This window comes from Acidobacteriota bacterium (genome assembly GCA_021161905.1).
Classification (GTDB): domain Bacteria; phylum Acidobacteriota; class B3-B38; order Guanabaribacteriales; family JAGGZT01; genus JAGGZT01.
The window spans coordinates 1-50,315 of sequence record JAGGZT010000056.1; the positions used below are offsets into that span (position 1 = coordinate 1).

General features: G+C 50.0%; 45 protein-coding genes. 22 read left to right on the forward strand and 23 right to left on the reverse strand.

Annotation, left to right across the window (positions count from 1 at the left end; all coding sequences use genetic code 11):
- The 4 genes from traF to J7L64_07635 all read right to left on the reverse strand — a co-directional run.
- Positions 1-937: conjugal transfer protein TraF (traF, locus tag J7L64_07620; protein MCD6452209.1), on the reverse strand; the 937-nt coding region annotated here is incomplete at its 3' end.
- Positions 938-960: 23 nt separating this feature from the next.
- Positions 961-1,245 (reverse strand): DUF507 family protein, encoded by a 285-nt coding sequence (locus J7L64_07625; GenBank protein MCD6452210.1) that lies wholly within the window; start codon positions 1,243-1,245, stop codon positions 961-963.
- 13 nt (positions 1,246-1,258) lie between these two features.
- The gene (locus J7L64_07630; protein MCD6452211.1) at positions 1,259-1,540 is read right to left on the reverse strand and encodes a DUF507 family protein; all 282 of its coding nucleotides are present in this window, start codon (positions 1,538-1,540) and stop codon (positions 1,259-1,261) included.
- Between the two features lie 45 nt (positions 1,541-1,585).
- On the reverse strand, positions 1,586-4,555 hold the full coding sequence (locus tag J7L64_07635) for a tetratricopeptide repeat protein (GenBank protein ID MCD6452212.1): 2,970 nt from the start codon (positions 4,553-4,555) through the stop codon (positions 1,586-1,588).
- Between the two features lie 117 nt (positions 4,556-4,672).
- On the opposite strand from J7L64_07635, the gene J7L64_07640 reads away from it, so the two are divergent.
- Entirely contained in the window at positions 4,673-5,920 is a 1,248-nt protein-coding gene (locus J7L64_07640; GenBank protein MCD6452213.1) for a DUF2029 domain-containing protein, read from the forward strand.
- Between the two features lie 60 nt (positions 5,921-5,980).
- Positions 5,981-6,493: an HAD-IIIA family hydrolase gene (locus J7L64_07645; protein ID MCD6452214.1), complete on the forward strand. Its 513-nt coding sequence runs from the start codon at positions 5,981-5,983 to the stop codon at positions 6,491-6,493.
- A gap of 32 nt (positions 6,494-6,525) precedes the next feature.
- On the opposite strand, the gene J7L64_07650 is transcribed toward J7L64_07645, so the two are convergent.
- The 6 genes from J7L64_07650 to J7L64_07675 form a co-directional block, all read right to left on the reverse strand.
- Complete coding sequence (locus J7L64_07650; GenBank protein MCD6452215.1) at positions 6,526-7,521, reverse strand: CPBP family intramembrane metalloprotease; 996 nt, start codon at positions 7,519-7,521, stop codon at positions 6,526-6,528.
- 122 nt (positions 7,522-7,643) lie between these two features.
- On the reverse strand, positions 7,644-8,594 hold the full coding sequence (locus J7L64_07655; protein ID MCD6452216.1) for a metal-dependent hydrolase: 951 nt from the start codon (positions 8,592-8,594) through the stop codon (positions 7,644-7,646).
- Between the two features lie 21 nt (positions 8,595-8,615).
- Positions 8,616-9,038, reverse strand: coding sequence for a hypothetical protein (locus J7L64_07660; GenBank protein MCD6452217.1), 423 nt, complete (start codon positions 9,036-9,038; stop codon positions 8,616-8,618).
- An 11-nt stretch (positions 9,039-9,049) separates the two neighbouring features.
- Positions 9,050-10,465 (reverse strand): sodium:solute symporter, encoded by a 1,416-nt coding sequence (locus J7L64_07665; GenBank protein ID MCD6452218.1) that lies wholly within the window; start codon positions 10,463-10,465, stop codon positions 9,050-9,052.
- 7 nt (positions 10,466-10,472) lie between these two features.
- A complete protein-coding gene (locus J7L64_07670) occupies positions 10,473-11,063 on the reverse strand; it encodes a tetratricopeptide repeat protein (GenBank protein ID MCD6452219.1) in 591 nt (196 codons plus the stop codon).
- A gap of 47 nt (positions 11,064-11,110) precedes the next feature.
- A complete protein-coding gene (locus J7L64_07675) occupies positions 11,111-12,013 on the reverse strand; it encodes an EamA family transporter (GenBank protein ID MCD6452220.1) in 903 nt (300 codons plus the stop codon).
- 232 nt (positions 12,014-12,245) lie between these two features.
- Between J7L64_07675 and J7L64_07680 the strand changes: the two genes are divergently transcribed.
- From J7L64_07680 to J7L64_07730, 11 genes are all read left to right on the forward strand, one after another.
- Positions 12,246-12,596 (forward strand): hypothetical protein, encoded by a 351-nt coding sequence (locus tag J7L64_07680; GenBank protein ID MCD6452221.1) that lies wholly within the window; start codon positions 12,246-12,248, stop codon positions 12,594-12,596.
- A gap of 72 nt (positions 12,597-12,668) precedes the next feature.
- Positions 12,669-13,208, forward strand: a complete 540-nt coding sequence (locus tag J7L64_07685) for a hypothetical protein (protein ID MCD6452222.1) — start codon at positions 12,669-12,671, stop codon at positions 13,206-13,208.
- Positions 13,177-13,863 carry a rhomboid family intramembrane serine protease gene (locus tag J7L64_07690; GenBank protein MCD6452223.1) on the forward strand — a complete coding sequence of 229 codons (687 nt, stop codon included), beginning with the start codon at positions 13,177-13,179 and terminating at the stop codon, positions 13,861-13,863. The genes J7L64_07685 and J7L64_07690 overlap by 32 nt, the downstream gene beginning before the upstream one ends.
- 92 nt (positions 13,864-13,955) lie before the next feature.
- Positions 13,956-15,821: a HAMP domain-containing protein gene (locus tag J7L64_07695; GenBank protein MCD6452224.1), complete on the forward strand. Its 1,866-nt coding sequence runs from the start codon at positions 13,956-13,958 to the stop codon at positions 15,819-15,821.
- Complete coding sequence (locus J7L64_07700) at positions 15,796-18,687, forward strand: PAS domain S-box protein (GenBank protein ID MCD6452225.1); 2,892 nt, start codon at positions 15,796-15,798, stop codon at positions 18,685-18,687. Before J7L64_07695 ends, J7L64_07700 begins: the two co-directional genes overlap by 26 nt.
- Positions 18,688-18,744: 57 nt before the next feature.
- Positions 18,745-19,989: a hypothetical protein gene (locus J7L64_07705; protein ID MCD6452226.1), complete on the forward strand. Its 1,245-nt coding sequence runs from the start codon at positions 18,745-18,747 to the stop codon at positions 19,987-19,989.
- An 8-nt stretch (positions 19,990-19,997) separates the two neighbouring features.
- Positions 19,998-20,660, forward strand: coding sequence for an endonuclease III (locus J7L64_07710; protein ID MCD6452227.1), 663 nt, complete (start codon positions 19,998-20,000; stop codon positions 20,658-20,660).
- 28 nt (positions 20,661-20,688) lie between these two features.
- A complete protein-coding gene (locus J7L64_07715; protein ID MCD6452228.1) occupies positions 20,689-21,315 on the forward strand; it encodes a lactate utilization protein in 627 nt (208 codons plus the stop codon).
- A 16-nt stretch (positions 21,316-21,331) separates the two neighbouring features.
- Positions 21,332-21,589 carry a hypothetical protein gene (locus J7L64_07720; GenBank protein ID MCD6452229.1) on the forward strand — a complete coding sequence of 86 codons (258 nt, stop codon included), beginning with the start codon at positions 21,332-21,334 and terminating at the stop codon, positions 21,587-21,589.
- 6 nt (positions 21,590-21,595) lie between these two features.
- A complete protein-coding gene (locus tag J7L64_07725) occupies positions 21,596-22,120 on the forward strand; it encodes a metallophosphoesterase family protein (protein MCD6452230.1) in 525 nt (174 codons plus the stop codon).
- A gap of 125 nt (positions 22,121-22,245) precedes the next feature.
- Positions 22,246-23,013 carry a 3',5'-cyclic-nucleotide phosphodiesterase gene (locus J7L64_07730; GenBank protein ID MCD6452231.1) on the forward strand — a complete coding sequence of 256 codons (768 nt, stop codon included), beginning with the start codon at positions 22,246-22,248 and terminating at the stop codon, positions 23,011-23,013.
- On the opposite strand, the gene J7L64_07735 is transcribed toward J7L64_07730, so the two are convergent.
- The 8 genes from J7L64_07735 to J7L64_07770 form a co-directional block, all read right to left on the reverse strand.
- Positions 23,010-23,903: an ABC transporter permease gene (locus tag J7L64_07735; GenBank protein ID MCD6452232.1), complete on the reverse strand. Its 894-nt coding sequence runs from the start codon at positions 23,901-23,903 to the stop codon at positions 23,010-23,012. The genes J7L64_07730 and J7L64_07735 overlap by 4 nt on opposite strands.
- Positions 23,903-24,562, reverse strand: a complete 660-nt coding sequence (gene ftsE, locus J7L64_07740) for a cell division ATP-binding protein FtsE (GenBank protein ID MCD6452233.1) — start codon at positions 24,560-24,562, stop codon at positions 23,903-23,905. Before ftsE ends, J7L64_07735 begins: the two co-directional genes overlap by 1 nt.
- Positions 24,559-25,368, reverse strand: a complete 810-nt coding sequence (locus tag J7L64_07745; protein MCD6452234.1) for a hypothetical protein — start codon at positions 25,366-25,368, stop codon at positions 24,559-24,561. The genes ftsE and J7L64_07745 overlap by 4 nt, the downstream gene beginning before the upstream one ends.
- Positions 25,369-25,480: 112 nt before the next feature.
- Positions 25,481-26,932 (reverse strand): Asp-tRNA(Asn)/Glu-tRNA(Gln) amidotransferase subunit GatB, encoded by a 1,452-nt coding sequence (gene gatB, locus J7L64_07750; protein MCD6452235.1) that lies wholly within the window; start codon positions 26,930-26,932, stop codon positions 25,481-25,483.
- 71 nt (positions 26,933-27,003) lie between these two features.
- Complete coding sequence (locus tag J7L64_07755; GenBank protein MCD6452236.1) at positions 27,004-27,591, reverse strand: HAD family hydrolase; 588 nt, start codon at positions 27,589-27,591, stop codon at positions 27,004-27,006.
- 1 nt (position 27,592) lies between these two features.
- Positions 27,593-28,063, reverse strand: a complete 471-nt coding sequence (locus J7L64_07760; protein ID MCD6452237.1) for a hypothetical protein — start codon at positions 28,061-28,063, stop codon at positions 27,593-27,595.
- A gap of 45 nt (positions 28,064-28,108) precedes the next feature.
- The gene (locus J7L64_07765; GenBank protein ID MCD6452238.1) at positions 28,109-30,631 is read right to left on the reverse strand and encodes a DEAD/DEAH box helicase; all 2,523 of its coding nucleotides are present in this window, start codon (positions 30,629-30,631) and stop codon (positions 28,109-28,111) included.
- Positions 30,628-31,536 carry a prenyltransferase gene (locus J7L64_07770; GenBank protein MCD6452239.1) on the reverse strand — a complete coding sequence of 303 codons (909 nt, stop codon included), beginning with the start codon at positions 31,534-31,536 and terminating at the stop codon, positions 30,628-30,630. Before J7L64_07770 ends, J7L64_07765 begins: the two co-directional genes overlap by 4 nt.
- Before the next feature lie 202 nt (positions 31,537-31,738).
- Between J7L64_07770 and J7L64_07775 the strand changes: the two genes are divergently transcribed.
- Positions 31,739-32,863: an aminotransferase class V-fold PLP-dependent enzyme gene (locus J7L64_07775; protein ID MCD6452240.1), complete on the forward strand. Its 1,125-nt coding sequence runs from the start codon at positions 31,739-31,741 to the stop codon at positions 32,861-32,863.
- Here the strand turns inward: J7L64_07775 and J7L64_07780 are convergent.
- The 4 genes from J7L64_07780 to J7L64_07795 are packed head-to-tail and all read right to left on the reverse strand — an operon-like array spanning position 32,860 to position 37,065.
- Positions 32,860-33,570, reverse strand: a complete 711-nt coding sequence (locus tag J7L64_07780) for an amino acid racemase (GenBank protein MCD6452241.1) — start codon at positions 33,568-33,570, stop codon at positions 32,860-32,862. The two genes, J7L64_07775 and J7L64_07780, sit on opposite strands and share 4 nt — an antisense overlap.
- Entirely contained in the window at positions 33,567-34,511 is a 945-nt protein-coding gene (locus J7L64_07785; protein MCD6452242.1) for an SDR family oxidoreductase, read from the reverse strand. Before J7L64_07785 ends, J7L64_07780 begins: the two co-directional genes overlap by 4 nt.
- Positions 34,512-34,528: 17 nt before the next feature.
- A complete protein-coding gene (locus J7L64_07790; protein ID MCD6452243.1) occupies positions 34,529-35,956 on the reverse strand; it encodes an undecaprenyl-phosphate glucose phosphotransferase in 1,428 nt (475 codons plus the stop codon).
- Positions 35,956-37,065: a glycosyltransferase gene (locus J7L64_07795; protein MCD6452244.1), complete on the reverse strand. Its 1,110-nt coding sequence runs from the start codon at positions 37,063-37,065 to the stop codon at positions 35,956-35,958. Before J7L64_07795 ends, J7L64_07790 begins: the two co-directional genes overlap by 1 nt.
- A gap of 150 nt (positions 37,066-37,215) precedes the next feature.
- On the opposite strand from J7L64_07795, the gene purH reads away from it, so the two are divergent.
- The gene (gene purH, locus J7L64_07800) at positions 37,216-38,796 is read left to right on the forward strand and encodes a bifunctional phosphoribosylaminoimidazolecarboxamide formyltransferase/IMP cyclohydrolase (GenBank protein MCD6452245.1); all 1,581 of its coding nucleotides are present in this window, start codon (positions 37,216-37,218) and stop codon (positions 38,794-38,796) included.
- A 55-nt stretch (positions 38,797-38,851) separates the two neighbouring features.
- Here purH and J7L64_07805 read toward each other — a convergent pair whose 3' ends face one another.
- Positions 38,852-39,910 (reverse strand): RDD family protein, encoded by a 1,059-nt coding sequence (locus tag J7L64_07805; GenBank protein ID MCD6452246.1) that lies wholly within the window; start codon positions 39,908-39,910, stop codon positions 38,852-38,854.
- A gap of 139 nt (positions 39,911-40,049) precedes the next feature.
- Between J7L64_07805 and J7L64_07810 the strand changes: the two genes are divergently transcribed.
- The 7 genes from J7L64_07810 to J7L64_07840 all read left to right on the forward strand — a co-directional run.
- Positions 40,050-41,825 (forward strand): DUF885 domain-containing protein, encoded by a 1,776-nt coding sequence (locus J7L64_07810; GenBank protein MCD6452247.1) that lies wholly within the window; start codon positions 40,050-40,052, stop codon positions 41,823-41,825.
- Positions 41,826-41,917: 92 nt separating this feature from the next.
- Positions 41,918-43,525, forward strand: a complete 1,608-nt coding sequence (locus tag J7L64_07815; protein MCD6452248.1) for a glycosyltransferase family 39 protein — start codon at positions 41,918-41,920, stop codon at positions 43,523-43,525.
- Positions 43,526-45,532, forward strand: coding sequence for a glycosyltransferase family 39 protein (locus J7L64_07820; protein MCD6452249.1), 2,007 nt, complete (start codon positions 43,526-43,528; stop codon positions 45,530-45,532).
- A gap of 2 nt (positions 45,533-45,534) precedes the next feature.
- Positions 45,535-46,548, forward strand: a complete 1,014-nt coding sequence (locus tag J7L64_07825) for a hypothetical protein (protein ID MCD6452250.1) — start codon at positions 45,535-45,537, stop codon at positions 46,546-46,548.
- 260 nt (positions 46,549-46,808) lie between these two features.
- Positions 46,809-49,025: a vitamin B12-dependent ribonucleotide reductase gene (locus J7L64_07830; GenBank protein MCD6452251.1), complete on the forward strand. Its 2,217-nt coding sequence runs from the start codon at positions 46,809-46,811 to the stop codon at positions 49,023-49,025.
- A 60-nt stretch (positions 49,026-49,085) separates the two neighbouring features.
- Positions 49,086-49,880: a site-specific DNA-methyltransferase gene (locus J7L64_07835; GenBank protein MCD6452252.1), complete on the forward strand. Its 795-nt coding sequence runs from the start codon at positions 49,086-49,088 to the stop codon at positions 49,878-49,880.
- Positions 49,881-49,892: 12 nt separating this feature from the next.
- The coding region (locus tag J7L64_07840; protein ID MCD6452253.1) for an HNH endonuclease at positions 49,893-50,315 on the forward strand (423 nt) is incomplete at its 3' end.

The window sequence follows — 50,315 nt, forward strand, 5'->3', positions numbered from 1 at the left end:
CCCTCATCCTGGGACCCACATCCCCAAAGCGGTTCTCGGTGATATCGTAATCGCATGAGATGGTAAGGGATCTGGTGGCAAGAACGGCTAAGCCCACCCGCCACCGAGGCTTGAGGACAAGCTTATCACCAAGGGCGGTCTTAAAGCTCGGTTTAGAGACATCCTTTCCCACCACCCCCAGCCGAACCCGAGGGCTTAAAATCGCTAAGAAGCCGAGATCGAAGGAGAAGGAACCCTCCTCCTCCACCCTCCCAGTAAAAGCGCGATGATAAAGCTCCTTCGCCGAAAGTCCGGTCTCATACTCCCCAAGCAACCTTTCCTCAAGGAGGTAAGTCCTCCCCTTGATATACTTCACATTCGCCCCAAAGAAGAGATCGGGAAGAAGGGGAAGAGATAAAGAGAAGATATACTCCTTACTCTTAAATCCTCGGTAGCGGAGGACGGTCTCGTTGTTCCCGATGTAGTCGGGAGAGCTCGGATCACCGCTTATCCTTTCGGCATCGGGAATCGGATAGAGAAGAGCATTCGAGCCATAAAGCACACCGAAGGAATATCCCCCTCCCCCAACAACCCAGGACCAGCCACTTCCTCCAGAAAGGGAGGAGTAGGGAGAAGAAAGTCCAGCAATGACATCAGCAAGCTCGGGGGAGAGGGAGGAAGGATAATCAGAGAGATACCCATCGGCTTGGGAGAGAAGTTCTACCATTTGTCCTCGATTAACAAGCTCCCTCCCCGCAGTAAACAGCATCTCCCCCCGCTGGTAGAGAAAGGAGAGGGAAGCGGGGTTCCAGTAGTAGGCGGTAGCATCATCCACTACGGCAACGAAGGCACCGCCCATCCCCTTCGCCCTCGCCCCATAATGATAGAACTGCTGTCCTAAAAGGGGGAAAGATACAAGGAGAAATAAGGGAAAAAGATAAAAAACACCTCTCCTCATCACTCCCTCCGAGATCTCCGGTATTACTCCTCCACCTTACCGAACTTAGAGATCTCCTCCTGATAATACCGCCGGAAGAGAACCTCCCACTCCGGGCTTCCCTCGACTATGTTCCGCTTTAATGAACGGATCTTCTCCATCGCCCTCTTTTCCGCTTCCTCATCCTTTTTGAGCTCGGCGATTATCACCTTGACGATCTCGTTCCTCACATCGTTTCTCGGCTGATGGAAGATAACCCGGTCGTCATTAGCCAAGGCGTCAACAATGAGATGGGAAAGATGAACCACTTTATCCCGACTCAGCTTCATCGAGCATCCTCCTCTAAAGTATTATCCCCCGTTCCTTAGCCAGCTTCGCCTTCACCATCTTGAATAGCTCGTGGTACTCGGCGTTCTCCCGCCAGATCTCATCGCTGTATTTACTCAGGATCTCCCGTACCTCCTCGTTCAATCGATCTTCGATGGAGAGCTCCTCGGTGATGACATTCGCCACCTTCTCCAAGATCAATTTCTCATCCTTGGAGATCTCGATGAACCCCTCCTTCTTGAGATGTTTTATTATCTCGAAGGAAAGAAGCTCAATCTGATCTTTGGAAAGCCTCATTTTGCATCACCACCAGATTTATTATAACCCCCATGTCAAGAAAAGTTAAGGATTACCCCCCTTTTCCCCCTTCTCAGCGAGTTTTTCCTTGAGCTCTTTTATCCTTTTCAGGGCGTAATCACCCTTCTTGCTCCCTTTAAACCTCTTCGCCACCTTCCGGTAGAGTTTTATCGCCTCCTCATATTTCCCCTCGCCTTCGTAGATTTCTCCAGCGCGGAAACAGGCGGTGAGCGCCCACATCGGGTTTTTTGCATGAAGGTAGGTCACCTTGAGGTACTCGAGAAGTGCCTCTTCCGTTCTTCCCAGCCGGGCTAAACACTCAGCGAGGTAGAATTGAACCTCGGTCTTTGTCTCCTCGTTCCTCGTATTGGCTAATATCGAGCGACAGGCTTTAACTGCCTGTTCATACCGTCCGAACGACTGAAGAAGGAGCACGAGGCGCACCCGCTCCTTTATCATCACCTTGGGATCGGCTAAATTGGCTAAAAACGCCTCATAATAGGGGATGGCACTGCTTAAATCCCCAAGCTGTTCATAGGAGTAACCGAGGAGATAGAAGATCCGATCTCGCACCTTGGCGAATTCAGGATCATTCACTATCTTCAAGAAGTGGGGAATAGCGTCTTTGAACTTCTTCTCTCTAAAGTAGATGTTGCCCAACCTCCGCTCAGCGAGAGGGACAAACTTGCTCTCTGGAAAGTCGGTTATCACCTTCTGATAATAGAGGATCGCCTTGCTGTACACCCCTCTCCGCCGGTAGAGCTCTGCGAGCTCAAAACTCGCCTTATCGGATACCGGGCTTCTGGGAAATTGAGAGAGAAGCTTCTTATAGGTAGCAATTGCTCGCTTTATCCTCCCCCGGGCGAGAAGGGCATTAGCCTTGTCGAGGAGATCGGAGGCATCGGTCAGGCTTCCCGGGTTCCCAAAGCGGAACTCAGGGATCGAGGAAAGGAGCGATTGATAGTCCCCCTTCGTCAAATAGATGTCCTTCAGCCTCTTCTCCGCTATCTGAGCAAACTCTCCCCTGGGGAATTTCGAGAGCAAGCTATTAAACGCCTCTATCGCCTTCTTCTCATTCTTCAGGGCGAGGTAGTTGTCGCCGAGCATAATGAGGGAATGCTGGGCAAGTTCGCTATCAGGAAAGCGGGAGACGAGCTTAGCTAAAGCATCGTTTGACTCTTTAAGCTTCCCGGAAGCAAGATAGGAAAGCCCGAGGAAGTAAAGCCCCTTTGCCCGATATTCGGGGGATCCTCCCTTTCCCGCGAGCTCGGAGAAGGAGGAACAGGCATCATCATAGGCACCGATCTTATACTGCCCAAAACCCAGGTTGAACAAAGCATCAGGGGAGAGCTTTTTCGCCTCATCGGAGACCGCCTCCTCGAGCGCTTTCTTGAAATGGAGCACCCCCGCTTCGTACTTTCCCTCCGCATAATAAGCCTTTCCAAGGTAGTAGTGAGCCTCGGCTATCCGCTCCGAATGGGGAAACTCCTTGATGAAACGAGTAAAGAGATCAACCGCCTTATCCCAGCTTCTTGCATCGTAGTAGCACTTGCCGGAGGAAAATATCGCCTCCTCCTTTATCTCTCGATCGAGGAAGTGGTCAGCTATGTAGAGATAACCTGAAGCGGCATCGTTGAGTCTCCCCATATCACGGAGAATATCCGCCATAAGGAAATAAGAATCAGCCAAAAGGGCGCTCTGAGGATAGTTCTTCACCAACCGGGAAAGAAGCGCCACCGCCTTTTCCTTCCTGCCTGCCTTAAGCTCTGCCTGAGCTGCCATCATCAGCGCTCTATCGGATAGCTCACCTCGCTCATTGAGGGAAACGACCTTCAAGAAAGCCTTGGAGGCGGACTCGTAATCTTCCTTCCTGAAGTAAAGCGTACCCAAGCGATACCACTCGCGATATAGCGGTTCGGGATCATCCTCCATCTTGATGAATCTCTCAATCGCCTCGATGGCAGAAGCGATTCTTCCCTCATTAGCATAACAATCGGCAAGGGCGATAAGTGCTTTTTTCGCTGGTTCCTCATTCGGGAATTGAGAGACAACCTTACGAAATCCCTTTATCGCTGCTTCCCGCTCGTTCATAAAGAGAAATACCCTTGCTTCACGATAAAGCCTCTCCGCCTCGCTTTCCTTCCTCTCCGGCGCCACCTTGAGGGCGAGCTCATATGCTTCCCTATCCTTCTTCTCCCGATGAAGCGCCCAGGAGAGAGCAATGATCCCCTCCTTGAAATTCGGGTCAATCTCCACCGCTTTAGCGAAAAGGGTTTCCGCCTTCTTATAATCCTTCCTCCTGTAAGCGATAAGACCTAAGCGGTAGTAAGCCTCCTTCAAAACATCCTTAGCGAGCTCAGCCCCGCTCTTTTCTACAAGCGAGCGATAACTCCCCTCAGCCTGCTTGTAGTCTCTCAACTCAAAGTAGGTTCGGGCGAGTTTCATTCCATAGGAGAGATCGTTCGTTTTCTTGTAAATCTCCTTGAGGTAGGGGACAGCCTCCTTAAGCCTTTTCTCCGCCAGGTAGAGCTCGGCAAGTTTCTTCTTCGCCCCGAGCCTCACCTCAGGGGAGAAACCTTTCCTTCTCGCTATCTCCTTAAATTTAGCCTCCGCTTGATCAATCTTATCGAGCAGGCGATATGTGGTAGCGAGGAGAAAGGAAGCCTCCTCCACCCGTCTGCTTTTGGGAAATTTGGCAAGGAACGAGGAAAGCGCCCTCTCCGCCTCGGCGAACTGGTGAAGGCGGAAGTAGCCCTCACCAAGATAATAAGATAGTTCCTCTACCCTTCTTGATTCCGGATGTTCCTTCAGAAACAGCTCAATCCTCTTAACCGCGAGGTCATAGATACCGTCTGAGATGAGACCCTTGATAAGGGTGTATTCCTCCCTTTCCGCCCGCGTCTCCCTCGGTGTCTTCCTTACAACCTTTTTCTTCGCCTGGAAGGAGGAAGAAGCCACCCCAGAAAAAACCAGAATCACCAAAGCTAAAATTAGAGGATATTTCTTCATCTTCATCCCTATTCTCCATCCCTTAAGCTATTAGCACAACCAAGGATAAATTGCAAGGAAGAGCCGGTTGACATAGAAACGGGGACTGGATATAGTGAACCTGCCATAGTAGAGTAAGAAGAAATGTTATTCCGAATAAACGCTTTTTTAAAGGACAATTCGCCTCTTTTCGCTGCATTATTCGGCTTAGCCTTCATCTATCTCGGGATAAGCTTCATCCATCGGATAGAAAAAGACGGAGGAACCGACTTCAATGTCTATTACCAGGCAGGAAAGCTCATCAACAAAGGGATGGCGAACGAACTCTACACCTTCACCACAGGCAGAGGTTGGCACTATAACTACCCTCCTCTTTTCGCCATCCTCATCTCACCATTAAGTATACTTCCCCTGAGGGAGGCGGGGTTGGTATGGTACCTTTTAAACCTCGTTTTTCTCTTTTTCTCCCTCAGGCTACTCTTAAGATTGAGGAGCGAGGATTCGCTTCTTCCCTTAGCCTTTACCATCATCTACGGTGCGGGAGCAGTAGGGGAAAACCTTATGGTAGGGCAGGTGAATATCCTCATCACCCTCATTATCCTCATCTCCTTCAGTCTTATTGAGAAGGAGAAGGGGTTTGCTGCTGGAATACTTCTTTCCCTCGCTTCAACGATAAAGGTGATCCCCATCATCCTGTTCTTTTACTTCTTTTTAAAGCCGAAAAGGCGGGTTTTTATGGGAGGATTCGTCGGTTTTCTTCTCTTCCTTTTAATAATCCCCTCTCTCTTCCTCGGGGTAAGAGGATGTTTAACCACCAATCTCAAATTCGCCAAGGAGATGATATTACCTCACTTGGGAGCAGAAAGCGGAGGAACCATCTACGCCCTGAAAACCGATATCACCGCCACTGCCAACCAATCGTTAAATGCGGTATTGGCTCGATTTTTCAGCAGGAGGGGAGAGGTCTTCCCCTCGATTCATCTTATATCTCTTTCCCCCTCTTCGGTTAAGTTGATCGCGAGCCTAACTCAATTCCTTCTCTTCTTCCTCACATTATTCTTCACCCTGGTAAAAAGAAGAAGGGCAACCCTCCTTGAGCTCTCGCTCTTTATCCCCCTTATGTTCCTTCTATCTCCAGAGATCAAACTGAGACAGCTTCCGCCACTTGCCATCGTCCCCTTCTTCCTTATAGGTGATGGCCTTCTTAAAACTAATCCCCCTAAAAAACACCGTCTCCTCGCGATCATATTTCTTCTCTTATCCTTCGTCTCTCTATCCCTAATTGGGATGAGGTACTTCCAGCTTTTCGGGGTGGGGCTCGCTGGGGTGTTTTTCCTCTGGTTATCCCTCTCCCTTTTGCTTCTCGGGATGGGAAAGGAGCTCTCCAATTGACACAGCAACTTAGCCTCTGGTAGCATATCCCCTGGTTTCATAAACAGCAAGGAGGAGGCTATGATCGAAGCGGTCATTTTCGATTTCGGTGATACCCTGATGGTGGAGTACGACGATATCAAGAACATTCCCCTCTGGGAGATGGAGCTAACCAAGATGGAGTATGCTGACGAAGTACTTGCGGAACTGAAGAAGAAATACCGCTTAGGCTTGATAAGCAACACCGACCAATCGGGGGAGAAAGAGCTCCGCGATGCGCTAAGGAGGCTCGGCATCGAGCACTACTTCGATGTGGTGATCGCCACCAAAGATGTGGGGGTGAATAAACCGGATCCCCTTCCCTTCAAGAAGGCGCTTTCCGCCCTTGGGGTAGCTCCGGAGAAGGCGGTGATGATAGGGGACAGGGCAGCCTGCGACATCCTGGGGGCAAAGAGGGTGGGGATGAAAACCATCCTCTTCCGCTTCCGCGACCGCTACCCAGAGCCAAAGGGGGAGGAGGAAGAGCCGGATGCCCGGGTCCACTCCCTAAAGGAGATACCCAAGATAATCGAGCGCCTAAGCAACGAAGATTAAAAACAACCCCTGCCTCAGTAGTAAATCCACCCTCAAAGGCAGGGTTTCCCTTTATCGTCTCTTTTGATGAATGAGATGCCGAGAAGTGAAGCGCCCAACAAAGCGGAATAAAGATGAGGTATAGAAAGAGAGCCCAGAGAAAGAAGGGCTCCTCCTATCCCTAATCCGAGAAGAGTACTTATAACCGGCTTCTGAGAAAACATCTTAGAAGTGACGGAGAAGAATTCTCTTACTTCCTTCTGCCATCTAATGGCGATCAAAAAGATGAAAAAAAGAGCGAAAACGAAGATCAAGCTAAGGGAAAGGGCTTTGTTTTTGGTCACAGCGTAAACGAGCGGAGGATAGAAACTGATCCAGTTCAATAGGGTATGGGTGGTCATAACAACCACCAGACTGCCGGTAGCGTTATAAAGAAGAGAAAGACCGATCCCGGGTATGATAGTGGCTACTACCTGACTGATATGCCACTCAGGATGGGAAAAGTAATGGCCAAAGGAAAAAGGAATAAAAGCAATGACAAAACCGGCAAGGGGGGAAAGCTCCATACTCCCCACCCCCTGGTAGTATCCCCGAAATCTGATCTCCTCAGGGAATGCCCCGGTGAAAAAACCCATACCGAGGACCACAAGACCACCTAAGAGGAGAACCCGGGTAAGAGAGGACGATAATCCCAACTGAGCAATTAACTCTCCTGCCATCTTGGCTCTCGGGGACAAAGCAACGAGGTCAATGGGAAGGGAAAGAATATATATCAAACCGTACCCAAGAACCCCATACCACACATCGGCTAAAAAACCTTTATGAAGATGGAAGCCAAGCTCCTTCAGCCCTCTACCCCGTCTTATTCTATTTAGAAGCCAAGCAAAAAGAAGGGTTACGAAACCAGAGCAGAGCCAAGCAAAAGGACCGAGAAGATAGCCCCTCCCCCCTACCAATTTAGCCAGTAGAGAAAAAGAGGATTGAGAAAGGAGAATAGATAGAAGTAAGGTAAACCCAAGAAACTCAAAGAGAAGGAAAATCGCCCTCATCGCTCATTACCTCTTCTCACCAAAAGAGATCCAAGAATCAGCTTCCTTGGGTAAAAACGCATCCTCAAGGAGAAGGTTCAAGCCAAAGGGGTAATAAAGTATCATCGATTGTTATTTAATGATCAAAACCGTGCTGGCGATTTTTTCAGAAGATGCCCCTTATCGTCCAGGATAAGGGTTATATGAAATGGCGTCCTCTTCCCACCGGGACCACCGAAGCGGAGAGCCCAGAGTTCCACAATGTGTTTCCCCCTTCCGTCCTCGCGGTAATCGATGAAGAGATAATCGGCGAACCAACGAAAGATGCGGCCCGCCTTATCAGCGAGAGCCCGTTTTATATATTTATTTTCCCCGATCTTGGGATAGGCCTTATAGGGATCCTTCCCCCCTTTGAATATATCCACCCTGGGGAAATAGTAGAACGCCCTCTCCCCCTCTGCCACCCCATACCATCGGGTTACTGGGCCGAACATCGCGGGGTAGGGGGTAACCCGTACTACCCTGATTCCCTCCTTATTTAGCTCTCCTACCAATTTCTGATAAGCCTTGTGATGGAAAAAGAGGGCGAAGAGAAGGTAGCAAGCCAAAACAGCAATACCTACCCTGCTGTAGAACGCCGATCTCTTCCCTCCTCTAAGGGAAAGGAAGATAGAGACAAGAAGAATAAGGAGGACATAACGATCTACTATCGAGATGATTCCCCAGCCATACCGCTTGGAAGAAAACGGGGCGAATATCTGGGTCCCCCAGGAGGTAAGGAGGTCGAGGAATATGTGGGAATAAAGACCCAAGGCAGAAAGCCCCACCAAAAGCCAGAACCTTTTAAGGGGTGTAAGGAGATAGATCACCCCGCCAAGCAAGAAGGACAAGGCGCAAGCCCCAATGAACGAATGAGTAAGTCCTCGATGATGGCGTAATGCATCCCATGGTCCACCAGCACGATAAAATACATCAATATCGGGAAAAACGGCACTTATCATAAGGGTCATCATCGCGACCCAGCCATACCGGCTTCTAAAGCCAGATTTAGCAATAAGGGTTCCCGTAAAAAAATGGGTGAATGGATCCGGCACCTCTCATCACCTCCCCTTCTATTATATCACTCCTTCCGGGACCTTGAGCGGGGGAATATCGAAATCCACTATCCTCCATCTTCCTTTCTCAAATTTCAAGAAGAAGCTCACCTCCACTCTCTTCTCACCCCTTATTATTACCCCCCCTATCTTCGCCCTGGAATTAGCTATATTGATAGAATGGATCCGTAAGCGCCACTTTCCCTTGGAAAGTCGCTTGGCGAGCATCTCGAGGTCCAACTGGCCTATTTTAGTATCAGAAGCAAGATAATAGGAAGCCCGTTGGTAGTCCAATTGAGACACATATTTTAAGAAACTCCTTACCACATTGCGAGGGACGAAAAATATCCGGTAGAAGGCAAAGACCCCAAGGATGATCACAACGATAACAAATATCCCAAAATACCCGAAGCAACCAAATCTCTTCTTTCTTTCTTCGCCCATCGTGATCCCTCTTAAAGGAACAGAAATCCGAGAACAAGATAAAGTATAAAAGCAATGGAAGCAGCGATCACCGCATAGGGGAGTTGGGTCCTCACATGGTCGATATGATCACAGGCAGAAGCCATCGAGGAAACAAGGGTGGTATCGGAGATAGGCGAGGCGTGGTCACCAAACACCCCACCGCCAAGGATAGCAGCTAAGATGAGGGGGAGATTCCCTCCTATCGCGGACACCAAGGGAACCCCTATGGGAATAAGAATGGCAAATGTACCCCAGGAAGTACCGGTAGCAAATGAGATGAAGCAAGCGGTAAGGAAGAGAAGCGCTGGAACAAAGAAAGGAGGAAGCCCCCTGGAGAGAAGGGAGGCAGTATATACCCCAGTACCAAGAGCGCGACAAGTCTCCCCAATGCCGAAGGCAAGGGCGAGAATGATGACCAACGACATCATTCCCCTCATCCCTTTAACGATTAGGGAGCTTATTTCCTTAAGGTTGAATATTCTCTGTCCGAAATAGATGAGAGAAGCTACCCCAACCGCTGTCGCCACCGCCCAAAGGACAGAAAGTCCCCCTGCCCCTCTCATTATATCCCCTTTGCCCGTTATATAAAGGCTTATCGGCATCATCCCAAGCATCACTATCACAGGGAGGAGCATATTTACTGCTCTCGGTTTAACCCCTTCCTTGGGAGAAAGGGCGGTTACCTCAGCAGAGATAAGGGGAACTGCTCCATCACGAAGGAGCTTTCCTGTGGTTCTCGCTCTCTTCTCCGCTTCAACCATCGGTCCTATATCTCTTCCCGTCAGGATCACAAAAAGAAGGATAAGCAGAGCAAATAGGGGGTAAAAATTAAGGGGGATGGAGCGAAGGAGGAAAAACAACGGCTTATCTACCCCCTCGTTTGCAAGAAGGGCGATTATATAGGCACCCCAGGCGTTCAGGGGGATGAGGATGCAGACGGGAGCAGCAGTAGAATCGCAGACATACGCCAACTTCTCCCTTGGGATCTTGAGGCGATCAAATATAGGCCGAGACACCGTGCCGATGACTAAAGCGTTTATGTTAGACTCGATGAATACGAAAACACCAATAAGAAACGAAAGGATACCAGCGCTTCTCCTTCCCCGGACCAATCCTCTTCTCGTAACCAATCTCACAAACCCCTCCATCCCTCCGGAACCCTGGATCAAGGCAATCAAGGCACCAACAAGAAAGCTGAAGGCGAGGACCTCAGTATTGCCCTCCTTTCGGGTTACCTTGAGCAATACCGCCACTGTAGAGGAAGCTGCGTGGATAGGATTCCAATGCTCCACTATCAGCCATCCGATATAAATGCCGAAGAGGAGGGAAAAAAGGACCTCCCTCGTCTTTATGGCGAGGATGATAGCGATTAGCGGAGGAAGAAGGGAAAGCCAACCGTAATCCACGGACGCCTCAATCCTCTTTTTTTTGTTTGGTTTTTATCCCCTTCTTGCGAAGAAGCTTGCGATACCGCGGATCCTTCCTCAGGTTGTTAAGATCGGGATCGGTGGTAAGCAACTTGAAGTTATCGTAACCGAGATCGAGCGCCTTCTTCAGGTTTTTAAACGCCTCGTCTATTTTCCCCATCAGGGAGTAGTAGCAGGCGAGATTGTAGTAGGCATTAAAGTTATCGGGATTCACTTTTATCGTCTCATATAGCTCCGTTATCGCCCGCCCATTATCCTTCAGCTTATGGTAGGCAATGGCGAGGTTGTAATGAGCCATCCCGTAGTTCGGGTCGAGTTCGAGAGCGAGCTTGATCGCCCTCACCGCTTTCTCGTACTCCTCCTTCATTAGGTAAGCCACCCCCAGATTATTATGGGCTTCTTTGAGGAAGGGGTTTATCTTTATCGCTTTTTTAAACTCCACTATCGCCTCATCTACCTTACCCTTGCGGAGGAACTCCGCTCCCTTCCGGTTATGCTCCTCGGAGAGGCTCCCCTGAGGTAAAGCAGAGGAGGCAAGAAGAAGGGATAAGATCAAGATACCGATCTTTAGTTTCATTTTTCTCCCCCAATTTTAGACTATTCTACCGCAAAAAGGGGTCAAAGTTAAACCTGTTCGATACCTCTGCGGAATCTAACCAGATATACCCCCAACCCCACCACTAAACCGCCGATCAATTGGGTATAACTAAGTTCTTCCCTAAGGATAAGGAAGGAGAAGATGATGGCGAATATTGGGGTAAGGTTGGAATAAACGGCTGTTCTCACCCCGCCTATCCTCCCTACCCCACGATACCAGATGACATACCCCAAAGCGATGGCGAGGGAAAAGGAATAACCGAGAATGAGCCAACCCGAGGTGGTGATTCTTCCCCAATCTTGCTGCTTAAGATCGCTAATGGCAAAGGGATAAAGGAAGATGGTTCCGATGATCATCGCGTAGGAGGTGAGGATAAGCGGGGGGTATTTTTTGAGCATCGGTTTGGCGAGCACCGTGTACAACGCCCAGGATAGAGTGGAGGCGAGGATCATCACATCACCTATCGTTTCCCCAACGAGAAGGGGGTCCCCTCCTCCCTTTCCCTTAATGATCAGGAAGATGCCGAGGAAGGAGCAGGATATCCCCACCCAACCTATCAACCTGATCCGTTCGTACCTCAAAAGGGCGGAGAAGATGCCGGTGAAGATGGGGATGGTTGCTGCAATCAAGGAAGCGCTCGAGGCGGTGGTTTTATTTATCCCGTAGATAAAGAGGAGTTGATAGGTGGTGTTTCCCAAGATGGCAAGGAGGAAAAGACGAGGGAGATCAGCCCGGCTAAACCTGAACCCCTTAGGTTGAAACAACCGCACTATAAAGAGAAGGAGGAGGCTTGCCAAACTGAACCGAAGGATATTGAAGCTCATCGGGAGGAACTGATAAAGTACCAGCTTGATGAGGGGGTAGTTTATCCCCCAAACGAGAACCATACAGAGGATGAGAAGATCGGTACCGGTTAATTTATCCTTCATCGTTGAAGATAAACCCTTCTTTTTGGAGCCTCCTGCCGACCGATCCTGTTAGAAAAAACTCTTTCCTCTTCCACCCATAGCTCCTCTACCATTTATCGTCGTTCCTCTCTTCGTTTCATCCTATCCATCGTCTTTAATTTTGTCAACGGGCGAAAAAAAACTTGACATTTGAGGTACAATCGATTACATTTAGTAGTGGAATATGTAATTTGTAAGAAGGGGGTGATAAGTTATGGTGGATGCGGCAAGATTTGAAGATAAGATTCACGAAAAGACAAGCCAATTTATCAAGAAAAGCAAGGAAACGATAGATAAATCTTCGGAAAAGGTAGCGGAGGTAATCACCAAGGCGTTAAGGGAGAAGGTGTTGATGGTGCGGGTCGATGTAGAGACTCTGAGGAAGATCGACGCCCTGGTTGCCGGGGGTGTCTTCAGAAGCCGATCCGAGTGTGCTGCCTTCCTCATCGGGGAAGGGCTTAAGACCCAAAAGGAGCTCCTCACCAAGATGAAGGAGAAACTGGTTGAGATAGAGAGGCTGAAGCAAGAACTTAAGGAGATGGCTAAGGGAAAGATAACGAAGTAACCAAACCGCCCCGGCGGTTTCCCTTCTTGCTTTTTTAAGGAAAATAGGCTATCCTAAAAAAGCGGAGGGGAGATGAGGTTTTTCCTTACGGTAGTGCACCTAATAGTATCCGGGGCGGTCCTTTTTATTTTATTCCCTCTCCTCGCTCTCTCCCTGGACAAGCGGTTCGCTTTTCCTTCTTTTTCTTTTATCTCATTAAAGATAACGGGCGGAGCTCTGGCGCTATTGGGCACCGTTTTCGCCTTTGTTGCCAGCTATCTTCTTGGAGTTAAGGGGAAAGGGACACCCAATCCGATAAAGAAAACGAGGCTCCTGGTTCGAGAGGGGATCTATTGCTATATGAGGAACCCAATGCTCGCCGGGGCGATATTGATATCTCTCGGCTCTTCTCTCTTTCTCGGCTCAACCAGTCTCTTGGGTATTACAGGGGGAATAGTCATTTCCGCCTTCCTCTACTCCATTTTTACGAGGAGCGAGAGCTTGAGCATCGTTTTGGTGAGGAGTACCTCATATACAAAAGGGAGGTACCTCGATTCATCCCCAAATTTAGCGGTTGGCTTAAAAATAAGGGACGGAAAAGATGATACCATTGAAGGACGAAAACCCGACTGAAACCACTCCTTATGTCACCATCGCCTTGCTCTTGGTGAACACCGTCATCTTCTTTTATGAGCTTTCCTATGGGTTAGGGATGGGAAGGTTTATCTTCCGCTTTGGAATGATACCCTACGAGTTCACTCAGGGGATGGAGCTTGCCCCTCCATCCCCCATTCCTGCGGGATTAACCATCCTCACCTCGATGTTCCTTCACGGGGGGCTTTTCCATCTCGGAGGGAATATGCTTTACCTCTGGATATTTGGCAATAATGTCGAAGATGCCTTAGGGCATTTTCGGTTCCTCATCTTCTATTTCATCTGCGGCTTTGCTGCCGCTTTTACCCACATCTTAGCGAACCCCCTCTCCAAGGTGCCCACGGTTGGGGCAAGCGGGGCGATCGCCGGCTTATTGGGCGCCTATCTTATCCTCTACCCCTATGCCCGGGTGCTAACCTTGATCTTTTTCTTCTACTTCGTCCGGATAGTTCCCCTTCCTGCTTACTTCATTATCGGCTTCTGGTTCATCCTTCAGCTTTTGAACGGGATGATCGGTGGAGGCGGAGTTGCCTGGTTCGCTCACATCGGAGGCTTCCTTGCTGGACTCCTCTTGGTGAAGCTCTTTGCTCGTCCTGATAGAGGCCATCATCGATTCCGCTATTGGGAAACATAAATGTTAAAAGCTTTCCCTGCTTTTGTCGATTATATATATTAGTGGAGGATGGGGCTATCTCGATCGGAGAAAAGAAAGGGGATTTTACCCCAATGACGATAAAGGGAAAGGATAAAAGGGGGGTTCTCGCCCCTCTTTCGGGGATAACGGGGAGGGTTTTGTTCATTTCCCTTTCTATCCTCTTAGCCATCCTTCTCTTCCTTGGTGGGAGCTATTATCTGGGAGAAAAGAAGGTAATAACCAGGTTCATCTTCTCTCAGCTCAATCTGGTAGCGGAACAGGATAAAAAGATAATCTTAGGTTGGATTGAGAGCACGGTGGCGAAAACAGAGAGAATAGGAGCGATCCTCGGTGGTAAATATATCGAAAACATCAAGCAAGAGAACCTAAACTTAGGGGACTTAGAGAAGCATTGTTATCTTTTCATCCAGGGAAAAGACGGAGAACTATCACCCCTTATCCCCTCTCCCGCCTCCTTTCGTCTTCTCCAAAGATACGGAAAGCAATTGAAGCGAGTAGGAGAAAGTAGAAAACCGCTCATCCTCTCCCAAGGAAAGAGCCCCAAGAACAAGCCAATGCTGATAATAGCGGTACCCTTCATCCTCAAAGGGGCTATCTATGGCGTAATGGTTAATCCGGTAGATGTGGAGAAAGAACTCCTTCCCTTACTTAGACGGTATTTAGAAGGGGAGGAGCTCCGGATAATCTTGGTTGATAGGAGAGGGGGGCTACTGATCAAGATCGGGGATGAAGGGTGGGTACCACCATTAAGTTTAGCCCTTTCCGCGGCAAAGGGAGAGGAGGGGATAACCGAGGCGGAGAGTAAAGAGGGTAAATCTTTAGCCTCTTACCGCCACATCCCTTCTGCCTCGTTAGGGTTGGTGGTGATGGAGGACGAGAAGAGAGCCCTTCTTCCTCTCTTCGCCCTTAGGAGAAGAACTATCACCTTTGGAATCGTAGGCTTCGCCATCTTCGCTACCATAATCTGGATCACTGCAAGGAGACTAACGAAGCCAATAATAAAGCTTACCGCTGGAGCAAAGAAGATAGCGGAGGGGAATCTTGATGCGCGGATTGAGATAGAACGGGATGACGAATTGGGAGAGCTTGCCCGCGCCTTCAATCTGATGGTCAGTCAGTTGAACCTCTCCCTTTCTGCCCTAAAAGCGAAATCGGAGGCTTTGGAGAAAACGGTAACTGAGCTTGAAAAGGTAAACAAAAGCCTCAAGGATAAGACAAAGGAATTGGAGAAAACCCAGGAGAAGCTGGTAAAGCAGGAGAGATTGGCGGTGCTCGGGCAGTTAGCCTCGGTGATAAGCCACGAGTTGAGAAACCCGCTCGTGGTTATAAACAATGCTTGTTATTACCTGAGGGAGAAAATAGAGGACGAAGAGCTAAAGAAATTCATCGATATGATATCCCGGGAGACGAAGATAGCGGATGGGATAATCGCCCATGTGCTGAGCTTCGCCAAACCTCGTCCTCCTGTTTTTCTCCCGGTGAACCTTGGTGAGGTGGTATCAGATGCCTTATCTGTGGTCAAGGAACGGGGGGAATGCAAAAGAGCCGAGATAAAGATGGAGCTACCTTCATCGCTTCCTAAGCTTAAGGGAGATCCGGAAAAACTGCGAATAGTTTTGGTAAATCTTATCCTAAACAGCTGTCAGGCGATGCCCAAGGGGGGAAAGGTAACCATAAGTGCGGAGAGCAAAGGGAAGGAATTGATCCTTACGGTAAGCGATGAGGGAGAAGGGATATCAAAAGCGAAGATATCCTCGATCTTTGAGCCCTTTTACACCACTAAGAAGCGTGGAGTAGGGCTCGGTTTATCCATATGTAAGCGCATCATCGAGGAACATAAGGGGAGGATAAGGGTCGAAAGCAGACCGGGAAAAGGGACGACCTTTTTTATTTCCCTTCCCTTAGGGAGAAATGATGACCGAAGAAAGAAAACCTAAGGTCTTGATCGCCGATGATGAGGAGGGGATAAGGTCCACTCTAAGCGCTATCCTCTCTTCTGAGGGATACTCCGTTTACTCCGCAGGAACCGCTGATGAGCTTTTCTCCTTTCTAAGGAAGGAGGAATTCGACCTAATCCTCCTCGACATAGTGCTTCCCGATGCCGATGGCCTTAGCCTCATCCCGGAGATAAAGAAAGTTGCTCCTATGGCAGGGATCATCCTCATCACCGCCTACGCCTCCCTCGAGAGCGCCATCTCCGCCCTGAATCTGGGGGCTAATGGGTATCTCCCCAAACCAATAGATATCCCTATGGCGAAACAGATCATAGCAGGAACGATAACCCAGATGGAACTCGAGAGAAAGAAGAAAGAGCTGGAGGATAAACTGCGATATATGGCGGAGAGATACCGCTCATTGCTCGACAACCTCCGCGAGGGGATCTACATCAGCACCCCAGAAGGAAGGTTCAAGGAGGTGAATGAGGAACTGGTGAGAATAGACGGCTATAGCTCTAAAGAGGAACTTCTCAAGGTCAACATAGCGGATCTTTATGTCTCTCCTGAGGAAAGGGAGAAATTCAAGAAGATACTTGGAGAAAAGGGAGCGGTAAAGAACTACGAGATCCGTTATCGGAGGAAAGATGGGAAGATAATCTATTGTCTCGAATCCTGCGTCGCCATAAGGGACGAGACGGGGAGAATCATAGAGTATCAAGGTACGATAACCGACATCACTGAGCGGAAACAGTTGGAGATGAAGCTCGAGGAATATGCCCACCAGCTGGAGCGAAAGGTGGAGGAGCGGACAAAGGAGATAGAGAGAAGAAAAGAGGAGTTGCAGACGATAATAAACACGATGAATGAAGGTTTGGCAATCCTCAATCGAGATCTAACGATCACCGGTTTCAACAGGAAGCTGATCGAGCTATTGGGGTATGAGGAGAAAGAGGTCTTGGGTAGAAGCGCCCTTGATTTCTTCACCGAGGAAAGCAAAGAGCGAATAAAAAATGAGATGAGTAAGAAACGATTAAAGGGACTCCCCTCAACTTATGAGGCGGAAGGGTTCACTAAAGATGGAAGGAGGGTCCATCTACTCATCTCTGCTGCGCCACTTTACAATGAAAAGGGGGAGATAACGGGATCGGTCGCCGTGCTCACCGAGATCACCCATCTCAAGGAGATGGAGAGAAAACTCAAGGAGTATGCGGAGAAGCTCGAGGAGAAAGTGGAGGAGAGGACGAGGAAACTTAAGGAGACGGAAGCGAGGTATTCCACCCTCTTCCAGAATGTTCGGGAAGGGGTGTTTATCGCAGACGAAGAGGGAAGGATAATCGAGGCAAATTCCGGGTTTATCTCACTTTTCGGCTACCAATCAAAGAAAGAGGTATTAAGAAAAAAGGTTCTCTTAAACCACTCCGTCAATAGGGAAATTTACCAGAGAATAAAAGATAGGATGACGGAAGAAGGGGAGATCAGTGGTATTGAAACCTCCTTTAAACGAAAGGATGGCACCACTTTCTATGCTTTCATCTCGGGTGCGGTGATAGAGGAGAAGGAAAAGGAGAAAAAGAGATTTTTCGGCACTATAACCGATATTACCGAGCGAAAGCTATTGGAAAATAAGCTCAAGGAAGCACTCGATTATGTAGAGAATATCATCGAGAGCTCCCACGATATCATCATCACTCTGGATCTTTCCCGCCGTATTGTCACCTTCAACCGGGCAGCTGAGTTAGCCTTCGGCTACCTCCGGGATGAGGTCTTGGGGCAATCCAGCGATATCCTTTACGCTGAGAAAGAAGTGGGAGAAAAGATCTTTAAAGCCACTCTGAATAAGGGAAGGTTCGAAGGCGAGGTGGTGAACAAAAGAAAAAATGGGGCGATATTCTACTCCTATCTAAGCTCCTCCTGTCTCAAAAACCGGGCAGGAGAGGTAATCGGTGTGATGGGCGTTTCCCATGACATAACCAAAGAGAAGGAGCTCGCAGAGGAAAAGGAGAGATACACCAAGGAGCTCGAGCGGTCGCTAAAGGAGCTCAAGAAGACCCAAGACCAGCTCATTCAGGCGGAGAAAATGGCTTCCTTGGGACAGCTACTTGCCGGCATCGCCCATGAGCTGAACACCCCAATAAGCTTCATCTCAGCCAACTTAAGGGCACTGACCGAATACCAACCGATCTTAGAGGAGCTTGTTTCAATTTGCGAATCCGGAGCGAAAAAACTCATAGAAGCTAAGAGAAAGGAAGAGGGAGAAAAAGCCCTTTCTTTCTTGAGGGAAAACAAACTCAAAGAGATAATAGACGACATCGCTCTCCTTGCTTCTCAGTCGCTTAAAGGAGCAGAGAGGATGATCCGTCTTATCTCCGATCTACGGAAGTTCTCCCGGATGGATCGGGGAGAGCTTATCTCCACTGATGTCAACGCCTGCCTCGACACTGCTCTGGCGCTCCTCCATAATGAGATCAAATATAAAGCAGAGGTAATAAGGGACTATGGGGATATCCCCCAGATCCTCTCTGCAGCAGGGAGACTGGAGCAGGTATTCGTGAACCTGCTTCTAAACGCCGCCCAAGCCATAAAGGAGAAAGGGAAGATAACCATAACCACCAGGAAAGAGGGGGAGAATGTGGTAATAAAGATAAGCGACACCGGCTGTGGCATATCAAAGACGGATCTTCCTCACATCTTTGATCCCTTCTTCACCACTAAGCCAAGAGATAAAGGGACGGGCCTCGGCCTTTCCATTGTCTACAACATAGTCAAACAGCATGGAGGAGACATAAAGGTAGAAAGCCGAAAGGGGGTGGGAACGACTTTCACCATAACTCTCCCCAAAATACCCCCTACCCCACCGACATCTTAAGCTAAGGATTGAAATCGAAGAAAAGATGAAATAAGCTCTTAAGGAAAAGGAGGGAATATGAACCTTAAGAGATGGAAGTTTATCCTGCCCTTAATGCTCATCGTCGGTATATTTTTCGGGTTTCAAGAAAAAAAAGCCGAAACACCCTCACTAAATATACCCGAGCTTCTTACCAAGGCGAGTGAGCTATCCGGGCTTCCCCTGAAACATCCGGTCTCCTTTGGTGAAAAAAGCCGGACTGAACTCCTCGATTATCTCAAAAAAACGCTCGATACCGAGCTACCACCGAAGAAAGCGGAGGCAATATCCACCTCTTGGGCGCTACTTGGGCTTATCCCAGAAGGGGTGGACCTGCGGAGGCTTCTCCTCTCCGTTCTCCTTGAACAGGCAGGGGGATATTACGACCCGAAGGCAGGCAAGCTCTTTCTGATAAAGGGCTACGACCCTTTGATCGAGCGGATAATCGTCATCCACGAGCTCGTCCACGCCCTGCAGGACCAGACAATAAGCCTGAAAGAACTCGAGGAGAAAACAAAGGACAACGACGATCTCGCCCTCGCCTGGCAATCGGTAATCGAGGGACAAGCAACAGCGGTAATGTTTGAATTCATCTCGGGAAAGAAGATCACCGAGCTACCGGACCTCTCCAGGATGAGCGCGGGGCTTCTCTCCCTCCAGTTCACCAGCTACAAGGCTTTCACCAATGCTCCCCGCTACCTGAAGCTCAGGCTCATCTTTCCCTATCTTTCTGGATGTTCTTTCATCAGGAGCTACGCCCAAAAGGAAAATAAAAGAGGGAATTGGGTTTACCTCCTGACCCATCTGCCCCCCTCAACGGAACAGATCATCCATCCGGAAAAATATGGGCTTGACCCACCAAAGATGGTGAAAAAACCAGGGCTTTCCTTTCCGCTTATCTACAGCGACACCTTAGGGGAGCTTGGGATCTACGGTGTATTATCCCAGTTTCTCCCCGAAGAAGAGGCAAGGAAGGGTTCTTCCGGCTGGGGAGGAGGAAGGTATTTCACCTACAAAACTAAGGAGGGGAAGCCATTCCTTCTCACCATCACCCTATGGGACTCCGAAAAAGAAGCAGAGGAATTCGCCTCATTATACAGGGAGGCGGTAAAAAGGAGATATCCTAAGGCGCTTCTCCTTAAAGAAACCCCTTATACCCTCTTCAAGGTGGGAGATCGGTTCACCCTTATAGAGAAAATAGGGGCTAAGGTGATAACGGTGGAACAAGCCAAGGGAACCATTATCTCCCTTATCAGGCGGAGGATCAGCTCCTCTTACAACTGAGCGAGAAAATGACCTCCGAGGAGAAACTAAAGAGGATCGCTAAAATCCTCGAGGATGAGTTCGGCATCCCGAAAAGGGAAAGAAAGGACCCCTTAGAAACGCTGATAAAAACCATCCTCTCCCAGAATACGAACGACAAGAACCGGGACACCGCTTACGAGGGGCTTAAGAAGAGGTTTCCAACCTGGAAGGAGGCAGCAGATGCTTCTCCTTTCGAGATCGCCCGCGTCATCCGCCCCGGTGGCTTACATAACCAAAAAGGGGAGAGGATAAAAAACCTCCTCTTATGGGTGAGGAAGAATTACCCCTCCTTCGATATCTCGCCCCTATGTAAGCTGAGCTTTGAGGAGCTGGAAGAGAGATTGGGAAGGCTTCCCGGTATGGGGGCGAAGACCCTCGCCATCCTGATGCTCTTTTCCTGCGGCAAGGAGGTCTTTCCCGTGGACACCCACATCAATCGGATTATGAAAAGGCTGGGCATCGTCCCTGAGCGAGCCACCGCAGAGAGGACCTTCCGTCTCCTCAAGGGAAAGATACCTGAAGGAAAATCCTACTCCCTCCATCTAAATCTCATCAACCTGGGAAGGACAATTTGCCGGGCGAAAAAGCCACTCTGCTCCCATTGCCCCATTTCCTCTTTTTGTCTATACTATCAGAGAAAAGGGAGGTGATAAGGTGAACGAGCTGAAGGCTAAGGTTATGGAAAAACGGGCGGAGAAAGCGGTTTCCGCCTTGAGAAAGAGAAACATAGATGCTCACTTCATAAAGAACAGGGAGGAGGCGCTCAAACTTATCTTAGGGATGATACCCAAGGGAGCCACCGTCGCCCTTGGAGGATCGGTCACCCTCATCGAAACCGGTCTTCTCGATCTCCTAAGAAAGAAGGAGGGGATCACCCTTCTCGACCGCTATAAGCCGGGAATATCGAAGGAAGAAGTAGCCAAGATGCGTCTTGCCGGGCTTACTGCCGATTGCTTCATCTCCGGAACCAACGCCATCACCCTCGATGGGAAGCTGGTCAACATCGATGGCATTGGCAATCGAGTGGCGGCAATGGCTTACGGTCCTGATAAGGTAATCATCATCGCCGGTTATAACAAAATAGTGAGGGATGTCGAGGAAGGGATAAGAAGGATAAAGGAGGTAGCTGCTCCCCCAAATACGGTAAGGGTAGGAGCCAATACCCCCTGTAGTAAAACTGGCTTCTGCAACGAGAGCGCCTGCTTTCCTCCAGAGCGGATCTGCAACATCACCACCATCATCGAGGGGCAAAGGGTCTCTGGGAGGATGAGCGTGGTCATCTTGGCTGAGGAGCTCGGCTTTTAAAAGGAGAGATTACCTAATGGAAGAAGAAAGAGAAAAAGCGATAAAGGAGGAGAATAAAAAGATATTCTATCTCCGGATGTTGGTCGATCTTACCACCAATATCCTCTATCAGAGCAACCTACCCCTATCTGAAGCCCTCGAATTGGTTAAAAGCACGAAGGAGGCTGCCCTGAAGCTCTTCCCGGAAAAGGAGGGAACCTACGAGATAATCTATCAGTCCCGGTTTAACCGTATCCTCAAGGAGCTTTACGGCTATCCCAAAGAAGAAGTGTAAGAAAGAATGGAGAACCAGATAAAGCTGGGGGTGATAAGTGACACCCACGGGAATGAAGAACTTCTCACCCTCGCCTCCTCTTATCTCATCGATATTGTCTCCGTCAAAAAGATATACCATCTGGGTGATAATTATTATGATGCTGATCCCCTCTTAAAAAGGGGCATAGTCCTCCTGCGGGTACCCGGTATCTTCGAGGAGGGGTATATCAGAGGAACCCTTCCCAAAATAGTGAAGGATGAGGTCCTGGGAAAGAAGATCGTCCTCGTTCATCGGCTCGAGGACTTGAAAGAAGGGGGCGATGTGATACTCTACGGTCATACCCACAACTTTGCCCTTTATGAGAAAGAAGGGAGGATATTTATCAACCCGGGGCATCTTAAGGAGAAGAGCCATAAAGGGAGGGAAGCGACCTTCGCCCTCGTAGAACTTACCTTCTCATCACTTAATGCGATCATCTATAACACCCGCTACCAAGAGGTCTTACGAAAAACCTTCTATTTTAAGCGACCTCCTCATCTATTGAAATAGAACATCAATTTTGAGTTAACCGCTGTAAAGGTGAAGACATTCTTGACTGAAGGGTAAATCTATGTTATTATGGTATGGTTTTTACTTCAGGCTCCGGCATTAAAGAGACCTCTCAAGGAAAAAGGATGAACTTCCGGGTCCTTGGCTGTTATGGCGGTAATATGCCAGGAAAATTTACCACCTCTTTCCTCCTCGATGAGGAAATAGCTATAGATGGGGGCGCCATATCATTGGCTTTGACTCTTCCGGAACAGTTAAAACTCCGTTATGTCCTCCTCACCCATACCCACATCGATCACACCTATTCTCTCCCTTTCTTCGTCGACAACATCTTCAGCCGGGCGAAAGAGAGGGGGATCAAGATAACTATCTATTCTCACAAAGCTGCCATTTCTGCTTTGAAGGAGCACTTATTCAACAACTCCTCTTGGCCCGATTTCACCCTCATCCCTGAGAAGAACCCTCTCTTAAACTTCGTCGAGATAAAAGAGAAAGAGGAGTTTCGCATCGGAGAGTTCACCGTCACGCCAATCTATGTAAACCACATCATCCCCACGATGGGTTTCTTGATAGATAAAGGGGATAAGACCGCCATCTTCGTCGGTGATACCAAAGCTACCAAGGAGATATGGAAAGAGGCAAATGGGAGAAGGAAGATAGACGTCCTCTTTATTGAAACCTCCTTCCCCAACAGACTAAAAGAGCTCGCTGATAGAAGCGGTCATCTCACCCCTATTGGGCTCGCTGCCGAGCTTGAGAAATTTCAGCATAGACCGCGGATCATCGTGTACCATCAGAAGCCGGAGTATATCAAAGAGATAGAAGAAGAGCTTTCCGCCCTCGGAAACCCGGAGCTCGAGCTTGCCCGTCAGGGGGCTACCTATCGCTTTTAGATCTTAAGAAGTCCTCCCAAAGAGAAGAAACTGGCTATCATCCCCACCATTCCGCCTCCTGCTATTATCCCCAAGATCGCTTTTTTTGAGAGGAATGTCGCCACTAAGAACTCGGAGATAAACGACGAAGCGAGATAAGGACGAACAAAGTGGTAGGAGAGGAAAAGCAAGAGAAGGGCAAACGCCCCAGCGAGAACCCCCTGAACCATACCTTCAACCACAAAGGGACCCTTGATGTAGGCGTTTGAGGCACCGACCAAGCGCATTATCTCGATCTCCTCCCTCCTTGCGTAGACGAGGAGCTTGATCACATTGGCGGTAGTGGAGATGGCAGCGAGGACAAGCACCCCGCCGAAGAAGATGCCCGCCAGTTTAAGAAGCCCAATGACCGCTTGAAGCCTCCTTATCCAGGTGAGATCACAAGCGACCTCATCCACTCCGGGAAGGCGAGAGAAGGTGCGGATGAGGTCCTCGACAAACTCCGGCTTCTGGTATTCTGGGTCTATTGCTATCTCAAAAGAGGCGGGGAAGGGAACCTTTCCCAGATCGGAAATAAGCGGAGCGAGGCTGGGGAAAAACTCCTTGAACCGGGCAAGCGCTTCCTCCTCCGAAATGAAGCGATAGCTGGCGATGATCGGGCTTCTTTTTATCCTCTCCTCGATCTTAGCGATTTTTTGCTTCTTTAGCCCCGGCTTGAGGAAGACATTCATCTGAACCTCCTTCTGCCAGCGATGGGCGATCAAGGAGAGGTTCGCATTGAGCAGGAGGAATATACCCACCACATAAAGGGAGATCGCCATAACCGAAATGGCAAGTAGATTTGCAGACTTATGTTTTACTAAACCGGCAAATCCTTCCTCGATAAAGTAAAAAAGGGCACGAAACATCATCAACCTCTATAGGGAACGAGCCGCCCTTTATCCAGGGCGATGACCCGACGGTTGAGAAACCGAATGAGAGTGGGGTCGTGAGTGGCGACCACCACCGTGGTTCCCTTCTTGTTTACCTCGTCGAATATCCTCATAATCTCGAGGGACATCTCCGGATCGAGATTGCCCGTCGGCTCATCAGCCAGGATAAGGCTCGGGTTATTGACCAACGCCCTCGCTATCGCCACTCGCTGTTGCTCCCCCCCGGAGAGCTGAAGGGGATACGCCTTTAATCTATCCTGCATCCCCACCATCCGAAGAATATGGTAGGCGCGGTGCTTTCGTTCCTTCAAGGGGACACCGAGCACCTTGAGGACAAAGGTAACATTATCGAAAACCGTCTTGTGGGGAAGGAGCTTGAAATCCTGAAACACTATCCCCATCTCCCGCCTGAGGAAAGGGACCTTTCTATTCGGGATCGAGGCTAAATTCCTCCCCGAAACCAGGATCTGCCCCTGGGTAGGGAGTATCTCCCGATACACCAAGCGGAGGAATGTCGTCTTTCCCGCCCCACTCGGTCCGGTTAGGAAAACGAACTCTCCCTTTTCTATGTGGACATTTATATCCCTAAGGGCAGGGGTCTTCCCATAACTCTTATAGACATGAAACATCTGGATCATCGGAACTCACCCCAGTCGCCTGAGGTTTCCTCCTCGTCAAGCCGACGAAGGAGCTCCTTAGCCCTCGCCCTCTTTCTCAAATAGGCGATGAGGAACAGGAGAGTAATAAGAGAGAAAATACCGAAAGCGCTCGTCACCGTAGGCATCCATTTATACCAGAAATTAAGGCTCAAAAGCCATCGCTCCTCAAACCTCTCGGGCGTCTCCCCGAAAGCGCGGTAAAAGGCAGTCCTAAAATCGTCCCCTTCCTTGAGATAGCGGAGAACCCTCCTTATTCCCTCCTCACCCTTCTTGTCTCTAAGATAGAGGAAGAAACTGAGCGCCTCAGTATAAGCGAGCCTCGCCCGCTGATAGTCCTCGGGAAAGGAAGCCTTGAGCTCTCCTAAGGGGATGAGCGAGTGGAAGATCAGCGCCCGGGAGAGAAGATAGCCGTCGTCAAAGCTCCACTCCTTAGCCTGCCACATCGCTACCGCTTCGTTGAACCAGGTAGGAAGGGAATAATAGTTCGCCCCGAGATATTGATAAAGGAGGAGGTGGGTAAGCTCATGGCGGAAGATGACGATGAGCCCCTTATGCTCCAGATCGGAAAAGGAGGCGGTGCGGATGACGATCAGGTTCTGACCCAGCGAGGCGAAACCCGCTGCCCAGCCGGGAACCCCTATCCTCTCCTCCCGTCCCTTGTCCTCAGCGAAAGGAGGGAGGATCAATACCCGAACCTTGCCTGGAGGTAGGGCTCTCATCCCTATTCCTCCAGCGATCTTCTTCAGGATGGGGATCGACTCCTGCTCCAAGGTTCTTTCTGCCAACTTGCATTCCTCGGGATAACGGAAGATAAAATAGACGTTCTCCCTTTGCGCTAAGTTTCCACCCTGAATAAGGGCAAAAAAAGCGACTATGAAGAAAACCACCTTGTCCCTTTTACGAGGGCTCCCTTTTCTTAAGCTCTTCCTCAAGGAGCCTGTTCACTATCTCCGGATTTGCCTTCCCCCGTGATCTCTTCATCACCTCGCCGATGAAGAAGCCGAAGAGGCCCCTCTTCCCCCTGTGGTAGCGGGTTACATTCTCCTCATTCGCCTCGAGCACCTCGACGACCATCTTCCTTATTTCATCAGGATCGTTAACCTGAACCCACCCCTTCTCCCTTACTATCTCCTCCGGGGAGCGTCCCGTCTTATACATCTCGGAAAAGAGGCTCTTTGCGATCTTCCCGCTTATCACCTTCTTATCGATGAGCCTTATCATCTCTGCCAAATGAGCCGGGGTGATGGGGCACTCCTTGATATCGATCTCATCCCGCTTGAGCTCCCGTAATATCTCCCCCATTATCCAGTTAGACGATGCCTTTGGGTTTCCAGAGAGCTTAGCGCATTCCTCGAAGTAATCAGCCACTCCCTTATCTACGGTGAGAACCCCAGCATCGTAGGCTGGAAGGTGATACTCCTTGATGAACCGCTCCCTTTTCGCCAGCGGGAGCTCAGGGATCGTCCGCTCAATCTCCTTGATCCATTCTCCGCTCACCGATAAGGGGAGAAGGTCTGGTTCCGGGAAGTAACGGTAATCGGGTGACTCCTCCTTGGTGCGCATAGGACGGGTCTCCTCGCGATCAGCGTCCCAGAGCCTCGTCTCCTGCACCACCTTTCCCCCCTGAGAGAGGATTTTTCCTTGCCTTTCTATCTCGTAGGCTAACGCTTTTTCCACCCCATGGAACGAGTTCAGGTTCTTAATCTCGGTCTTGGTCCCCTTCCCCTTTGATCCCTTTGGGCGAAGGGAGATATTGGCATCACAACGGAGACTGCCCTCCTCCATATTGCAGTCCGATACCCCAAGGTATTCGAGGATCATCTTGAGCTCCCTTAGGTAACGATACGCCTCCTTCGGGGAGCTCATCTCCGGTTTGCTCACGATCTCGATCAGGGGAACACCCGAGCGATTGAAATCGACATAACTCTTACTCCCGCAATCAGGGAAACCCTCGTGCACCAACTTTCCCGCATCCTCCTCAAGATGGAGTCGTTCCACCCCGATCCTCTTCTTCCCATCCTCCGTCTCTATCTCGATATAACCGTCCACAGCCAGGGGGCGATCGTACTGGGATATCTGATATCCTTTGGGGAGATCGGGGTAGAAGTAATTCTTCCGGGCAAAGATCGAGCGCTCATTTATCTGGCAATTTAAGGCTAACCCCGCCTTTATCGCGTATTCCACCGCCTTCTTATTGAGAACGGGGAGCACCCCGGGCATCCCCAAACAAATGGGGCAGGTGTTCGTGTTCGGAGGGTCACCGAACCTGGTACTACAGCCACAGAAAAGCTTGGATTTGGTGAGAAGCTGAGCATGGACCTCAAGCCCGATTACCACTTCATATTCCATAGCTTTCCCTCCACTCGATTTAGATGGGCAACGAAAAGATTATACCAGAAAAAGATTATCCGGGGAAGGCTTCAGGAGGAAAGCTCCTCGATAATGGGGATAATCCCCTCCAGGCTATCTACCAGATAATCGTAAGGAACACCCTCAGGGACAGGCTTTCCATTGGTGAGATAGACCGTCTTTGCCCCAGCCCTCTTTCCCGCCAAGATGTCGAAGGCGTAATCCCCCACCACTAAAAGCTCCTCTGGAGGGATGCCAAGTTTCTGGCTCACTGTTATAACCGGCTCCGGGGACGGCTTCGGCTCCGCATCCTCACGGCAGATGACGACATCAAAGGCGAGGCTATACTTGGAAAGGACTATCTCGCAGGAGCGGCGGGAGTTCCTGGTGATGATCCCCGTTTTCAACCCCCGATCAGCAATAAAGAAAAGAAGTTCCCTCGCCCCCTTGTTAAGCTCTGAGTTCTCCGCTGCTTCAAGCTCGTGCCGTTCGAGTATCCCCTCTGCCCTTTTTCTCTCCTCATCCGATATACGATCGAGGTATTCGAGAATGGGTTCATCCTCTGGCATCCCGATCTCTTTCTTTATTTTTTTGAAATCAAGGCAGGGCTTAGTAATGGTCCCATCCAAGTCGAAGATTACGCCTCGAATGCCCCCCATACTACTTCTTTTCTTTCTTATCCTCTTCCTTAGGGATCTTTACCGTTATCTTCTCTTCGCCAAGGAGATGCCACTTCTTCTCCGCATCAAAGAAGATCTTCTCCGACATCCCCTTTAAATCTATCTTCCATTCGTTGTTCTCCTTAAGGAGGAGATACGGCGCCTCATAAGGGGTATTCCTTTTGAAAAGGACGATCGCCATCTTCTCCTTCACCTGGATGAAATACTCCTTGCCGGCGATGTTCTTGTACTCCTTCTTGAGGAGAGAACGGGGAGGTCTATTCCCCTGAAGCAAAGCAAGGGACTCCCGGGTAAGACATTTAAGGTAAGCCTCGACATCTCCTTTCGCTATCGCCCGCTTGTAGCGCTCAAAGGTAATGGCGGGAGAGGAAAACCCCTGACTCAAGGAAATGGCAACTGGCAGAAAAAGGGTGAAAATTACTGTTATCGTTGGTGTCGCTTTCTTCCTCATAGTGATTTTATCTTAGAATCTTTCCTCAATCGTTTCAAGAGCCTTTTATGAACCATCGCCGAAGAACCGAGAAAGGGCGGAAAGGATCTCTTTCTTACTCCCCTTTACTATACGGCAGGGGGGAAGGGAACGAAGGAAGAAAGCGCCATAACTCTTTTCCACTATCCTCCTATCCAAGATGAGGATGGCTCCACGATCGGACTTCCTCCTTATGAGCCGTCCCAGCCCCTGGCGAAATTTGATAACTGCCTGAGGAACCGAGAGCTCAAAGAAAGGGTTTCCTCCCTGGTGCTCGATATACTCTATTCGCGCCTCGAGCACCGGATCGGTGGGAACGCGGAAGGGAAGCTTGGTAAGCACTACGCAGGAAAGCGCCTCCCCAGCGACATCGACCCCCTCCCAGAAGGAATCGGTGGCAAAGAGAACCGAATGAATATCTCGCTTGAACCTCTCGAGGAGCTTATGACGGGGCTCATCCCCCTGTTTAAAGGAGACGATCCCCAATTCTGAAAGAAGAGCCTCAAGGGAGGAGAAAGAGGAAACAAGATGGGAAAAGGAGGTGAAAAGGACAAACGCTCTCCCCCGGGTTATCCTAAGCGCTTCGAGCAGGAACTCATTCACCGCCTCAAGATAACCGGGTACCTTGGGGGAGGGAATATCGACCGGGATGCCGATTATCGTCTGCTTCTCATAATCGAAAGGAGAGGGAAGAAGAAGTTCGATAACCCTCTCCCTGTTAAGGAGGTCAAGCCCCAACCGATCCTTTATGAACCCGAAGTTTCCCCCGGTGGTTAGGGTGGCTGAGGTCATTATCACCGTGCCGAATCGGCTGTAGACCGCCTCCACCATCTCCGGAGCGATAAGGAGGGGGGATGAATTCAGCTCAACTTTTCTCCTCTTCTCGGATACCACCAGCCACCGCACTCGCTCCTCATCCTGAGGGGCAAACCCCTCCTTGATGAGGAACGATGCCTCCTCTACCCTGGTAGCGAGCACCGAGAGATCGATAAGCTGATGGGAAAGCTCCTCCTTCATTTCAGGGGGAAACCGGCGACAGGACTTAGCCAACTTGGTGAGATCATTGGCAAACAGGTTGAGCTTGAGGGAAAGTTCCTCCACCTTCTCTGAAGCGATCCTCCGGAAGCGCTCCTTCGAGGCGATCTTCTCGGTGATCCGAAGCTTCCTCTCCTCACCTCCTTCATCCTTCGCCTCCTCGCGGACGAATGATGCGATCTCATCGAAGACCGAATCAGCAAAATCGATGAGGGAGGAGACGGTGGGGATGAGCTTCTCATCTATCCTCCTTACGATCGCCTCCCCCCCATCAAAGGCGAATCCTGACCCGAGCTTTATGATCTTCCCCCGGAGGAAAGGAAGAACCCCCTTCCCTTCCTTCTTTGGGTGGTAGAGCTTGAGGAGGAGTCTTCGCAACCCTGCCCTGGTGATCCTCGTCCCGAAATAGGAGGTGGCGATATCCTCCAGGTTGTGCGCCTCATCGAGTATCAACCGGTGATAGGCGGGGAGGATGGAGAGCTCACTCCCTGCACCGATCTCCTTTCGTAAGGAAAGATCAGCGAAGAGAAGATGGTGGTTCACCACCAAGATGTCGGCAGAGGCGAGTCTCCTCCGCGCCTTGTTCAGGAAACAATCGTTGAAGTAAGGGCATTTTGAGCGGAGACAATAATCGGATTCCGACTTAAGCTCATCCCACACCGATTGTTTGGGGATGAAGTTGAGATCGGCAAGATCGCCGGTGGAGGTACTCCTCGCCCAAGCTATGAGGGCATTAAGTAGCTCCTTATCCTCATCATCGGCATAGAGGGTGGGTGATTCCCGAACCGCTTCAAGCTTTCTCAGGCAGAGGTAATTCCCCCGCCCCTTGGCGAGCAGAGCGGTAAACTTTATGGGTAGCGTTTCCCCAAGCAGAGGGATATCCTTATGGATGAGCTGTTCCTGAAGGTTGATCGTATTGGTGGAAATGACCACCCGTTCCTCGTTAGTCTTTGCCCAGTATATCGCCGGGATGAGATAGGCGAGCGTTTTCCCGGTGCCCGTTCCCGCCTCGATCAAGGCGATCTTATCCTCGTTGAAGGCAGATATCACCGCTCGCATCATCGCAAGCTGTTCCTCCCTTTCCTCGTATGAGGGGAGAAGCTTGGCGATCGGTCCTCCGGGAAGAAGGAGCTTTGATAGCTCTTCGAAAGAAAGGGGAGTTTTCTCCTTCCTCTCAAAAGGTTCAACCACCACATAAACCTGGGAAAGCTCGTTGTTTACGATAAAGCACCCTACCCCATTGGCACCGAAGCGAGCAGCAAGGGTGAGATCGGCATCGGATGGAGAAAGAACCCCTGAGGGGTGGTTGTGGATGATCACATCGCCGGGCTCAGCCAGCTGAGAGATGGCGGGAACCGCGTCTTCGCTCCCCCGGGCTAAGGGGATTACCTCCACCACCCGTTTTTTCTCATCGGTCCTGCCCAAAAAGAAAACCTCCCGCCCCTCTGCCTCTGCTATCTCCTTCCTCATCCTCGTCCGTGCTTCATCACTTATTAGTTCGCTTAGCCTCCTCATCTTACCCCCTTGGAAAGGAGAAAGCCTACGGCATAAAGAAGCCCCACTGAAAGGTAGAGGAGCATCATCCCTCGATTGGCAGGAAGGAGCCTCTCCCCATCCTCGTAGTTGAGGAGCGTATGTCTAACCACGAAAAAAGCCAGGGGAAGGGGTATTAGGGCGAGAAGCGTCTTCTTGGGGAATAAACCAAGAAAATGGAAAAGGATGATGAGGAAAAAGGCAAAAGCTATAAGGATCGAAAAGAGGATCGCCCCTCCCCTCTTCCCTAACCGAACCACCAAGTTCCTCTTCCCCACCCTATTATCCCCTTCATAATCTGGTATCTCGTTTATCATAAGAAGGGCGGTAATGAGGAGGGAAACCGGTAGTGAGGCGTAAAGGGGGGAAACTTTAACCTCCCCGGCAAATAGATAATATGAGCCGAGAACGATGAGAACGCCAAAGACTACCCCCACAGCGAGCTCCCCCAAACCACGCGAAGCCAGCTTGATCGGAGGAGCGGTATAAAAGAAACCTATAAAAGCCCCGCTCACTCCGAGGAGAAAAACCGGGAGCCCACAGGTGAAGGTGAGATACCCTCCCACAATAAGGGCAACGGCGAACGAGGTAAAACTTATCAGGAGCACCTTCTTAGGAGAGATCAACCCCTCCTTTATCAGACTGCTTCCGCCGTAAAGATCGGTCTCTTCCCTCTTTTCCTTGAGGTCAGCACCGCTTAGGTAATCATAGTACTCATTGGCGCTATTTGCTCCGCCGTGAAGGGCGATCAACCCGAGAATAAGAAGCAGGAAACGCCTCGAACTGAAAGGAAACCCCATAAAGAGGGCTACCGCGGTCCCGAGGATGGCAGGAACGATTACCGCGATGAAAAAGGGGGCTCTTAATACCCGAAGGATGAGAAGCATAAAACCCTGCCTCCTATTATTTATACTCAACCATCAGAGATTATATCTCCATCCCCTTTTCTCCTCAACATAGAAGAAAAAGCGGCTCTTTATGTTCAGAAAATACCAGAACCAAACGAGTAAGAAAAAAACCTACCTGTTGACAAATGCTGAAAATGACCAATATAATTAATAAACCGAAAAAAGGCAAGAAGGTGAAGAAATGGATGAGTTATACCTCTTTAGACGGGAATTCCCGGTAATAGCTCGGTGGTACTACTTCAACCACGCAGCGGTATCCCCCCTTCCCACCAGAGCGAGAGAGAGGATGGAGAAGCATCTCGAGGAGGCAAACCTCAATGGCGCGGTCAACTGGAGAAAATGGGAAGAGATGGTGGAGAAAACAAGGGCACTCGCCGCCAAACTGCTGAATGCCTCCTCCTCGGAGATCGCCTTCGTCAAGAACACCTCAGAGGGGCTCAACTTCGTAGCCCAGGGGATAGATTGGGAGGAGGGGGATAATATCGTCGTTCCAAGGATGGAATTTCCCGCCAATCGCTATCCCTGGATGAATCTGGAGGATAAGGGGGTAGAGGTTCGGTTTCTCCCTGGGGAGAGGATCACCGTCGATGACATCGCCCGGGCTATCGACCCCCGGACCAGGCTCGTCGCCATCAGCTTCGTTCAATACCAAAACGGCTTCCGCGCTCCCTTGGCAGAGATATCGAAGCTCTGTCGGGAGAAGGGTATCCTCCTCGCGGTGGACGCCATCCAGGGTTTAGGGGCGCTCAAGCTCGATCTCTCTGAGACACCGATCGATTTCCTCTCCGCCGATGCCCATAAGTGGCTGCTCGGTCCCGAGGGAATCGGGATATTCTACTGTGCAAAAAGAGCCCTCGATAAGATCAAGGTCCGCTTAGTGGGTTGGATGAGTGTGGAGGACTATTTCAACTTCTCCTCCTTCGAGATGAAACTTCACAATAACGCCCGACGATTCGAATGCGGAACCCCAAACCGGGTGGGGATCGCTGGCCTTTCCGCTTCGCTCGAGATCCTCCTCGAAGCGGGGATAGAGAGGATAGAGAAAAAGATAATAAGGCTCACCGATTGGCTGGTAGCAGAGCTTATGGAGCGAGGCTACCAGGTGGTAAGCCCCCGGGGCGAGGGGGAGAAGTCGGGCATCGTCTCCTTCAAAAGCCCAAAGCATAGGAGCGAGGAGATAGTCTCACTTCTCTTCGAGCACAAGGTGGTGGTTTCAGGAAGGGGCGGAGTAGTTAGGGTTTCCCCTCACTTCTACAATACGGAAAACGACCTTTCTGAACTGCTCAATAACCTACCGAGGCTCTAAGGGGAAAGCGCCATCCTCACCGCCAGCTCGGCGATCACCTCCTTGGGATCGACGAGTAGAACGGGAAGATCCTGAGGCTCGAGGGCTAACGGTACCTCGGTACAGCCCATTATTATAACCTCACTGCCTAAGGCGATGAGCTTCCTTCCTGCCTCGATAAGTAACTTCTTTGCTGGAGGGATATCACCGCTCTTCTTCACATATTGGTATATCGCCCGCATCACCAGCTCCTCCTGGGAGCGTTCGTTCGGGGTGAGGATCTCGATCCCCTTCTCCTCAAAAACGCGGTGATACACTTTGGCTCTTATCGTCCCGGTGGTGGCGAGAAGACCTACCCTCTTTATACCCGGCTTCTCCCTAAGGATGTAATCCCTCGTCTCGATGATCATATTGACGATGGGGATCGCCACCTCTTTTTCCACCTCGGGGAGGAAATGATGGGCGGTATTACAGGGGATAAGGATGAAATCAGCCCCTGCTCGCTCAAGGAGCCTTGCCCCTTCGATGAGATAGGGGACAGGGCTTTCCCCTTCTCCGACTATCGCCTCGGTCCTATCCGGTACCTGAGGATAACTGAAGATTATAGTGGGGATGTGTTCCTGATCGCGGGTGGCAGGGGTCTTGTTGATGATCGCCTGATAGAGGTCGATGGTCGCCTGCGGTCCCATCCCCCCGAGTATGCCGATCACCTTGAACCGCTTCTTCATCTATCGAGCACCGAGCGAAAGTACTTTATCGTCTCCTTAAGCCCCTTCTCCAAGGGGACCTTCGGTTCCCAGCCGAGCTCCTTTCTGGCGGTGGAGATATCCGGCTGACGGACCTTGGGATCGTCCTGAGGTAAGGGAAGGAAGCGGATCTTGCTCTTCGTCTTCGTCAACTTGATGATCACCTTGGCGAGATCGAGGATACTCATCTCATTGGGATTTCCCAAGTTCACCGGCAGATTGTAATCGGAAAACATCAACCGATAGATGCCCTCCACCATATCAGAGATATAGCAGAAACTACGGGTCTGACTTCCATCACCGAACACGGTGATCTCCTCCCCTTTGAGTGCCTGGGTGATGAAATTTGGTATCGCCCGTCCATCGTGGGTCCTCATCCTGGGACCATAGGTATTGAAGATGCGGGCGATCTTGGTATCTATCTTGTGCACTCGATGATAAGCCATAGTAAGGGCTTCAGCGAACCTCTTTGCCTCATCGTAAACGCCTCGAGGTCCAATTGGGTTGACATTTCCCCAGTAGCTCTCCGGCTGGGGATGGACCAGTGGGTCCCCATACACCTCGGAGGTGGAGGCAAGGAGGAAAACCGCTCTCTTCTTCTTGGCAAGCCCCAAGGTGTTGTGGGTGCCCAATGACCCAACCTTAAGGGTTTGAATGGGAAGCTCCAGGTAATCGAGGGGGGAGGCGGGAGAAGCGAAGTGGAGGATGTAATGGATATCCTCCTCGATCCTTATCTCTTTGGTCACATCATGCTTTATAAAAAGGAAGTTCTCCTTCCCTTCAAGATGAGAGATGTTATCGAGTGAGCCGGTAATAAGATTGTCCATACAGATGACCCGATACCCCTTCTTAAGGAGAAACTCGGCGAGATGGGACCCAAGAAATCCCGCTCCCCCGGTTATAAGAACAGTTTTACCTTCCATCGCTTTCTTCCTCAAAGTCAATAAGCATTCCTCTGACGGAAAAGGTGTAAAAAGGTCAACCAGATGATCTTCAGGTCGAAGGTGAGCGACCAGTTCTCAATGTAATAGATATCATGCTCTATCCTCTTCTTAAGGGAAGTATTCCCTCGCCACCCATTCACCTGAGCCCAACCGGTTATCCCCGACTTAACCTTGTGCCGCAACATATATTGCGGTATTCTTTCCTTGAAATCAGTGACGAACTCGGGCCTTTCCGGTCGTGGTCCCACCACGCTCATATCTCCCTTCAGGACATTGTAGAATTGGGGAAGCTCATCGAGGCTATATCTCCGTAAGAACCGCCCCACCCGGGTACATCGAGGATCGTTCTCCTTCGCCCAAACAGGACCGGTCTCTCGCTCCGCATCCTTATACATCGAACGGAATTTATACAGGGTAAATACCCTCCCGTCAAGTCCCATCCGCTTCTGCTTGTAGAACACTGGACCCTCGGAATCGATCTTTATGGCGATGGCAATTAGGGGAAGAAGAACCAGCATAATAATAAGCCCAAAGATGGCGATCACGATATCCATCGCCCGTTTGATAAGGCTTTTCCATCCTCCGAGGGGAATGGAACAGAGGTTTATTACTGGAAGCCCTCCTAACTCCTCCATCTCCGCCTTTAAGGCAATAAACTCCAAGAGATCGGGGATGAGATAGACATCGATCCCTTCCTTGTATGCTTCCTTTATCAGAGTAAGTGTCTTCTCATGGGCTCGAAGGGGCAAAGCCACATAAAGCTTATCTATCTGGTGCTTTTTGACCAACTGGGAAAATTTAGCCAACTCTCCCAAAACCGGGATATTGTGATAGGAAGTAGCTTGTTTCTTCGGATCATCATCGAGGAACCCGATCACTTTCAACCCAAGTTCATCGTGGACGAGTATCCTGTCCGCAAGGGCTCTACCCAAATCACCAGCACCGGCGATAACCACCCGCTGGAGGTAAAGCCCCTTACGCCAAGCTTCCTCCAAATGACGACGGACCGCTCGACGGAAGAGATAAAGGAAGGAAATATCGAGCACCAAGAATATCGCCAAGACGAGCTGTGATATCTCATAGCGAGGAGCAACCTCGGGCTGGTACTGGTAATAAATACGATAATAAAGGAGCAAGCCAAGCATAATCACCACTGAGGCGATCACTCCAATAGCGATGCCGAAAATATCAGCTATCTTGGTCCTCTCCCTTCGAGGTTTATAAAGCCCCTGATAGAAGAATATCAGAGGTAAAATGATCGAGATCAAAGGTAGGAATCTGAGATACTGCGAGAAGGGAGGAACTCCCTTCCATACTGGAAACAGACGAAAACGGATAAAATAAGAGGCGATAAAAGCAAAATTTGTGATCAAAAGATCGCCGGCCAATAACCCAATCTTTATCCAGGAAGGCTGGCGCCGCATTATTTCTCCCCTTCCTTTAAATGACGCTCCCACCCCTCTTTGATGAAAGTAGAAATCCCCTCCTTAAACCTCTCAGGAGAGAAACGGAGAGCGTTCTTCCTTATAACTTCTTTATTAAATCCTAACCGCTGAAATTTGTCAACTGCAGACACCATAGCGGGAACACTCTGCTCAGGGAAAAGGACGCCCGTTTCCTCGGGGATCACTGTCTCGAGTACCCCACCCTTTCCATAAGCAATCACTGGACGACCACAGGCTTGTGCCTCGAGGGGAGCAATGCCGAAATCCTCCTCCGCGGGGAAGATGAGTGCCCGACATCCCCGGTAAAGCTCCCTCAGCTTCTCATCGGACACCCTGCCCAAGAAGCGGATGTTCTCCTTAGCCATCTTTCTAAGACGACGGGATTCCGGTCCCTCACCCACTATAAGAAGTGGAAGACCAAGTTGATTGAAGGTGGCGACCGCTAAGTCAACCCGCTTATAGGGGACAAGGGCGGAGACAAGAAGGAAATAACCACCATCCTCCCCCCCAGGGGTAAAAAAATCGGTATCGACCGGGGGATGGATCACCTCTGCCTCCCTGCGGTAGTATTTCCTTATTCTCCTTTTGACATTCTTCGAAGAGGCGACAAACAGATCCACCCGCCTGCTCGAGGCGACATCCCAAGTCCTCAAGTAGTTCATAAACAGAGGAACGATCTTCCGGGAGAAAAAACCAAGTCTATCCTCTCCGAAATAGTGATGGTACTGGTCCCAGGCATACCTCATTGGAGTAAGGCAGTAGCAGATATGAAGGGAGGAAGGGGGAGAGATAATCCCCTTGGCTACGCAGTGGCTGATACTTATTATTAGATCGTACCCCCTGAGATCGAAGAGCTCCACCGCCGCCGGAAAAAGGGGGAGATAATGGCGGTAGATCCTTGAGGAAAAAGGGAGACGATCTATGAACGAGGTCTCTATCTCCATCCCCTCGATCCTCGGGGTGAGCCTACCCGCGATATAAAGCAAGGTGAAAATCTTGGCATCGGGAAAGAGTTCACAGAAAACCTCGAGCACCCGCTCCCCACCCCGCATTCCGGTGAGCCAATCGTGAATGAGTGCTACCTTCAAACCGAATAATCCCTCCGTTCCCTCCAAACGATCGCAATACCATCATCGATGATAACATAGCGGGAAAACTAACTCAACCGAAAGGAAAGAACTCAATTGCTCCATTAGGGAATAACTGATATAATCGGCTCTCGAGGAAGGGAGAAGAAGATGAGAAGGATAAAACGAGCAATCATAAGCGTAGCCAACAAAAACGAAATCATCGAGTTTGCTAAAGGGCTCTCAAACCTCGGGATAGAGTTGATTGCCACCGGCGGAACCGCAAAGCTCCTAAAGGATGCCGGTATTTCCCTTACCGAGGTTTCTAAGATAACCTCCTTCCCTGAGATCCTCGGTGGTAGGGTAAAAACGCTTCATCCGAGGATATTCGGAGGAATACTGGCAAAAAGGAGTGAAGACTCCCACCTTGCTGAGCTCGAAAAGGAGGGAATAGCTGAAATCGATATGATCGTGGTCAACCTCTATCCTTTTGCCGAGGTAGCGAAAAAGAGAGAAGCCACCTTAGAGGAACTCTTGGAGAATATCGATATCGGTGGGGTAAGCTTGATCCGGGCAGGCGCAAAGAACTTTGAGGATGTGGTGGTGATAGTCGATCCCGGGGATTATCAGCCGATCCTCGAAACGCTGAAGAAGGAGGATGGATTTATCGATATAGAAACGAGGCTCAAACTGGCTCAGAAGGCGTTCAACTACACCGCTGACTACGATGCCCTGATCGCGGAAACGATGGAACGGATCAAGATTGAGGAGGGGAAGGTTAAACTTGGTGAAAAGCCATCCTTCCCCCACACCTTGAGGCTAAGCCTCAGCCTCAAGCAAAGCCTCCGCTACGGGGAGAACCCGCACCAGCGAGCTGCCTTATACATCGAGCGAGGAGAAACACCTCCCTACTCGGTGGTAAAGGCGGAGAAACTCCAGGGGAAGGAGCTATCGTACAACAACCTGGCCGATTTCGAGGCGGCACTCCTCCTCGCCCGGGAGTTCACCGAGCCGGTGGCGGTTATCATCAAACATACCAACCCCTGTGGTGTCGCCATCGGTGATGATATCCTCACCGCTTACCGGAGGGCACGGGAGTGCGATCCGGTCTCTGCCTTCGGGAGCATCATCGCCTTCAACCGGAAGGTCGACGAGAAACTCGCGGTTGAGATCACCTCCACCTTCGTTGAGGGGGTGATCGCTCCAGAAATAACCGAGGAGGCGCGAGCCATCTTCAGCAAGAAGAAAAACCTCCGGCTCCTCAGATTACCAATGGATGACCTCGATCTGAAGGGAGATAAGGACTACAAAAGGCTCGTCGGAGGACTTCTGGTTCAGGACCGGGATGAGCTCACCTGGGACGAGGAGAAGCTCCAAGTGGTGACCAAGAGGAAACCGACCGAGAAGGAGATGAAAGCCCTCTATTTCGCCTGGCGGGTGGTAAAGCACATAAAGTCGAACGCCATCGTCTTCGCCAACGAGAAGCAGACAGTGGGAATAGGTGCAGGGCAGATGAGCCGGGTGGATTCGGTAAAGCTGGCAGCGGAAAAAGCTCGGCTTCCCCTTGAAGGCACGGTCCTCGCCTCCGATGCCTTCTTTCCTTTCAGGGACGGGGTGGATGCCGCCCATCAGGCTGGAGCAACCGCTATAGTCCAACCCGGGGGGTCAATAAGGGACGAGGAGGTCATTGCCGCTGCCGATGAGCATGGGATGGCGATGGTGCTTACCGGGATTCGCCACTTCCGCCATTAGCGCTCTCTCAGATATCAGAAGAACATCGTCGAAGTGAAAACTAAGGAAGGGGAAACTATCTAATTAAAAGCTCTACCCTGGTGGAGGCGAGCTTATCCGGTATTCCCCGAGCTTCAGGATCGGATAGAGTAAAAAGATGGCCAAGAAGGAGGGGAAGCGAGGAGATTAGCCCGCCAAACCAGCGAAGAAAGGCACGGAAGAAGCTCACCCGGTCATAGTCTTCGGACACAACCCTGATTCCAGCTATCATCCTTCCAATGGTCTGGCCCGAGGCAGAGACAAAGAACACCGAATAGACCATATTAATAAGGAGATAAAGGGCAGAAAGAGGTAGGGGCAACTTAGTAAAGAGTTCCAGGGGAGGAACGGAGGTAAGCCTCACCACCCCATAGAAGGCACCCGCAAATAAAGAAGAGCTGATGATGAAATCGATGATGGAGGCAACTATCTTCCCCCGAATTATGAGATCGCGTTCTCCTTCGGCCACCTCCTCAGGAAGGGGAGCGGAGGCGAATGATTCGTCAACTTCTTCCCCTACCTTCTCCATCTCCCCTATTGGCTGGTAGGTATCTAATGGACGATAGTCATCCTTTGGGGAGGGCTTCGGCTTAACCTCTTGAGTTATAGTAGCTTCTAAGAAAGAAGGAAGTTCACCTTCTTTCCCCTCCGCCTTTGGCTCCTCTTTTTTTTCTTCCTGTTTGTCCTCAAAGGAAAGTGGAGGAAGGGGAGGAAGTATTTCTTCCTTCTTCGTCTCCTCCTTTTCCTTCTTCTCCTTAATTTCCTCAGAAGGCGTAGAGGCTATCTTGGCCGCTTCCTCCTTTGCCCGTTTGATCTTGAACTCCTGCCACTCAGGACCAAGGGTCTTTTCAAACTCGCGCTTCCTCCTTATCTCCTCTACCCTTCGCCGTAGTTCCTCTCGCCAATCGCTCTCCTTAGCCCCGGTGGGCATCCCCTTCTCCTTCATCTTCTCTTCAATGGGATAGACAGAGCCTTTCGTCTCCCCGCCACCCTCCCCTGCCGGAGTATCGGTGGGGTTAAGCTCCATCATCATCCCGCATTTCTTGCAGAGGACCTGCCCCTCTTCATTCTCCGTACCACAATAGGGGCACCTCATTGTCGTTATCCTCCTCCCTTTATGGCTGTTTTTTATTTTAACAGGGGGCGAAGCGATGTTCAACCAAAATATTATGGTCGTAGAAGGTAGGGTATGCTATAATAAAAATAGCTTCAATCCAACAAAGAAGGAGAAAAAAATGATTAAAAAGAAGGGTATAACACTCCTTCTCGTCGCTATGTGTCTCCTTCTTCTTTTCTCCTCCATCGGCTGTAAGAAAAGAAAGGTAGAAAAAGAGTTCAACTCCATCGTTAAAGGCTTTTTCGAGGAGTACTTCAAGCTACATCCATCATTTGCAACCTGGTGTGGGGTCCATAAATATGACGCTGAGCTCGAGGACATCTCTCCCGAAAGCATCAAGAAAGAAATAGCCTGGCTCGAAGAGGTAAAGAAGAAGCTTGAAGGGTTAGACAAAGACAACCTTTCCCTCGAAAGTAGGATCGACTACGAGATATTAAAGGATCAGGTGGAGGGAAGGCTTTTCTCCCTGAAAGAACTGAGAGAAGCAACCTGGAACCCCCTTACCTACACCGGGCTTGTCGGCAATTCATTGATGGAGCTCATAAGCCGTGATTTCGCTCCGCTCGATGAACGGCTGATAAATGCCGCCTCCCGAATAAAAAAACTCCCCTTGTTTCTCGAGCATGCAAAGAGCACCCTGACCACCGCCCCTAAGGTGCACACCGAGGTGGCGATAAAACAAAACCAAGGAAATCTTGAATTGGTGACCACGGTCATCCCCGAGCTCGCCAAGAAGGCATCGCCAGATGTCCAGAAGAAAGTAAACGACGCCTCCCGGATGGCAAGGCACGCCATCATCTCCTTTGGAAAGTACTTAGAGGAAAACCTTCTAAAGAAGGCGGATAAGGACTTTAGATTAGGAGAACCCCTTTATCGGAAAAAACTCCGTTACACCCTGGGCGAAGATGTCGACCCTGATGCCCTCCTCTCCTCTGCCAAACACGAGGTGGCGAAGGTTCAGGAGGAGATGTTCGATATCGCCCTGCCCCTTTACAAGGGATATTTCCCGGAGAAGAAGCTCCCCGAGAAGATCAGCCCAAAGGTCAAAAAAGAGGTCATCCGGGCGGTCCTTGCCCAGATCGCAAAGAACCATCCTAAAAAGGAGGAATTAATAGCCAAAGTAAGGGAGTTCGCCACCGGTATTGAGGCATTCATAAAGGAGAAGGACCTCATCACCCTCGATCCCAACCAGCCCCTTATAATCAGGGCAACACCGAAATTTATGCGGGGGGTGGCGATTGCCGGGATGGAAAGCAGCGGACCATTAGAAAAAGCAAAGGTCGCCTCCTTCTTCGATGTCCAACCGATACCCGATGATTGGACAAAAGAACAGGTGGAATCCTACCTCAGAGAGTACAACAACTACGCTCTTCGGGAGCTCATCATCCACGAGGCGCTTCCAGGACACTTCGTCCAGGGCTACTATAACAAACGATGCCCCTCAATGGTGCGGAAGGTTCTCGGCAACGGGGCGATGATCGAGGGATGGGCGGTCTATGCTGAACGGATGATGATAGAAAACGGATATATGGCGAATGATCCCCGGATGCACCTCATCCAGCTCAAATGGTATCTCCGGACGATCGTCAACTCAATAATCGATCAGGGCGTTCACCTTCGGGGGATGAGCAAGGAGGAAGCTATCCGCTATATGGTGGATGAGGCGTTTCAGGAAAAGGCAGAAGCAGAGGGCAAATGGGTTCGTGCCTCCCTTACCTCGGCTCAGCTCTCCACCTATTTCTATGGAGTAAAGGAGGTGCTAAAGCTGAGGGAGGAGTATAAAAAGAAGGTCGGGGTTTCCTTCAAGGTAAAGGAGTTTAATGAAAGGCTCATCTCCTATGGCTCACCGCCGATGAAATACCTTCGAAAGTTCCTCCTCTCTGAAGGGAAGTAGTCTTAGGGGAGGTTCGGCTTAATCCGTTTTTATAAGCCGGGCTTCCTCTCTTATTGACAATGAAGAAGGGAAAAAGTTATCATTAACTCCTAATGGCTAAAGAGGAAATAAACCTTTCACAGGAGAGATGGCGTCTTTATACCGCCGCTGCCATCGCTGTTATCACCCTCATTTACTTAGGGACGAGATCCCAGGCTTACAACTTCGACGGTACGGTATTCGCTCTTTATCTCCGCTACAGCACCGCCACCGGGGATTTGATACGGGTAGTTCATCCCCATCACCTCCTCTATCAACCGCTCGCCCATCTCTTCTACCGGGCACTTGAACTCCTCTCCTATGAACCAGTGACCATCTTCGCCCTCGAGCTTATGAGCACCCTCTTTGGTCTTTTTGGATTGATCCTATCCCTCAGCCTTCTAAAGAAATTGGGCCACCCCCCGATGATTCGTTTCTTCTTCCTCCTCGTTCTCGCCTTCTCCTTCGGGTATTATCTCTTCAGCCTTGAGGCAGAGGTCTATATCATCTCTTGCTTTTTCCTCACCGCCACCTTTCTCTCCTTCATTACTGCCCTCGAGAAAAAATCAGCCCCGCTCTTGCTTCTCGCTGGTATTCTTTTTGGGCTAAGCGTTCTTGCTCATATCACTAACTTCCTTCTTCTTCCTGCCTGTCTCTATCTCTTGAAGAAAAGAGAGCCAAAATCATACCTCTGTTTCATAGGACCTGCGCTGTTACTGCCAGCCTCTGCTTACGGTATCGTCATTATGTCGAAGGGTTTCCCCAATCTGAGCGCTACTCTATCCTGGTTCTTGGGAGCAGCGGCAAACCAGATGCCAGGAACCACAATAAACCGTTGGAGTGCCTCGCCGATAAATCCCTGGATCTCCCTTAAAACCCTGGGCGAAGCGGTGGTGACTTCTAAGCTCTATCCTGAAAAATCGCTTCCTCTCTTATCCCAAATTGTCCGCTATCTCTTTCTCCTTTTCGCCTTCCTCCTCTTCCTTCTTCCCCTCTTGAGGATAAGAAAAAAGGAGAAGATATTCATCGCCAGCCTAATCTGGTTCTCCTCCTATCTCGTTTTCTTCTCCTTCTGGGATGTGGGCGCTCTCGAGTTCTTCATTGCTATCCTCATTCCATTTACCATCATCCTCTCCTTCGGGGGAAGGGAACTTCTAAAGAGCCTAAGTTTTCGGCGAGGGATAGCCCTATTTTCCCTCTTCATCGGTCTTCTCTTCTTAATAAACTTCACCTATGGGATAAAGCCGCGAACAAAAGCAGAAAATAACCTCAATTATCAGAAAGCTTTGTTTGTAAAAGAAAAAACCAAGCCGAGCGATGTGGTGGTGATCCTTGGATATCCCGGGATCGGCTTCAATTATGGTAAGATATACATTCCCTACTTTGCAGAACGGGAGGTAATCATCCTCGATTGGCTGGTGGGGAAGGGAGATGAAAAGGCGCTATCTCGATTCGAGAATCTGCTCCGGGGGAAGCTCGCCGCGGGGAAACGGGTTTTCCTCCTTTCCGAGGTGATCGATGATTGCCCGGCAAGACGGGCATTCTTAAAAAGCCATAGGATAACCAAAGAGATATTTGAGGGGTTCATCCATCGATTTGTCTTGATCCCGGAGGCGGAATTCTCACCCGATTTCCGACTTATCCGCCTCCTTCCACCACCAAATTACCTCAAGGAGAACTAAATGGGAACTAAAACATCTCTCAAACGGAATCTCGTCGAGTTCTCTCTTCTTTCCTGGTCACTTATACTATTCTTCCTCCTTCTCTTCCTCATCCCTTCGCTCAAGATAATCTTTGTAAGCCTTACATCCCTTTTTACCGCGACGGCGATCTTCCTCTCCGCCTATCTTATAGGAAGGTTCATCTTCAGATTGCTCTCTTTTCATTGCTCCTTCAGCCTGATCGAGGAAACGGTTATCTCAGTGGGGATCGGCTTGGGAGTGTGCTCTTACATCGTACTGCTTCTCGGATCTATAGGCTTTCTATCACCCTTAATCCTCTACTTACTTCTCGGCTTGGGTATAGCCTTAAATTTCCCGGAGATCCTCTCCTTCCTTAAAAGGGAGATAAAACTCGAGGAGAAAAAGGAAAAAGAACGGGTCACCACCTTCCAGTGGGTAATGCGGGTGGTGGTGGTTTCTGTCTTCATTCTCGGTTTCTTCCTCGCCCTCTCTCCTCCCAAGTTCTACGATGTTCTTGACTATCACTTCGGGGTGCCTCATCAGTACATCCTCCAGGGCAGGATCGGCTATCTCCCCTATACTGCCACATCGAACTATCCCCTATTGATTCAGATGTTATATACTCTGGCACTATTGGTTAAAGGTGGTATTGCGGGCAAGCTGGTAAACTATCTCATAGGGGCTTTCGCCATCTTCACCCTTTATGCCATCGGAAGAAGGTTCTTCAAACCACCAACACCCATTATAGGAAGCGCCATCCTCGCTTCGAGCCCCGCCTTTATTCAGCTACTCGCTGTTCCTACCTCCGACCTCGGTTTTCTCCTCTATACCCTCCTCTTCCTCCTGGTGCTCCTCATCTGGTGGGAGAAGGGTGGGCGATCTCTTCTCATCCTTGTCGGTATCCTTGCCGGGCTCTCGCTCGGCACCAAATATACTGCTGTCCTCTATACCCTGGGCTTGGGCGGAGCAATGGTGCTGATAAAGAGCACTCGCCGGGATAGATTCCACCGAGGGCTGATTCATCTTTTCATCTTCATGGTGGTAGCCATCGTGGTCTTTTCCCCTTGGCTGGTGAGAAATTATATCCATACCGGCAACCCAATCTTCCCCGCCGGAACCTCCTATTTCGGCGGAAAAAACTGGAGCCCTGCCCACGAGAAACAGCTATTGAACACCACGAGGAACAAGGTGATATCAGCAGGAAGCCCTCTATCGATACTTCTTCTCCCCTTTGACCTCACCTTACATCCAGAGAGGTTTGGCACCATTGGGGCAAATCCCGGCCTCGTATTCCTCATCTTCCTCCCCCTTCTCATCTTTCTCTATCTCAGGAAGAATTGGATCTCACCGCTCCTCGTCCTTTATGCGGGTGGTTATTTCGCCATCTGGATCTTCTCCTTCCAGCAGACGCGATTCGCCCTTCCTGCCTTTGCTGCTCTCTCTCTGGTGCTCGCCTCTCAGCTTTCGGCGGTGATGAGCTACCACTTTGGGAGGATCACTCCCTTTCTCCGCCTCCTCTTGATCGGAACGATGATCCTGGGGATACCGCTCTTCCTTTCCTCACACACCAGGGTATTCGATCCCATACCGTATATCATCGGGCTCGAGGATGAAGCTCACTACCTGGAGCGAGCTGTCTCTTCCTACCCGGCGATGCGCTATATCGACGAGAAGCTACCCAAGGAGGGAAAGGTCCTCTTCATCGGTGAGACGAGGAGTTACTATCTCAATCATCCCTTCATCTGCGTAAGCGCATATAACACCCATCCTCTAAGCAAGATCGTGCGGGAGGCGAACGGCACAAAGGAGATAGGGGAAAAACTAAAAGAGATGGGGATACGCTACCTCCTCTTCAGCCAGCAGGAGACGGCTCGGCTCGATCGCTATTTTCCCCTTCACTTCCAGTTCAATCGGTTCGACAAGATAAAGTTCACGATGTTCCTGAACGAGGGGACGACCATTCTCTTTAATAAGAACAATGTATTCGTCCTGAAGATAAAGGATTAGGGATGAAGATAAGGGCTAAGGCGCCAACGAGGATCGACCTTGCGGGTGGTACCCTCGATATCTGGCCCCTCTATCTACTCCATCCGGGCTCGATCACCATCAACCTCGCCATATCGCTTGCCACCTCGGTCGAGGTGGAAAAAAGAAGGGACGGAAGGATAATAATCATATCAAAGGATAAAGGGGAAAGGCTTGAAGCAGAGGGGGTGGATTTCCTTCCGGACGAGACCTCGCTCGATCTCCTGGTTCAGGCAGTTAAGCATATGAAGCCGAAGTCGGGGCTCACCATTACCACCCACTCGGATACACCTGAGGGCTCCGGTCTTGGTAGCTCGTCGAGCCTCCTCATCGCCCTTCTTGCTGCCCTTGAAGCGGTATCGGGCAAGAGGATGACCCCTGAAGGAAGAATAAGGCTGGCGATGAACCTCGAGGCGAGGGTGATCAGGGTCCCTACCGGATGTCAGGACTACTTTCCCGCCACCTTCGGTGGTCTTTCCGCCATCCACCTCGGTCCTGAAGGACCGGAGAGGGAAAAACTTCCTCTCCCTTCGGCTCTACCGGCACGCCTCCTCTTAGCCTATTCCGGGGTTTCCCATTTCTCCGGCTCTCCCAACTGGAGGGTAGTAAAACAAAGGATCGAAGGAAAAAACGAAATAAAAACCATCCTGGATGAACTAAGGAATATATCGCGGGAGATGTACCGGGCGCTGAAAAAGGGCGATTATAAAGCGATCCCCAAGCTATTTACCGCCGAGTTCGAACTCAGATCTTCTCTTCCCGGGAAAGCCCTTCCCAAAAGGATAAACGAGATAGTCGTCGAAGCGAAGAGGATGGGGGCAAGCGCCAAGGTGATGGGCGCAGGTGGTGGCGGGGCAATACTCTTTTTTGTCGAACGAGATAAGAAGGAGGAACTCTCCCGATTTCTCCTCACGAAGAAGCTCTCCATTCTCGCCTTCTCTCCAAGCAGGCAAGGGCTAACCGTGGAAAAGACGATGATTCCCGGCTTTGGTAAATAAACTCCTTCCCCTCTTCTAATACAAGTTATCGCGGTAATATGAAAATAAAATACAACATATAGTATTTCCCCCTTGACAAGGGGAGAAAACTCCTCTACACTAAGAATTAGCCCGCAAAGGGTTGGTCTTAAGCAGAAAATTGAAGATATCGTAGAAAAGGGGGGAGGAGGATAATGGGTCGTACTCTCGATATAAAGGAAAAAACGAAAAAGGAGACGGAATCCCTCTTCCGGGGGAAGGCGGGTCTTTCTTCCGACGAGATGAAGAGGTTCACCCCAAACGCCCTTCGGGTGCTCGCCCGAAGGTACCTAAGGCGCGACGCCAAGGGGTATCCTATCGAGACGCCTCGAGAGATGTTCCACCGGGTGGCGGAGAACATCGCCTCGGTGGAGAAACGCTACGACCCTTCAGCCGATGTAAGGGAAATCGCTAAAATCTTCTTCGACCTTATGTATAATCTCGAATTCCTCCCCAATTCCCCTACCCTGATGAACGCCGGAAGGGAGCTTCAGCAACTCTCCGCCTGCTTCGTTCTTCCGGTGGACGACTCAATGGAGTCGATATTCGATGCGATAAAACATACCGCCTTAATCCACAAAAGCGGTGGGGGGACTGGCTTTTCCTTCTCTCGGATCCGTCCCAAGAACGACTATGTGAAGAGCACCCAGGGGGTATCGAGTGGTCCCATCTCCTTTATGACCGTTCGCGATGCTGCTACCGAGACAATAAAACAGGGGGGCACGAGACGAGGTGCGAATATGGGCATCCTCCGGGTGGACCATCCCGACATCCTCGAGTTCATCACCGCCAAGGCGGAATCGGGGAGGCTCAACAACTTCAATATCTCGGTGGCAGTGACGGAGTCATTTATGAAGGCGGTATTGGCGGATAAGGAATATCCCCTGGTAAACCCGCGGACGAAAAAGGAGGTAAAGAGGCTAAAGGCGAAAGAGGTCTTCAGGAAGATCGTGGAGATGGCGTGGAGGACCGGGGACCCGGGGATAATCTTCATCGATCGGATAAACCGGGACAACCCCACCCCGGAGCTCGGCGAGATCGAGAGCACCAATCCCTGCGGGGAACAGCCACTTCTCCCCTTTGAGTCCTGCAACCTCGGCTCGATAAACCTCGCCCGGATGGTAAAGGAGGAGAAGGGGAAAACGACGATCGATTACGAAAAGCTAAGAAAAACGGTTCATCTCGCGGTCCGCTTCCTCGACGATGTGATAGATGCGAGCAGATTCCCCTTAAAGGAGATCGAGGAGATGACCAGGGGGAACCGGAAGATAGGGCTCGGGGTGATGGGCTGGGCGGATCTCTTAATAAAACTCGGTATCCCTTACAACTCCAAAGAGGCGATCGCCTTGGCGGAAAAGGTGATGGGCTTCATCGACGAGGAATCGAAGAAGGCATCCCAAGAACTCGCCAGGGAGCGCGGACCGTTCCCCAACATAGGAAAAAGCATTTACAAAGACAAAGAACCGATAAGAAACGCCACCACTACCACCATTGCCCCTACCGGGACGATAAGCATCATCGCCGGCACTTCAAGCGGTATCGAGCCTATCTTCGCCATTTCCTACATCAGGAAGAACATATTGGGCGGGGAGCGGATGGTGGAGGTTCATCCCCTATTTGAGGAGATCGCCCGGAAGCGGGGATTTTTCTCTGAGGAACTGATGGAGAAGATAGCGGAAACAGGGACTATCGCCGATCTCCCCCAAGTTCCCGACGATGTGAGGCGGATCTTCGTCACCGCCCATGAGATAAGCCCGGAATGGCATGTGGAGATGCAAGCTGCCTTCCAAAAACATACAGATAATGCGGTCTCCAAAACAATAAACTTCCCCCATACCGCTACCATCGAGGATGTGGAGCGGGCATATCTCTTAGCTTACAAAAAGGGGGTAAAGGGGATAACCATCTATCGCGACCGGAGCAAAGAGGAGCAGGTGCTCACCACCAAAAGATCGGAGGAAGAAAAGACGAGGAGAAAAAGGCTCCTCCCCCGGGAAAGACCCTATGTTACCCGGGGGGTAACCCAGAAGATAACCACCGGATGCGGAAACCTCTATGTAACCATAAACGAGGATGAAGAGGGACCCTGCGAGATATTCGCCTCAATGGGAAAATCAGGAGGATGTCCCGCTTCCCAAAACGAGGCGGTGGGAAGGCTCGTCTCCCTTGCCCTTCGCTCCGGGGTGGACATAAGGGCGATAATCGAACAACTACGGGGAATACGCTGTCCCCAGCCTCTTTGGTCCAATGGAGAGATGGTCCTCTCCTGTGCCGATGCCATCTCCCGGGCACTTGAGCGCTATTTAGAGGGGAAGGGAAGACCGGAGGAGATGGCTAAGGTCAAGCTCAAGAAGAAAAAGACAGGCACTCCGCCAACCTGTCCTGAATGCGGGGGAATGCTTGAGTTCGCCGAAGGGTGTGTTACCTGCCGTGCCTGCGGCTATACCAAATGTGAGTAAACAGCTTGATACCTTGAAAGGCTTTAATCTATAATATCTACAGGAGGTTTAATTAAAAAGATGGAAAAGGGGGATAGACTTTTCTTTCAAACTGAGGATGTTCTAATATATAATGATGATTTTTTAAATACTAATTTACTAAAAGAAAATACCATAGATTTGATAGTAACTTCTCCCCCTTATAATATTGAGGTCTGTTACCACTCTTACAACGATAGGATTTCCTATGTTGATTATCTAGATTTTACAGAAAAATGGCTTGAAAAAGCGTATAAATTATCAAAAGATGTCGGAAGACTTTGTTTAAACATCCCTTTAGACAAGAATAAGGGCGGGCAGCAGAGTGTTTATGCTGATGTTGTCACAATTGCGAAAAGAATCGGTTGGAAATACCACTCTACTATTGTGTGGAATGAACAAAACATCTCAAGAAGAACTGCCTGGGGTTCCTGGCTCAGTGCTTCGGCTCCTTATGTGATTGCACCTGTGGAAATGATTGTGGTTCTCTATAAAAAAAGATGGAAAAAACCATCTAATGGGAGGGAATCAGATATCACGAAGGAAGAATTCGTCGAATGGACAAACGGGGTATGGAGCTTTATGGGAGAAAGTAAAAAGCGAGTAGGCCATCCTGCACCTTTTCCTATTGAACTTCCAAAACGCTGTATAAAACTTTTTACTTTTAGAGGCGATATTGTCCTAGATCCTTTCCTGGGTAGTGGAACAACTTTAATAGCTTGTGCTTTGACAAAACGGAAAGGGATTGGAATAGAAATTGACAAAGAGTATTGTGAAATTGCTAAGAAAAGACTCGTAAATGAAGCAAGAATTCAGCAACTTACTTTGGAAATATAGGAAATAAATACAATGGGGGAAAAATCACGTAAAACTATTTCGGATCTTATTCTTGAATATTTCAAAAAACACCCGAGAAAAGAACTACGCCATGGGCCGGTAGTGGACTGGGTAGAGAAGGAATATCTAAAATTGTACAATAAAAAGCCCAGGGATCCTTGGCGCGAAATTCGAAGATTGTATCAAGAAGGAATTCTTATAAAAGTGAGGAAAGGCGTTTATAAATACGATCCTAACCTGACTAATAAGAGAGAACTGAATGAATTTCCGCCAGAAGTGAAAGAAAAAATATTTAAACGAGATAACTATAGATGCGTCGTTTGTGGAAGAGGAATAGAAGATGGAGTAGAAATACACGCTGACCACAAGATACCTCTTGATAAAGGCGGGACGAACAACGTGGATAACGGTCAAACTTTATGTTCGGAACACAAC

Bases quoted from the DNA above. Each gene is read 5' to 3' on its own strand.
- J7L64_07625 (MCD6452210.1), bottom strand. From the start codon at position 1,245: ATGAAGCTGAGTCGGGATAAAGTGGTTCATCTTTCCCATCTCATTGTT.
- J7L64_07630 (MCD6452211.1), bottom strand. From the start codon at position 1,540: ATGAGGCTTTCCAAAGATCAGATTGAGCTTCTTTCCTTCGAGATAATA.
- J7L64_07635 (MCD6452212.1), bottom strand. From the start codon at position 4,555: ATGAAGATGAAGAAATATCCTCTAATTTTAGCTTTGGTGATTCTGGTT.
- J7L64_07640 (MCD6452213.1), top strand. From the start codon at position 4,673: ATGTTATTCCGAATAAACGCTTTTTTAAAGGACAATTCGCCTCTTTTC.
- J7L64_07645 (MCD6452214.1), top strand. From the start codon at position 5,981: ATGATCGAAGCGGTCATTTTCGATTTCGGTGATACCCTGATGGTGGAG.
- J7L64_07650 (MCD6452215.1), bottom strand. From the start codon at position 7,521: ATGAGGGCGATTTTCCTTCTCTTTGAGTTTCTTGGGTTTACCTTACTT.
- J7L64_07660 (MCD6452217.1), bottom strand. From the start codon at position 9,038: ATGGGCGAAGAAAGAAAGAAGAGATTTGGTTGCTTCGGGTATTTTGGG.
- J7L64_07670 (MCD6452219.1), bottom strand. From the start codon at position 11,063: ATGAAACTAAAGATCGGTATCTTGATCTTATCCCTTCTTCTTGCCTCC.
- J7L64_07675 (MCD6452220.1), bottom strand. From the start codon at position 12,013: ATGAAGGATAAATTAACCGGTACCGATCTTCTCATCCTCTGTATGGTT.
- J7L64_07680 (MCD6452221.1), top strand. From the start codon at position 12,246: ATGGTGGATGCGGCAAGATTTGAAGATAAGATTCACGAAAAGACAAGC.
- J7L64_07685 (MCD6452222.1), top strand. From the start codon at position 12,669: ATGAGGTTTTTCCTTACGGTAGTGCACCTAATAGTATCCGGGGCGGTC.
- J7L64_07690 (MCD6452223.1), top strand. From the start codon at position 13,177: ATGATACCATTGAAGGACGAAAACCCGACTGAAACCACTCCTTATGTC.
- J7L64_07695 (MCD6452224.1), top strand. From the start codon at position 13,956: ATGACGATAAAGGGAAAGGATAAAAGGGGGGTTCTCGCCCCTCTTTCG.
- J7L64_07700 (MCD6452225.1), top strand. From the start codon at position 15,796: ATGATGACCGAAGAAAGAAAACCTAAGGTCTTGATCGCCGATGATGAG.
- J7L64_07705 (MCD6452226.1), top strand. From the start codon at position 18,745: ATGAACCTTAAGAGATGGAAGTTTATCCTGCCCTTAATGCTCATCGTC.
- J7L64_07710 (MCD6452227.1), top strand. From the start codon at position 19,998: ATGACCTCCGAGGAGAAACTAAAGAGGATCGCTAAAATCCTCGAGGAT.
- J7L64_07715 (MCD6452228.1), top strand. From the start codon at position 20,689: ATGGAAAAACGGGCGGAGAAAGCGGTTTCCGCCTTGAGAAAGAGAAAC.
- J7L64_07720 (MCD6452229.1), top strand. From the start codon at position 21,332: ATGGAAGAAGAAAGAGAAAAAGCGATAAAGGAGGAGAATAAAAAGATA.
- J7L64_07725 (MCD6452230.1), top strand. From the start codon at position 21,596: ATGGAGAACCAGATAAAGCTGGGGGTGATAAGTGACACCCACGGGAAT.
- J7L64_07730 (MCD6452231.1), top strand. From the start codon at position 22,246: ATGAACTTCCGGGTCCTTGGCTGTTATGGCGGTAATATGCCAGGAAAA.
- J7L64_07735 (MCD6452232.1), bottom strand. From the start codon at position 23,903: ATGATGTTTCGTGCCCTTTTTTACTTTATCGAGGAAGGATTTGCCGGT.
- ftsE (MCD6452233.1), bottom strand. From the start codon at position 24,562: ATGATCCAGATGTTTCATGTCTATAAGAGTTATGGGAAGACCCCTGCC.
- gatB (MCD6452235.1), bottom strand. From the start codon at position 26,932: ATGGAATATGAAGTGGTAATCGGGCTTGAGGTCCATGCTCAGCTTCTC.
- J7L64_07755 (MCD6452236.1), bottom strand. From the start codon at position 27,591: ATGGGGGGCATTCGAGGCGTAATCTTCGACTTGGATGGGACCATTACT.
- J7L64_07760 (MCD6452237.1), bottom strand. From the start codon at position 28,063: ATGAGGAAGAAAGCGACACCAACGATAACAGTAATTTTCACCCTTTTT.
- J7L64_07765 (MCD6452238.1), bottom strand. From the start codon at position 30,631: ATGAGGAGGCTAAGCGAACTAATAAGTGATGAAGCACGGACGAGGATG.
- J7L64_07770 (MCD6452239.1), bottom strand. From the start codon at position 31,536: ATGCTTCTCATCCTTCGGGTATTAAGAGCCCCCTTTTTCATCGCGGTA.
- J7L64_07775 (MCD6452240.1), top strand. From the start codon at position 31,739: ATGGATGAGTTATACCTCTTTAGACGGGAATTCCCGGTAATAGCTCGG.
- J7L64_07780 (MCD6452241.1), bottom strand. From the start codon at position 33,570: ATGAAGAAGCGGTTCAAGGTGATCGGCATACTCGGGGGGATGGGACCG.
- J7L64_07785 (MCD6452242.1), bottom strand. From the start codon at position 34,511: ATGGAAGGTAAAACTGTTCTTATAACCGGGGGAGCGGGATTTCTTGGG.
- J7L64_07790 (MCD6452243.1), bottom strand. From the start codon at position 35,956: ATGCGGCGCCAGCCTTCCTGGATAAAGATTGGGTTATTGGCCGGCGAT.
- purH (MCD6452245.1), top strand. From the start codon at position 37,216: ATGAGAAGGATAAAACGAGCAATCATAAGCGTAGCCAACAAAAACGAA.
- J7L64_07805 (MCD6452246.1), bottom strand. From the start codon at position 39,910: ATGAGGTGCCCCTATTGTGGTACGGAGAATGAAGAGGGGCAGGTCCTC.
- J7L64_07810 (MCD6452247.1), top strand. From the start codon at position 40,050: ATGATTAAAAAGAAGGGTATAACACTCCTTCTCGTCGCTATGTGTCTC.
- J7L64_07815 (MCD6452248.1), top strand. From the start codon at position 41,918: ATGGCTAAAGAGGAAATAAACCTTTCACAGGAGAGATGGCGTCTTTAT.
- J7L64_07820 (MCD6452249.1), top strand. From the start codon at position 43,526: ATGGGAACTAAAACATCTCTCAAACGGAATCTCGTCGAGTTCTCTCTT.
- J7L64_07825 (MCD6452250.1), top strand. From the start codon at position 45,535: ATGAAGATAAGGGCTAAGGCGCCAACGAGGATCGACCTTGCGGGTGGT.
- J7L64_07830 (MCD6452251.1), top strand. From the start codon at position 46,809: ATGAAGAGGTTCACCCCAAACGCCCTTCGGGTGCTCGCCCGAAGGTAC.
- J7L64_07835 (MCD6452252.1), top strand. From the start codon at position 49,086: ATGGAAAAGGGGGATAGACTTTTCTTTCAAACTGAGGATGTTCTAATA.